Annotated in this window: 63 protein-coding genes (2 of these 63 running past the window's edge); 29 read left to right on the forward strand and 34 right to left on the reverse strand. The window is 68.2% G+C overall.

The window, feature by feature from the left end:
* The 3 genes from EV653_RS37655 to EV653_RS37665 form a co-directional block, all read right to left on the reverse strand.
* Positions 1–259: the start of a phosphotransferase family protein gene (locus EV653_RS37655; protein ID WP_134110787.1), read on the reverse strand. Its footprint begins 650 nt before the window's first position; only the first 259 of its 909 coding nucleotides appear in the window; the start codon lies at positions 257–259; its stop codon lies off the left edge, out of view.
* Positions 259–1098, reverse strand: coding sequence for an amidohydrolase family protein (locus EV653_RS37660; RefSeq protein ID WP_134110789.1), 840 nt, complete (start codon positions 1096–1098; stop codon positions 259–261). The genes EV653_RS37655 and EV653_RS37660 overlap by 1 nt, the downstream gene beginning before the upstream one ends.
* 100 nt (positions 1099–1198) lie before the next feature.
* On the reverse strand, positions 1199–2287 hold the full coding sequence (locus tag EV653_RS37665) for a mandelate racemase/muconate lactonizing enzyme family protein (protein WP_134110791.1): 1089 nt from the start codon (positions 2285–2287) through the stop codon (positions 1199–1201).
* 140 nt (positions 2288–2427) lie between these two features.
* On the opposite strand from EV653_RS37665, the gene EV653_RS37670 reads away from it, so the two are divergent.
* The 4 genes from EV653_RS37670 to EV653_RS37685 are packed head-to-tail and all read left to right on the forward strand — an operon-like array spanning position 2428 to position 5013.
* Entirely contained in the window at positions 2428–3123 is a 696-nt protein-coding gene (locus EV653_RS37670; RefSeq protein WP_134110793.1) for a GntR family transcriptional regulator, read from the forward strand.
* An 18-nt stretch (positions 3124–3141) separates the two neighbouring features.
* Complete coding sequence (locus EV653_RS37675) at positions 3142–3990, forward strand: fumarylacetoacetate hydrolase family protein (protein ID WP_134110795.1); 849 nt, start codon at positions 3142–3144, stop codon at positions 3988–3990.
* 33 nt (positions 3991–4023) lie between these two features.
* On the forward strand, positions 4024–4626 hold the full coding sequence (locus tag EV653_RS37680; RefSeq protein ID WP_134110797.1) for a class I SAM-dependent methyltransferase: 603 nt from the start codon (positions 4024–4026) through the stop codon (positions 4624–4626).
* A gap of 9 nt (positions 4627–4635) precedes the next feature.
* Positions 4636–5013 (forward strand): VOC family protein, encoded by a 378-nt coding sequence (locus tag EV653_RS37685; RefSeq protein ID WP_134110799.1) that lies wholly within the window; start codon positions 4636–4638, stop codon positions 5011–5013.
* A 64-nt stretch (positions 5014–5077) separates the two neighbouring features.
* Here EV653_RS37685 and EV653_RS37690 read toward each other — a convergent pair whose 3' ends face one another.
* The 5 genes from EV653_RS37690 to EV653_RS37710 all read right to left on the reverse strand — a co-directional run bounded on the left by EV653_RS37690 (position 5078) and on the right by EV653_RS37710 (position 10851).
* A complete protein-coding gene (locus tag EV653_RS37690; protein WP_238160710.1) occupies positions 5078–5461 on the reverse strand; it encodes a hypothetical protein in 384 nt (127 codons plus the stop codon).
* 56 nt (positions 5462–5517) lie between these two features.
* Positions 5518–5889, reverse strand: coding sequence for a hypothetical protein (locus tag EV653_RS37695; protein ID WP_134110801.1), 372 nt, complete (start codon positions 5887–5889; stop codon positions 5518–5520).
* A 166-nt stretch (positions 5890–6055) separates the two neighbouring features.
* Positions 6056–7351 (reverse strand): alpha/beta hydrolase, encoded by a 1296-nt coding sequence (locus EV653_RS37700; protein ID WP_202872006.1) that lies wholly within the window; start codon positions 7349–7351, stop codon positions 6056–6058.
* A gap of 147 nt (positions 7352–7498) precedes the next feature.
* Positions 7499–8050: a histidine phosphatase family protein gene (locus tag EV653_RS37705; RefSeq protein WP_134110803.1), complete on the reverse strand. Its 552-nt coding sequence runs from the start codon at positions 8048–8050 to the stop codon at positions 7499–7501.
* A gap of 83 nt (positions 8051–8133) precedes the next feature.
* Positions 8134–10851, reverse strand: coding sequence for a helix-turn-helix transcriptional regulator (locus EV653_RS37710; protein WP_134110805.1), 2718 nt, complete (start codon positions 10849–10851; stop codon positions 8134–8136).
* 159 nt (positions 10852–11010) lie between these two features.
* On the opposite strand from EV653_RS37710, the gene EV653_RS37715 reads away from it, so the two are divergent.
* From EV653_RS37715 to EV653_RS37735, 5 genes are read left to right on the forward strand one after another with little or no spacing between them, the layout of a single operon-like run.
* Entirely contained in the window at positions 11011–11868 is an 858-nt protein-coding gene (locus tag EV653_RS37715) for a DUF427 domain-containing protein (RefSeq protein ID WP_134110807.1), read from the forward strand.
* Positions 11865–13505: an MOSC and FAD-binding oxidoreductase domain-containing protein gene (locus tag EV653_RS37720; protein WP_134110809.1), complete on the forward strand. Its 1641-nt coding sequence runs from the start codon at positions 11865–11867 to the stop codon at positions 13503–13505. Before EV653_RS37715 ends, EV653_RS37720 begins: the two co-directional genes overlap by 4 nt.
* Positions 13505–13927 (forward strand): VOC family protein, encoded by a 423-nt coding sequence (locus EV653_RS37725; RefSeq protein WP_134110811.1) that lies wholly within the window; start codon positions 13505–13507, stop codon positions 13925–13927. Before EV653_RS37720 ends, EV653_RS37725 begins: the two co-directional genes overlap by 1 nt.
* Positions 13924–15774 (forward strand): Na+/H+ antiporter NhaA, encoded by a 1851-nt coding sequence (locus tag EV653_RS37730; protein ID WP_134110813.1) that lies wholly within the window; start codon positions 13924–13926, stop codon positions 15772–15774. Before EV653_RS37725 ends, EV653_RS37730 begins: the two co-directional genes overlap by 4 nt.
* A gap of 29 nt (positions 15775–15803) precedes the next feature.
* Positions 15804–16445 (forward strand): LysE family translocator, encoded by a 642-nt coding sequence (locus EV653_RS37735; RefSeq protein ID WP_134110815.1) that lies wholly within the window; start codon positions 15804–15806, stop codon positions 16443–16445.
* Here the strand turns inward: EV653_RS37735 and EV653_RS37740 are convergent.
* The 4 genes from EV653_RS37740 to EV653_RS42625 all read right to left on the reverse strand — a co-directional run bounded on the left by EV653_RS37740 (position 16435) and on the right by EV653_RS42625 (position 20882).
* Positions 16435–17799, reverse strand: coding sequence for an MFS transporter (locus EV653_RS37740; RefSeq protein ID WP_134110818.1), 1365 nt, complete (start codon positions 17797–17799; stop codon positions 16435–16437). The genes EV653_RS37735 and EV653_RS37740 overlap by 11 nt on opposite strands.
* 29 nt (positions 17800–17828) lie before the next feature.
* Positions 17829–18197 (reverse strand): DUF1304 domain-containing protein, encoded by a 369-nt coding sequence (locus tag EV653_RS37745; RefSeq protein ID WP_134110820.1) that lies wholly within the window; start codon positions 18195–18197, stop codon positions 17829–17831.
* A gap of 15 nt (positions 18198–18212) precedes the next feature.
* Complete coding sequence (locus EV653_RS37750; protein WP_134110822.1) at positions 18213–19121, reverse strand: phosphotriesterase family protein; 909 nt, start codon at positions 19119–19121, stop codon at positions 18213–18215.
* A 222-nt stretch (positions 19122–19343) separates the two neighbouring features.
* Entirely contained in the window at positions 19344–20882 is a 1539-nt protein-coding gene (locus tag EV653_RS42625; RefSeq protein ID WP_370359372.1) for a DEAD/DEAH box helicase, read from the reverse strand.
* Between the two features lie 404 nt (positions 20883–21286).
* Between EV653_RS42625 and EV653_RS37760 the strand changes: the two genes are divergently transcribed.
* Entirely contained in the window at positions 21287–21796 is a 510-nt protein-coding gene (locus tag EV653_RS37760; protein ID WP_134110824.1) for a DinB family protein, read from the forward strand.
* Between the two features lie 78 nt (positions 21797–21874).
* On the opposite strand, the gene EV653_RS37765 is transcribed toward EV653_RS37760, so the two are convergent.
* The 3 genes from EV653_RS37765 to EV653_RS37775 are packed head-to-tail and all read right to left on the reverse strand — an operon-like array spanning position 21875 to position 23394.
* On the reverse strand, positions 21875–22543 hold the full coding sequence (locus EV653_RS37765; RefSeq protein WP_134110826.1) for a TetR family transcriptional regulator: 669 nt from the start codon (positions 22541–22543) through the stop codon (positions 21875–21877).
* Positions 22515–22925 carry a thiol-disulfide oxidoreductase DCC family protein gene (locus EV653_RS37770; RefSeq protein ID WP_202872007.1) on the reverse strand — a complete coding sequence of 137 codons (411 nt, stop codon included), beginning with the start codon at positions 22923–22925 and terminating at the stop codon, positions 22515–22517. The genes EV653_RS37765 and EV653_RS37770 overlap by 29 nt, the downstream gene beginning before the upstream one ends.
* 13 nt (positions 22926–22938) lie before the next feature.
* A complete protein-coding gene (locus tag EV653_RS37775; RefSeq protein ID WP_238160711.1) occupies positions 22939–23394 on the reverse strand; it encodes a hypothetical protein in 456 nt (151 codons plus the stop codon).
* 99 nt (positions 23395–23493) lie between these two features.
* Here EV653_RS37775 and EV653_RS37780 point away from each other — a divergent pair, with 99 nt between their 5' ends.
* The 3 genes from EV653_RS37780 (at position 23494) to EV653_RS37790 (ending at position 26639) form a co-directional block, all read left to right on the forward strand.
* On the forward strand, positions 23494–24531 hold the full coding sequence (locus tag EV653_RS37780) for an amidohydrolase family protein (RefSeq protein WP_134110830.1): 1038 nt from the start codon (positions 23494–23496) through the stop codon (positions 24529–24531).
* A complete protein-coding gene (locus EV653_RS37785; RefSeq protein ID WP_134110832.1) occupies positions 24528–24887 on the forward strand; it encodes a YybH family protein in 360 nt (119 codons plus the stop codon). The genes EV653_RS37780 and EV653_RS37785 overlap by 4 nt, the downstream gene beginning before the upstream one ends.
* A 309-nt stretch (positions 24888–25196) precedes the next feature.
* Positions 25197–26639: an ankyrin repeat domain-containing protein gene (locus EV653_RS37790; protein ID WP_134110834.1), complete on the forward strand. Its 1443-nt coding sequence runs from the start codon at positions 25197–25199 to the stop codon at positions 26637–26639.
* Here the strand turns inward: EV653_RS37790 and EV653_RS37795 are convergent.
* On the reverse strand, positions 26605–27711 hold the full coding sequence (locus EV653_RS37795; protein WP_134110836.1) for a calcium:proton antiporter: 1107 nt from the start codon (positions 27709–27711) through the stop codon (positions 26605–26607). The genes EV653_RS37790 and EV653_RS37795 overlap by 35 nt on opposite strands.
* Before the next feature lie 64 nt (positions 27712–27775).
* On the opposite strand from EV653_RS37795, the gene EV653_RS37800 reads away from it, so the two are divergent.
* Both EV653_RS37800 and EV653_RS37805 read left to right on the forward strand, forming a co-directional pair.
* Positions 27776–28282: a GNAT family N-acetyltransferase gene (locus EV653_RS37800; RefSeq protein ID WP_134110838.1), complete on the forward strand. Its 507-nt coding sequence runs from the start codon at positions 27776–27778 to the stop codon at positions 28280–28282.
* 25 nt (positions 28283–28307) lie between these two features.
* Positions 28308–29177, forward strand: coding sequence for an SCO6745 family protein (locus tag EV653_RS37805; protein ID WP_134110840.1), 870 nt, complete (start codon positions 28308–28310; stop codon positions 29175–29177).
* Here EV653_RS37805 and EV653_RS37810 read toward each other — a convergent pair.
* A complete protein-coding gene (locus EV653_RS37810) occupies positions 29161–29769 on the reverse strand; it encodes a TetR/AcrR family transcriptional regulator (RefSeq protein WP_134110841.1) in 609 nt (202 codons plus the stop codon). The genes EV653_RS37805 and EV653_RS37810 overlap by 17 nt on opposite strands.
* A 95-nt stretch (positions 29770–29864) precedes the next feature.
* Between EV653_RS37810 and EV653_RS41855 the strand changes: the two genes are divergently transcribed.
* Positions 29865–30251: an FAD-dependent monooxygenase gene (locus EV653_RS41855; protein WP_202872008.1), complete on the forward strand. Its 387-nt coding sequence runs from the start codon at positions 29865–29867 to the stop codon at positions 30249–30251.
* Between the two features lie 28 nt (positions 30252–30279).
* Positions 30280–31071: an FAD-dependent monooxygenase gene (locus EV653_RS37815; RefSeq protein WP_202872009.1), complete on the forward strand. Its 792-nt coding sequence runs from the start codon at positions 30280–30282 to the stop codon at positions 31069–31071.
* On the opposite strand, the gene EV653_RS37820 is transcribed toward EV653_RS37815, so the two are convergent.
* A complete protein-coding gene (locus EV653_RS37820) occupies positions 31022–31909 on the reverse strand; it encodes a LysR family transcriptional regulator ArgP (RefSeq protein ID WP_134110843.1) in 888 nt (295 codons plus the stop codon). The genes EV653_RS37815 and EV653_RS37820 overlap by 50 nt on opposite strands.
* Before the next feature lie 73 nt (positions 31910–31982).
* Between EV653_RS37820 and EV653_RS37825 the strand changes: the two genes are divergently transcribed.
* The 3 genes from EV653_RS37825 (at position 31983) to EV653_RS37835 (ending at position 34446) form a co-directional block, all read left to right on the forward strand.
* A complete protein-coding gene (locus EV653_RS37825) occupies positions 31983–32579 on the forward strand; it encodes a LysE/ArgO family amino acid transporter (protein WP_134110845.1) in 597 nt (198 codons plus the stop codon).
* A gap of 119 nt (positions 32580–32698) precedes the next feature.
* Positions 32699–33655, forward strand: coding sequence for an Abi family protein (locus EV653_RS37830; RefSeq protein ID WP_134110847.1), 957 nt, complete (start codon positions 32699–32701; stop codon positions 33653–33655).
* A 149-nt stretch (positions 33656–33804) separates the two neighbouring features.
* Complete coding sequence (locus EV653_RS37835) at positions 33805–34446, forward strand: MBL fold metallo-hydrolase (protein WP_238160712.1); 642 nt, start codon at positions 33805–33807, stop codon at positions 34444–34446.
* On the opposite strand, the gene EV653_RS37840 is transcribed toward EV653_RS37835, so the two are convergent.
* Entirely contained in the window at positions 34443–35354 is a 912-nt protein-coding gene (locus tag EV653_RS37840; protein WP_134110849.1) for an SDR family oxidoreductase, read from the reverse strand. The genes EV653_RS37835 and EV653_RS37840 overlap by 4 nt on opposite strands.
* Positions 35355–35400: 46 nt before the next feature.
* Between EV653_RS37840 and EV653_RS37845 the strand changes: the two genes are divergently transcribed.
* A complete protein-coding gene (locus tag EV653_RS37845; RefSeq protein ID WP_134110851.1) occupies positions 35401–36093 on the forward strand; it encodes a TetR/AcrR family transcriptional regulator in 693 nt (230 codons plus the stop codon).
* On the opposite strand, the gene EV653_RS37850 is transcribed toward EV653_RS37845, so the two are convergent.
* Positions 36015–36944, reverse strand: coding sequence for a DMT family transporter (locus tag EV653_RS37850; RefSeq protein ID WP_134110853.1), 930 nt, complete (start codon positions 36942–36944; stop codon positions 36015–36017). The two genes, EV653_RS37845 and EV653_RS37850, sit on opposite strands and share 79 nt — an antisense overlap.
* 35 nt (positions 36945–36979) lie before the next feature.
* Positions 36980–38182, reverse strand: coding sequence for an MFS transporter (locus EV653_RS37855; RefSeq protein WP_134110855.1), 1203 nt, complete (start codon positions 38180–38182; stop codon positions 36980–36982).
* 102 nt (positions 38183–38284) lie between these two features.
* Between EV653_RS37855 and EV653_RS37860 the strand changes: the two genes are divergently transcribed.
* Positions 38285–39160 (forward strand): hypothetical protein, encoded by an 876-nt coding sequence (locus tag EV653_RS37860; protein ID WP_166679683.1) that lies wholly within the window; start codon positions 38285–38287, stop codon positions 39158–39160.
* Here the strand turns inward: EV653_RS37860 and EV653_RS37865 are convergent.
* The 4 genes from EV653_RS37865 to EV653_RS37880 all read right to left on the reverse strand — a co-directional run bounded on the left by EV653_RS37865 (position 39147) and on the right by EV653_RS37880 (position 42193).
* Entirely contained in the window at positions 39147–39539 is a 393-nt protein-coding gene (locus EV653_RS37865; RefSeq protein WP_134110857.1) for a GNAT family N-acetyltransferase, read from the reverse strand. The genes EV653_RS37860 and EV653_RS37865 overlap by 14 nt on opposite strands.
* Positions 39524–40516 (reverse strand): pyridoxal-phosphate dependent enzyme, encoded by a 993-nt coding sequence (locus EV653_RS37870; RefSeq protein WP_166679684.1) that lies wholly within the window; start codon positions 40514–40516, stop codon positions 39524–39526. Before EV653_RS37870 ends, EV653_RS37865 begins: the two co-directional genes overlap by 16 nt.
* A complete protein-coding gene (locus EV653_RS37875; RefSeq protein ID WP_134110859.1) occupies positions 40517–40873 on the reverse strand; it encodes a helix-turn-helix domain-containing protein in 357 nt (118 codons plus the stop codon).
* Between the two features lie 159 nt (positions 40874–41032).
* The gene (locus EV653_RS37880) at positions 41033–42193 is read right to left on the reverse strand and encodes a trans-sulfuration enzyme family protein (RefSeq protein WP_134110861.1); all 1161 of its coding nucleotides are present in this window, start codon (positions 42191–42193) and stop codon (positions 41033–41035) included.
* A gap of 122 nt (positions 42194–42315) precedes the next feature.
* Between EV653_RS37880 and EV653_RS37885 the strand changes: the two genes are divergently transcribed.
* Positions 42316–42822, forward strand: a complete 507-nt coding sequence (locus tag EV653_RS37885; RefSeq protein ID WP_134110863.1) for an Lrp/AsnC family transcriptional regulator — start codon at positions 42316–42318, stop codon at positions 42820–42822.
* Between the two features lie 99 nt (positions 42823–42921).
* On the opposite strand, the gene EV653_RS37890 is transcribed toward EV653_RS37885, so the two are convergent.
* Genes EV653_RS37890 through EV653_RS37900 form a run of 3 tightly spaced genes read right to left on the reverse strand, consistent with a single transcriptional unit; the run spans position 42922 to position 45641 of the window.
* Positions 42922–43941, reverse strand: coding sequence for an LLM class flavin-dependent oxidoreductase (locus EV653_RS37890; RefSeq protein WP_238160713.1), 1020 nt, complete (start codon positions 43939–43941; stop codon positions 42922–42924).
* Between the two features lie 30 nt (positions 43942–43971).
* Positions 43972–44499, reverse strand: a complete 528-nt coding sequence (locus EV653_RS37895) for an NADPH-dependent FMN reductase (protein WP_134110865.1) — start codon at positions 44497–44499, stop codon at positions 43972–43974.
* Positions 44500–44543: 44 nt separating this feature from the next.
* A complete protein-coding gene (locus tag EV653_RS37900; protein WP_134110867.1) occupies positions 44544–45641 on the reverse strand; it encodes a M4 family metallopeptidase in 1098 nt (365 codons plus the stop codon).
* A gap of 125 nt (positions 45642–45766) precedes the next feature.
* Between EV653_RS37900 and EV653_RS37905 the strand changes: the two genes are divergently transcribed.
* Positions 45767–48004, forward strand: a complete 2238-nt coding sequence (locus EV653_RS37905; protein WP_134110869.1) for a HelD family protein — start codon at positions 45767–45769, stop codon at positions 48002–48004.
* On the opposite strand, the gene EV653_RS37910 is transcribed toward EV653_RS37905, so the two are convergent.
* Entirely contained in the window at positions 48001–48573 is a 573-nt protein-coding gene (locus EV653_RS37910; RefSeq protein ID WP_134110871.1) for a hypothetical protein, read from the reverse strand. The two genes, EV653_RS37905 and EV653_RS37910, sit on opposite strands and share 4 nt — an antisense overlap.
* A gap of 11 nt (positions 48574–48584) precedes the next feature.
* Positions 48585–48914: a hypothetical protein gene (locus EV653_RS37915; RefSeq protein WP_238160714.1), complete on the reverse strand. Its 330-nt coding sequence runs from the start codon at positions 48912–48914 to the stop codon at positions 48585–48587.
* Between the two features lie 198 nt (positions 48915–49112).
* Between EV653_RS37915 and EV653_RS37920 the strand changes: the two genes are divergently transcribed.
* Entirely contained in the window at positions 49113–49778 is a 666-nt protein-coding gene (locus EV653_RS37920; RefSeq protein WP_134110873.1) for an excalibur calcium-binding domain-containing protein, read from the forward strand.
* 293 nt (positions 49779–50071) lie between these two features.
* Positions 50072–50578, forward strand: a complete 507-nt coding sequence (locus tag EV653_RS37925; protein ID WP_202872011.1) for a M23 family metallopeptidase — start codon at positions 50072–50074, stop codon at positions 50576–50578.
* 6 nt (positions 50579–50584) lie between these two features.
* Here EV653_RS37925 and EV653_RS37930 read toward each other — a convergent pair whose 3' ends face one another.
* A complete protein-coding gene (locus EV653_RS37930) occupies positions 50585–51034 on the reverse strand; it encodes a YdeI/OmpD-associated family protein (RefSeq protein WP_134110877.1) in 450 nt (149 codons plus the stop codon).
* A 92-nt stretch (positions 51035–51126) separates the two neighbouring features.
* Here EV653_RS37930 and EV653_RS37935 point away from each other — a divergent pair, with 92 nt between their 5' ends.
* Entirely contained in the window at positions 51127–51492 is a 366-nt protein-coding gene (locus EV653_RS37935; protein WP_134110879.1) for a VOC family protein, read from the forward strand.
* 266 nt (positions 51493–51758) lie between these two features.
* Here the strand turns inward: EV653_RS37935 and EV653_RS37940 are convergent, their stop codons facing one another.
* Both EV653_RS37940 and EV653_RS37945 read right to left on the reverse strand, forming a co-directional pair.
* Positions 51759–51989: a hypothetical protein gene (locus EV653_RS37940; protein WP_130443046.1), complete on the reverse strand. Its 231-nt coding sequence runs from the start codon at positions 51987–51989 to the stop codon at positions 51759–51761.
* 193 nt (positions 51990–52182) lie between these two features.
* Positions 52183–52947: an SDR family NAD(P)-dependent oxidoreductase gene (locus EV653_RS37945; protein ID WP_134110881.1), complete on the reverse strand. Its 765-nt coding sequence runs from the start codon at positions 52945–52947 to the stop codon at positions 52183–52185.
* 94 nt (positions 52948–53041) lie between these two features.
* Here EV653_RS37945 and EV653_RS37950 point away from each other — a divergent pair, with 94 nt between their 5' ends.
* Together EV653_RS37950 and EV653_RS37955 are read left to right on the forward strand one after the other, a co-directional pair.
* Complete coding sequence (locus tag EV653_RS37950) at positions 53042–53659, forward strand: MarR family transcriptional regulator (RefSeq protein WP_238160715.1); 618 nt, start codon at positions 53042–53044, stop codon at positions 53657–53659.
* A 229-nt stretch (positions 53660–53888) separates the two neighbouring features.
* The gene (locus EV653_RS37955) at positions 53889–54254 is read left to right on the forward strand and encodes a VOC family protein (protein ID WP_134110883.1); all 366 of its coding nucleotides are present in this window, start codon (positions 53889–53891) and stop codon (positions 54252–54254) included.
* On the opposite strand, the gene EV653_RS37960 is transcribed toward EV653_RS37955, so the two are convergent.
* On the reverse strand, positions 54245–54988 hold the 3' portion of the coding sequence (locus EV653_RS37960) for a DUF3152 domain-containing protein (protein ID WP_238160716.1). 75 nt of this gene lie beyond the right edge of the window; only the last 744 of its 819 coding nucleotides appear in the window; its start codon lies beyond the right edge, outside the window — the gene reads right to left on this strand; it ends in the stop codon at positions 54245–54247. The two genes, EV653_RS37955 and EV653_RS37960, sit on opposite strands and share 10 nt — an antisense overlap.

The raw sequence follows: 54988 nt of genomic DNA on the forward strand, positions 1-54988 counted from the left end.
GCGACCAGTCGACAGCCAGCACCCGTGGCATCAACGAGGCGATCACGCCCAGCCAAGGCACGGCGGCGTACTCGTTCCGCATCAGGTGTCGCTCGGATCCGAACTGCTGATCCTCTCCGGGCGCCACCCGGAGTATCACTGGCTCGTCCCACCCGGCCAGCTCGACCCTGTAGACGCTGTTGTACGACCCGTACCCGAGCTCGACGGCTTCCGTCAGCTCCGCGCCGAGCGTACGCCGACAGATCGCCAGGAGATCCATTACAGCTTGTAGGTGCGGGTGGCTGTTGTCGTGAAGATTGCGTCGAGCTCGGTGGGGGTGAGGTTGGAGGTGAGGGTTTCGGCGGTTTCTACGACCTGGTCGTAGGTGGCGGCCAGGAGGCAGACGGGCCAGTCGGAGCCGAACATCACTCGGTCGGGGCCGAAGGCGTCCAGTACGACGTCGGCGTACGGCTGGAGGTCCGCGGGCTTCCAGGTGGTCCACGGGGCTTCGGTGACCATGCCGGAGAGTTTGCAGGTGACGTTGGGGAGGGCCGCGAGCTCGCGGAGCTGCCCTGCCCAGGGCTCGAGCGGTTCGCCGATGACGGGTTTGGAGATGTGGTCGACGACGAAGGTGAGTTGGGGCAGGTTGCGGGCGGTTTGGATCGCGGCGGGCAGATGCGGGGTCTTCGTCAGGAGGTCGTACGCGAGACCGGCGTCGGCGACCGCGGTCAGGCCGCGTTGTACGTCGGCGCGCAGGAGCCAGTTGTCGTCCGGCTCGTCGTGGACCTGGTGACGGATCGACTTCAGGTAGGAGCCGTCGGGACGGGACAGCAGACCGTCGAGCACGTCGGCGATATCGTCGGCCGTCAGGTCGACCCAACCGACGACACCGGCCACGAGATCGTTGCCAGCGGCAATTTCCAGGAACTCGACGGTCTCTTCGACCACACCGACCGTCTGCACCAGCACGGTCGACGTGATGTCGGCCGCCGCGGCCAGCGGCGCGAGGTCCTCGATCGAGAAGTTTCGCCGGATCGGGTCCAGCTCCGGGCCCACCATCCACGTCTGCTCACGAACACTCAGATCCCACACGTGGTGATGCGCGTCGACTCGGCTCATGCTGCGATTGTCCCCTCGGCGTCGATGAGGCGGATGGCTTGTCGACTCATCTTGTCGCACTCGTGGTCGTTCGGCAGTTCACCGGTGGTAGATGAGACGCTCATCCGACCCGCCGGTCGTCAACCGCGTCCTGGTCCCAGTCGATGCCCAGACCAGGTACGTCGGGCGCTACCGCATGCCCGTCGACCACAGCCATCTCTGATTGCGTGATCGCCCGCAGCTGCGGGATGTGCTCGACGTACCGTCCGTTCGGCACCGCAGCGGTCAGGCTGACGTGCAGCTCCATCAGGAAGTGCGGACAGACCTCGAGGTTGAACGCCTCGGCCAGATGCGCGACCTTCAGCCACGGCGTGATCCCACCGATCCGTGCCACGTCCACCTGCACGATCCCGGCACCACCGGCAGCGACGTACTCCCGGAACTGCGAGACGGAGTACAAGGACTCCCCCACCGCGATCGGGATCGACGTCGACTCGGCCAGCCGCACATGTCCGGTCACGTCGTCCGCCGGCAGCGGTTCCTCGAACCAGGACAGGTCTACCGCCTCGAACGCGGCGGCCCGGCGCTTCGCCTCGGCGTACGTCATGGACTGGTTCGCATCGACCATGATGTCCATCGACGGCCCCACGGCATCCCGTACTGCGCGCAGCCGCTCCACGTCCTCATGTACCCGCGGTTTGCCAACCTTGAGCTTCACACCGGGCCACCCGGCCTTCTGCGACGCCAGTGCGCCCGCGACCAGCTCATCGGTTGTCAGGTGCAACCAACCGCCCTCGGTGTCGTAGAGCGGCACCTGCTGCCGATAGCCACCAGCCAGCCGCCACAGCGGCTCACCGGCCCGCAGACACCGCAGATCCCACAGTGCGGTGTCTACGGCCGCCAGCGCGAGTGACGTGATCGCACCGACCGTCGTGGCGTGGGTGGACCAGAACAGGTCCGACCAGAGCTCTTCGACGTTCCGCGCGTCCTTGCCGACCAATCTGGGCAGCAGGTGGTCCCGCAACAACGCAAGCACGGCTGTGCCGCCGGTGCCGATCGTGTACGAGTACCCGAGTCCGGTCAGCCCGTCGGTGGTCGACAGGGAGACGAAGATCGTCTCCTGCTTCAGAAACGACTGTACGGCGTCGGTGCGTACCGTCTCGACCTCGAGATCGACCAGGTAGGCCGTAGCCTCGGTGATCGTGCTCACCGGCAGCTCACGGCGGTTCGACGACAGCTGATGATCATCGGGCGGCTCCAGATCCTATAGGATATTGCGTACCTGATGCTCCCGCTTCACACTGGAGCCGTCAAGTGTGGGGCAGAATGAGCGTTCCGGGAGGAGTGACAGTGACGGATGCGCATGTTGGGCTCGCAGGGCAGCTCGCCCGCCTGCCCCAGCGACAGGTGCTGAGCGACGACGTCTACGAGACGGTCAAGGGCCTGATCATGGACAGCGTGGTGGAGCCGGGCACCCGGCTGAACATCGACGCGCTGACCCGCGAGCTGGGCATCTCCCAGACCCCGATCCGGGAGTCACTGGCCCGGCTGGAGTCCGACGGCCTGGTGATCAAGGAGCCGCTGCGCGGGTACCGCGTGTCCTCGCGGCTGACCCGCGAGGAGTTCGAGGACCTGTTCGAGTACCGCCTGCACATCGAGCCCTGGGCGGCCGCGCGGGCTGCCGAGCGGTCCGGATCCGAGGACCTGGCCCGGTTGAAGGCGGAGATGCTCAGCTACACCGACGTACCCGACCGTCCGTCGTACGAGAGCTATCGCGCGATGGCGGCGCACGACCAGCGGTTCCACGACCTCGTCCTGGAGCTGGCCGGCAACGAGACGGCCCGCCTGTCCTTCCAGCGGACACACTGCCACCTGCATCTGTTCCGGCTGTACTACGGTGGCGGCATCGCGACGAAGGCGTTGCGAGAGCACAAGGTAGTGGTGACCGCTGTCCGCAAGGGCAACCCGGAGGAGGCGGCCGCGGCGATGCGGTCGCATATCGAAGCCTCGCGCGCCCGGCTGCGTCCCATCTTCGACCAGGACTGACTGAACCAGGGAGACTCTGTGGAACTGCTCCGCCTCGGTCCGATCGGCGAGGAGCGCCCGTACGTGCGCGCCGCCGACGGCACCGTCCACGACCTGACCCCGATCACCGCCGATATCGACGCCGCGTTCCTCGGCTCCGACGGGATCGCGCGGACCCGCGCCGCCCTGGACGCCGGGGAGCTGCCGGTCGCCTCCGTCGACGGTCTCCGGATCGGCGCGCCGGTCGCCCGCCCGGGCGCGGTGGTCTGTATCGGTATGAACTACGCGGCGCACGCGGCCGAGGGCGGCGCCGAACCGCCGAAGCAGCCGATCGTCTTCTTCAAGCACCCGAACACTGTCGTCGGCCCGAACGACGACGTACTCGTGCCGCGCGGCTCGACCAAGACCGACTGGGAGGTCGAGCTCGCCGTCGTCATCGGCAAGCAGGCGCGGTACGTCGAATCCGACGAAGAGGCGCTCGCCTGCATCGCGGGGTACACCGTGTCGAACGACGTGTCGGAGCGGACCTTCCAGATCGAGGTCTCCGGCGGACAGTGGTCGAAGGGGAAGTGCTGCGAGACGTTCAACCCGCTCGGGCCCTCGCTGGTGCCGGCGTCCGAGGTGGATCCGACGAACCTCGCGCTGAAGTCGTGGGTGAACGGCGAGCCGCGGCAGGACTCGAACACGCGCGACATGATCTTCTCGGTCGCGGCGCTGATCCGGGACCTCTCGCAGTACATGGTGCTCAGCCCGGGCGACATCCTGAACACCGGTACGCCGGAGGGCGTGGCGCTGTCGGGCCGGTTCCCGTACCTGTCTCCGGGCGACACGATGGAGATGGAGATCGAGGGCCTGGGTCGCCAGAAGCAGTCCCTCGGCAAGGCCTGAAAACTGTCCCCGGCCGGCTCTAGGGTCGGCCGGGTGACTGACTTCCTGGACAACATCCGCACCTCGTACGACACCGTCGCCGTCTCGTACGCCGAGCTCGTGGTCGACGGCGCCGACTGGGAGAACGAAGCCTTCGACCTGCTCGCGAAGCTCGTCGCCGGTAGCGGACGGACAGTCCTCGATGTCGGCTGCGGGCCGGGGCGGACGACCGGCCTGCTCGCTGAGCGCGGTCTACGCGTGACCGGCATAGACCTGTCGCCCGGGATGATCGAGGTCGCCCGGCGCGACCATCCGGATCTCAACTTTCGTGTCGGGTCGATGACCGCGCTGGACGTCGCCGACGGCTCGGCCTCGGGCGTCGTGTCCTGGTGGTCGATCATTCACCTGCCGCGCGACGTCGTACCCCAGGCCTTCGCCGAGTTCTACCGCGTGCTCGCTCCCGGCGGTGTCCTGCTGCTGGGTTTCCATGTCGGTTCGGAGTCGAGCCATAAGACGTCCGGGTACGGCGGCCACCCGATGAACATCCACGTCCACCGGTGGACCGCGCCCGCGCTCACCGAACTCGCGGTCGCGGCGGGCTTCGCGCCGTACGTGGCGACCGAAATTCCCCACGACCGTCTGCTCTTCCAGAAGTAGCCTCTGCGCATGACATCTCGAGTGCGATCGGTGACGTTCGATACCCACAACCCGTACGAACTGGCCGGCTTCTGGCTGCAGGTGCTGAACGCCCCACGCCCCGACGACGATCACCCCGGCGACCCGTACGCGGCCGTGGTGACCGATTCCGTGACGCTCCTGTTCGAACAGAACAACGACGAGAAGGCTGCCAAGAACCGCGTCCACCTGGACCTCGAACCCGACATCCCCCGCGACGAAGAGGTCGAACGCCTCATCGCCCTCGGCGCCACCATCGCCACCGACCACCGCAACCCCGACGGCACCGGGTGGGTAGTAATGCACGACCCCGAAGCCAACGAATTCTGCGTACTCCGAAGCGCCGCCGAACGAGCTGCAACCAGCTAAGAGACCCCCCCGCGTGCAGACAAGCACCCCGCGTGCTCCGCGCGGGGCGGCTTGGCCGGATGGTCTACAGGTCGTCGACGTAGGGGGTTTGGCCGGTGAAGGTTAGCCGCCAGTCGGTGGTGTGGGCGTCGACGGTCAGGTCGTAGCCCTGGCGTCGGGCCGTCAGTTGGTGGTGGTCGTCGGTTGCGTCGGAGACCGTTACCTTCCAGCCGCGGGCTTCGAGGGTTTCGGCGGTGAAGCCGATTTGTGCGATCGGGTCGGGGGTTGTCGGATCGCCGGTTTCGACGGTGATCGTGCAGACGGACTCGGGGCCGCGGTCGTCGGAGAGGGCGCCTTGGTCGGCGGGGCCGACGTCCTGGGTGACCCTCGGTGTCTGGTCCGGTACGACGATCGCCGCCACCGCCATGAGCTCCGAGCGGAGGTAGTTTCGCGCTTCGGTCAACGTCACGGTATCCGTGATACACCGTGCGGCCGAGCCACGCGACACCAGGCCGCGTTTCGATATCAGGAAACCAGCGGCGTCTCCCCGGTGAAGGTGATCCTCCAGTCCGACGCCCAAGCGTGTACGGCGACTTCGAACCCATCACGCGATGCGGCAACCCGGTAATGCCCGTTCTCCGGCTCGGCAACCTCGGCGTTCCATCCTCGAGCGCGCAAAACGTCCGCCGCAGCCGCGACCACAGCTGCCGGGTCCGGGTCCTTCCCGTTGCCCGTCTCAACCGACACCCGGCAGACGGTCGCGGGACCGCGCCCGTCGAACAACACACCCGGGTTCACCGGCCCAGGATCATGCGTCACCACAGGCTGCTGATCCGGTACGACGGCCGCCGCGACCGCCACCAACTCGCTCCGCAAGAACTCCCGACCGTCCGTCATCCCCGCCCCCCTCCCGCCTGCCAACCCCGCACAACCCCAGCCGCCCAAGCAGCCCCCGGGGCAGCACTCCGTCCAGCAGAGCCAGTCTGCTCGCGAGCATCCAACTCGCCGCGTCCCGGTACGACGGTTGCCGCCACCACCTGACTCCGCATCAACTCACGCCCCGTCATCGCCTCGGCCCTTCCGCTCGCCGACCGCGCGTCACCCCGGTCGCCCGAGCAGCACGAGCCCGCCCGCCAGTACCCGTCCGCTCACCGGCGCCGAGCTGGCCGGCCCCGGGACCAACCCCACCGGACCCGGCAGAGCCCGACCCGACAGCGCCCCGACCAGCAGCCCCTGCCCGCTCACCGGCACCCAACTCGCCGGCGCCCTGCCCGCTGCCACCCTGCCCACCGCCGCCCGGTCCACCGGCGTCGATGTCTGAGGCAGCGGCTCGGGCGGAGGCCCTCGACGGTTTGGTCAGTGACACAACACCGTCGTACACCTTCGAGGCTGCGCCGGCGACTGCGTTCAGCGGACCGCCCCACGAAGTCCCAAGCACCAACTTGGTCTCCGCGGACCGGCTGGTGTCCGTCGTCGTGATCGAAGCCAAATCGCCGCGCACCACCCGTCCGATGTTGCGGAGTGCCTCGCTGTTGGGGCGGTAATACTCGTTGTGCCAGTGCACCGACACCGCCTCGTCGTTGGCGATCGGATCGTTCGTCGCCATCCGGATCGCGTCTGGGAAGGTCGCCGGATCAGGCCCGTGCCATTCGGAGTACGCGACGTAGTCCCCCGGCGCGCGTTCGACGTACAGCCGGGTCGGCGGTGGCACGAAGTCCGAGGCTTCGTCGACGTACTTCGTGATGCCCGGCGATCCGGTCATCACCACGCGCTTGGCCCGTCCGCCGTCCAGCAGCGCCTGCCCGAGCACGTCGGTGCCGTACGAGTGCGCGACCGCCGTCACCTCGGCGCCGTCAGCCTTCAACCCGTCGAGCTCGTTCAGGAACTCCGCCAGCCGCGGCCCACCCTCAAGCGCCGCATCCTTGCTCGCGGCCTGCACCAAACCCTGAGGCGAGTCGTAATCGAGCCACACCACGACAGCGGTCTCCGACGGACGGGCCTCCTGCCGGATCAGGTCGCCGCGGTCCGACTGTCCACGGAAGGTGTCCAGGCTGTTCCCCATCCCGGGCACCAGGACCGCGACGTTCTTCGCGTGCCGAAGATCGCCGAGTACTTCGACAGCGCGCCCCTGTCCATCCACATCGACCTTGAGGAACTGCCGCGGCCGTTGAACGGCGACAACGTTGCCCTCGGCATCCAACGCCGATTCCGTGACCGGCGTCAGCAATTCCTTGACGGTGGCCAGCCGTCGCCGCTCGGCGTCGCTCGCGGAACCCGAGTCGACTGCTGACTGCAGGCGGACGCGGGCAGCTTCCAGCAACTCGAGATTCGCGCGATACCGCTCAGCCAGCTCGTCCATGGCATGACTCCCCGTGACAGCCGGTCACCTGGGCGTGAGACCGGACTGACCGCAGTCTGCCAGGCGACGAGGTCCGCCGCATCCCGTCAACCGACGACCTGTGGACATCCTGGTGACGATCGCGAGCCTGCCGGTCAGGTCGGAGGTTCAGCGCAGGGCGAGTGACCAGGAGCCGACGTTCAGGGACAGGTTGACGCTCGCCAGCGGCTGTACGTCGACATGCCGGAGCGACTCGGCGGGCGCGTCGACGACGTACAGCACGATCGCCCGGACCACCGCCGGATGCACGACCGCGAGCACCGAGCTGTCGTCTTTGTGGCGCTCGGCAACATCGCCCAGCCAATCAGCGACCCGCGCGATCAGGTCGTTCTCCGTCTCGCCGCCGGGCGTCGCGGTGTGCGGTCGCTCAAGCCATGCCGCCACCTGCGTCGGCTCCGCGGCGAGCAACTCCTCCAGCTCGCGCCCGGCCCATTCGCCGTACTCACGGTCCCGCAGGGCCGGCTCGACCACGGCGTCGAATCCCAGCGCGGAGGCGGTCCGTACGGCGGCCCGCTCGGGCCCGGCGTACACCACCTCGGCCGAAAGCTTCAGCTCTCGCGCCGCCTCGAGACCCGATGGGTCCGGATCCACGTCCCCGCCGAGCACAAGCGCCTGCAACGCAGGCGTGAGGGCATGCGCGACCACAGCCAAACCCGTCAACCTGCAGCCACCTTCGCTCAAGCCCCACACCGAAACCGTCCCAGCAGCGTAGCGGCACAGGCCCCCGGAACTGCGCAGCGTGACTAGCGTGGCAAGACCTGGTCCAGTTGGCTGCGGCTGGCGATCTCCAGCTTCGAGAAGACCTTGCGGAGGTGGTACTGGACAGTGCGGGCGCTGATGAACAGGCGCGTGGCGATTTCCGGATTGGACAACCCGTCCCGGGCCATTCGGGCTATCTGGGCCTCTTGGGCGGTCAGCTCGGTGCGTGTCGGCACGGCTCTCTTGCGAGCGGTGCCGCCGGCTGCCTGGAGCTCACGGCGGGCACGGTCGGCGAATCCGGCCAGGCCCATCGTCTCGAAGCTGGAGTGTGCCGTGCGGAGGTACTCGCGGGCATCCGTACGCCGCCGTTCCCGCCGCAACCACTCGCCGTACAGCAGTTGCGCACGGGCGAGCTCGACCTTCAATGCGGTCTTCTCCAGGTGGGCGATCGCCTCGCGGTACAGCCCCTCAGCCGTCTCGCCGGCCGTGACCAGCGCGCGGCATCGCGCGGACACTCCGAGCGCCCAGTCCGTCCCGGTCGCGTTGGCCATCTCCTCGACCGTCTGCGCGGCCCGGTGCGCAGTGTCGATCGCGCCGGTACGGACCGCCGCCTCCACCAACTCACTGGGCGAAAGCATCATCGAGCGGTCCTGACCTGCACGATGAGCCGCATCAAACGCGTCCTGGTACCGCCCCAGCCCGTTGGCGAGCACCGCGGCCGCCCAGTCCGCGAACGCGACCCCGATGCCTTCGCCACGTCGCCTTCCGTCCCGCTGCGTCGCCTCGACCAGCGCCAGCGTCTCGGACCGATCCCCACGGAAGGCGGCCAGCGCGAGCCGACCGTACGGCGCGAGCTTGCCACCGGTCACCTCGTTCGCCGCCTCCACCTCGTCAGTCAGAGTGGCGGCCGTCTGCAGGTCGCCGGCGAACACCGACACATAGGCCAGCGACGTAAGAGCCAACGCGACATCACTGAGTACTCCGGTCTGCCGCACGAGCTCCACGTGCCGCTGGGACAACTGCGCCCACCGCTCTGCGTCCCACAATCGCAGCGCCGTCGTGGTGGCCATCCACAGCAGCTGCAGCTCCTCCTCGACAGACAGACCAGGGCCGAAGCCGGCCAGCGCCTTATGCAATGTCGGAGCACCCGACGCGTACCCGTCCCGGTAATAGAGCGCAGAACCCTCCAGCAGCAGGTCCACAGAGCGCGCGACGTCGGGCTGGGGAGCAGCGACGGCCAGCTGCGCGACAGCGAGCACATCGCCGTCCGGTGTGGCCAGGTGCCCGGCAAAGATCGCCGCCGACAACGCATCCAGGTACGTCGTACGTGCCAGCAGCACATCGACCTTTTCGAGCCGCCTGGCAGCCTTCAGCATCAGCTGCGGCGCGTCGTTCCCTCTGTTGGTCAGGAACGCGAGCCGTGCGTGTACGAGGTCCGCCCGGGCCCGCTGGAGCTCGCTGAGCTGCTCCCCCTCGGCCATGGCAAGCAGCTCGGCCGCCGAGTCGAACGCGCCGGTCTGCAGCTCGGCCTGTGCGGCTGCCAGTGCCCGCGCGGCTCGCTTGACCGGGTCGATCGTCAGCGCGGCGGACCGCTGCAGGAACGCAGCTGTTGCCGCAAACCCGCTCCGGGCCTGTGCCCGCCCGGCCGACCGCTCCAGCTCCTCCGCAATCTCCTCGTCCGGCCCGGCCGCGCCCTGCGCCCGGTGCCACGCGCGCCGATCCGGGTCGGACGCGGCGTCGGTCTCAGCGGCCAGCGCCTGATGGACCTCGCGCTGCTCGGCTGCCGACGCGGAGCAGTACGCCGCGGATCGCACCAGCGGGTGCCGGAACCGGATCCGGTTCGCGAACTCCGCCAGCCCCGCATCGGCCGCCGGAGTGGCAGCCTGCGGATCGATCCCGAGCCGTACGGCGGCCCGTCGTACCAAAGCGTCGTCGCCGGAGGGCTCAGCCGCCGCAAGCAGGAGCAGGCGCCGGGTCTCGGGCGGCATCGCGGTCACTCGCTGGATGAAGCTTTCCTCGATACCGGTCACGCTGGGCAGCCCGAAGCCGCCGGCCAACTGCGCCGGGGTCAACCCACGCGGCAATTCGAGCAACGCCAGCGGGTTTCCGTGCGCCTCAGCGACCAGTTGGTCGCGGACCTGCGCATCGATCGGCGCGGTCAGTACGGCGTCCAGCAGCGAACGCGCGTCGGCATCACGCAGGCCACCGATCTGGTACTCCGGCAATCCGGTGAGAATCTGTCCGACCTCACGGGTGGCGAAGACGAGGCCAAGGGACTCAGCGCCCAGCCGACGAGCCACGAACGACAGGATCTGCGCAGAACACCGGTCCAGCCACTGCTGATCGTCGACGAGGCACAGCAGCGGCTGGTCGACCGCAGCCTCCGCCAGCAGGCTCAGAACGCCCAGACCGATCAGGAACATGTCCGGGGGCGGCCCGGCACTGATACCGAACACAGTCCGCAACGCCTCGGCTTGCGGCGTGGGCAACCGGTCGAGCAGGTCGAACGCAGGCGCACACACCTGGTGGAGTGCGGCGAAAGCCAACTCCATCTCCGACTGCACACCAGACACCCGTACTACCTGCCCGCGGTGCGCCCGAGCCGCCAGGTAGTCCATCAGTGCCGACTTGCCGACCCCAGCTTCGCCGGACAGCACCAGCGCCCGGCTCTGCCCCGAGCACACCGCACTGATGAGCTGATCGAGCGCATCGCATTCCGTGTCGCGCCCAGTCAGCTCAGCAGAGCGATGGAGAGGAAGCACAGCCTCAAGGTATCCCGCGCTTGCCGGCGTCGCCGAGTGGCTAGCCAGTGGCGGATGCGAACCGATTCATGCCTGTCGCACCCTCTATCGGTGCGACGAGCAGCCCTCAGAGCCGTTCGTGTTCCGTAAGCGTTCTGGTGATCTGAACGGAGATGCGTGATGGGACTGGCTTGGCAACAAGGTCCATTGGGGACCGGAGCGATCGGACGGTTCTTGGTACCGGTCGAGCTGCCGGAGCGGATGCTGTACGCCGAGCCGGCGCGGCGGCGGATGCGTGTCCGTTTCGGCGACAACTGGATCGCCGACAGCGAGGACGTCGTACTGCTGCACGAGCCGGCGCGGTACCCGGTGGCGTATTTCCCGGTCGAGGATGTGGTGGCCGACGTACTCAAGTCGGAGGACCGGACCACGCAGCACAAGGACCTCGGTGCGACCGCTTGGTACACGGTGACTGCCGGTGACACGAGCAGGCCGCGTTCGGCCTGGCAGCACGTGGAGCTGCCGGACTACGCAAGCGAACTGAACGGACGGGTCGCCTTCGCGTGGCGGGCGATGGACGCCTTCTACGAGGAGGACGAGCGGATCGTCGGCCACGCGGCCGACGCGTACCACCGGATCGACATCCGCCAGACCAGCCGGCACCTGATCGTCCGCGACGGCGACAAGCTCATCGCCGACTCGTCGCGTCCGCTGGTGCTCTTCGAGTCGGGCTTCGCACCGCGCTGGTACGTGCCGCGGGAAGACGTCACCGACGGTGCCCTCACACCGGTCGAAGGCCAGACCTTCTGTCCCTACAAGGGCCTGTGCAGCTACTACGACATCGGTACGGCGGCACGCGCCGCGTGGTCGTACGAGGACGCGTGGACCGAAGTGCGCCGGATCTCAGGGTTCGTGTCGTTCGAACCGGACAAGGTCGAGGTGGAGCTGGACGGGAAGCGGATGCGGCAGGAGCCTGGTCAGGGTGTGGTCTCGCATGGTGTCGATCGCGACCTGACCGTGGAGGAACTGTCCGGATGAGCGCAGCCAATGTTTTGTCGGTCAACGTCGGAATGCCGAAGAACGTCGAATGGAACGGCAAGACCGTCTTCACCGGAGTCTGGAAGCAGTCGGTCGACGGGCCGGTGATGGTCCGGCGGCTGAACCTGGACGGCGACGGGCAGGGCGACAAGGCCGGCCACGGCGGCGAGCAGCGGGCCGTGATGGTCTACCAGATCGATTCGTACCGTCACTGGGAGAAGCATTTCGGGCGGGACGACTTCGTGTACGGGCAATTCGGCGAGAACCTGACCATCGACGGGCTGCCTGACGACGAGGTGTGCATCGGCGACCGGTACCGGATCGGCGGCGCCGAACTGGAGGTCACGCAACCGCGGGTGACGTGCTACCGGGTCGGACTGCGGATGGGCGAACCCGAGCTGCCCGCGCTGCTCGTCAGCCATCACCGGCCAGGGTTTTACTGCCGCGTGATCACCGAAGGACCGGTGCAGGCCGGCGACCCGATCGTCAAGGTCTCTACCGGTCCCGGTGCGCTGAGCGTGGCTGACACGGACGCACTGCTCTATCTGCCGCACCGGGATCGGGCCAAGCTGCAGGTCGCCGTACAGATCCCTGCGTTGAGTCCTGGGTGGCTGGGGTCCTTCCAGGACCTGCTGGCCGCGGACGACAAGCCGAAGCCGGCGTGGGACGGCTTTCGCAAGCTACGGGTGACGGAAGTGGTTCCGGAGAGCACCAACGTGTACTCCGTGCGCCTCGCCACCATCGACGGCAGCGACCTACCTCCTGCTCGCCCCGGCCAGTACCTGACCTTCCGCCTGCCGGACGCCGTGCGCAGCTACTCGCTGTCCTCAACGACCGACTACCGCGTCAGCATCAAGCGGGAGCCGCACGGGGTTGGCAGCGGCTACATGACCCGGCTGGCTGCTGGAGCGGTCCTCGACGTCGCCGCACCTCGTGGTGACTTCCTCCTGCAGGACGGCACTACGCCGGTCGTGCTGCTCTCGGCCGGTATCGGGCTGACTCCCGTTCTGGCGATGCTGCACGCGCTGGCCGGTAGCTCTCGCGAGGTGTGGTGGATCCACACCGCCCGTGGACCCTCCGAGCACCCGCTCGCCTCCGAGGCGCACGAACTGCTCGCCCAGATGCCCAATGGCCACGAGCGCATCTACTACAGCTCGGTCGACGGTCGGCTCACCGAAGCGAAGCTGGCCGAGCTGGCGCTACCGTCCGACGCAACGGCGTACATCTGCGGACCTGCGGCCTTCATGACCGACATGCAGGCCGCACTGGCCGCAATCGGGGTCACTCAGGTCCACACCGAGCTGTTCGGTGCGCTGGCTGCGATCAACCCCGGCCTGGTCGACCAGACCGCCCGCACGCCGCATCAGCCGGACGGACCGCCCGGAAACGGACCGCAAGTGACTTTCTCCCGCAGTGGCATCTCTACAGCGATGCGGGAAGGCAGTCTGCTCGAGCTGGCGGAGGCATGCGATGTTCCGACCCGCTGGAGCTGCCGGACCGGGGTGTGTCAGACCTGTGTCACTCCACTGCTCTCAGGAGAGGTCACCTACTCTCCGACTCCACTCGAACCCCCGCCGGACGGTCAGACGCTGCTTTGCTGCACCCGCCCGACGACCGATCTCGTTCTGGACATGTGATGGATTACCGAATCGAAGTTGTCACTCTGCCGGTCAGCGACGTCGACGCGTCGCTCGCCTTCTACCGATCGCTCGGCTTCAGCGTCGACGTCGACTATCACCCGCGCGACGGCTTCCGCGTCGTCCAGGTGACCCCACCCGGCTCGGCCTGCTCGATCCAGTTCGGCGAAGGGCTGACCGACGCGGCGCCGGGCTCCGCGCGGACCAACTATCTCGTCGTCGACGACCTCGAGGCTGCCCATCGGGAACTGGTTGCCAACGGCATCAAGGTCGGCGACGTCCAGCACAAGGAGCCGATCGACACCTGGGCGGGCGAACTCGCTCCCGGCCTGGACCCGGAGCGCCGGCCGTACGCGAGCATGGCCGAGCTCAGCGACCCGGACGGCAACACCTGGACGCTGCAGGAGATCAGCAACAGATGACCGAGCTCGACCCCAGCGGGATGTCGCGGACGAGTGCCGCGACCAGTCCGCTGCGCGCATTCCTGCGCACCGAAGCGGCCAGTGCGGCCGTTCTGGTCGCCGCGATCGTGATCGCACTCATCTGGGCCAACCTCAGCGGCACCGGGTACGAGAGCTTCTGGACGACCGAGCTGCCGATCCGGATCGGACCGTTGTCCGCGAACCTCGACCTCCGGACCTGGGTGAACAGCGGCCTGATGACGCTGTTCTTCCTGGTCGTCGGACTCGAGGCACGCCGCGAGTTCGACCTCGGTGAGCTACGTGAACGCCGCCGCCTGGTCCTCCCACTCGCTGCCGGTCTGGCAGGGATGGTCGTACCGGTGCTGATCTACCTGGCGTTCAACCACTCCGGTGACGGGCTGCACGGCTGGGGCGCTGCGATGTCGACCGACACCGCACTGGCCCTCGGTGTGCTCGCGGTGGCCGGCAAGCAGGTACCGGACCGGATCAGAACCTTCCTGCTGACCGTGTTCGTCGTCGACGACGTGGTGTCGCTCGTGGTGATCGCCGTCGCGTACACGAGCGAGGTGCATGTCGTCGGCTTGCTGGTCGCGATCGCGGCGTACGGCGGACTGCTGGCGACCAGGCGGGTGCCGTACCGGCAGCGGCGGGTCCTCTTTGCCGCACTCGCCGTCGTGCTGTGGTGCGCGCTGCTGGCCAGTGGGATCGACCCAGTGGTCACAGGTCTGGCGGTCGGGCTGGCCACCTCGGCGTACCTGCCACGGCGGGATGCACTTGAGCAGGCGACCACCCTGGTCCGGCTGTTCCGCGAGCAGCCGACGCCGGAGCTGGTACGCGAGGCGACCACCGGGCTGACCGCGACGTTGTCGGCCAACGCTCGGTTGCAGCACACCTACCACAGCGCGACCAGCTATGTCATCGTGCCGCTGTTCGCGCTGGCGAACGCGGGCATTTCACTCCGGCCGAGTCTGCTGTCGGACGCGCTGACGGCACCTGTGGCTGTCGGTCTGTTCGTTGCGTTCGTGGTGGGCAAGCCGGTTGCTGTCGCCGGTACGTCGTGGGCACTCATGAAGACCACGCACGGCTCGGTGCGGCCGTCCGTCGGCTGGGCGGGCGTTGTCGGGAGTGGACTGATCGCCGGAGTGCCGTTCACGGTGTCACTGCTGATCGCCGACCTTGCTTTCACTGGTACGGCGCTGCAGGAAGCGAAGATCGGCGTACTCGCGGGCGCTGTCGCCGCTTCTGTCATCACGCTGGGCTTCTACCGCCTGATGGCCGGCCACACGCGGGCGTTGCTGGGCACCGGTCGCCAGTTGGTCGACCTGGCGACTCCGGTGGACCCTAGCCGCGACCATCTGCGCGGTCCGGCGGATGCGGTCGTCACAGTGGTCGAGTACGGCGACTTCGAGTGCCCGTGGACCCAGATGGCCGCGCCCACGGCCCGCGAACTGCTCGCGAGGAACAGCGACATCCGCTACGTCTGGCGCCACCTGCCGCTGCATGACGTGCACCCGCATGCTCAATTGGCCGCGGAGGCAGCCGAGTCCGCTGGGCGGCAGGGCAAGTTCTGGCCCATGCACGACCTGCTCCTGGCCAATCAGGAGAACCTCGAGCTGGAACACATCCTGAAGTACGCGGCGGAACTTCAGCTCGACCTGAAGCGCTTCCGCACCGACCTGACCTCCCACGACTTCGCCACCCGAATTGCCCAAGACATCGACTCGGCCGACCGCAGCGGCGTAGCCGGCACCCCCACGTTCTTCATCAACAACCACCGCCACGACGGCCCTCAAGACCTTGGCTCGCTTACGGAGGCCATTCGCCAGTCCGTGGCCACCGCCAGCTGAGCGGCACTCGTCTCACCTATTCTGGGTGGATGCCGTCCGCTCATCATCTGCTTGCGTTTGCGATCACTGCGTTCATCATCATCGTGGTTCCGGGGCCGAGCGTGTTGTTCATCGTGGGCCGTGCGCTCGCGGTCGGGCGGCGCGAAGCGGTCTTGACGATGGTGGGGAACACGCTCGGCGCTGCCGTCATGCTGGTCCTGATCGCGCTCGGTCTGGGTACGTTGATCGCGGCCAGTGCGATCGCGTTGACCGTGGTCAAGCTCGGCGGAGCGGCGTACCTGATCTATCTGGGCGTACAGGCCTTCCGATCGCGGAAGTCGCTGGCGGAGGCGCTTGCCAGCGGGGTGAAGCCGGGCAGCAGCCGCAAGACCGTTCGCCAAGGCTTCCTCGTCGGCGTGACCAACGCCAAGACCGCGGTGTTCTTCGCGGCCGTCCTCCCGCAGTTCGTGGACAAGGGTGCGAGCAGCCCGGCCTGGGGACAGATCCTCGTCCTCGGGCTGATCTTCATCCTGATCGCGCTCTGCTCGGACAGTGTCTGGGCAGTCGTGGCCGGTACGGCGCGCGAGTGGTTCGCCCGCTCACCGCGCCGGCTCGAGCTGGTCGGCGGCACCGGCGGCCTGATGATCATCGGCCTCGGCGCCAGCATCGCAGTGACCGGTTCTAAGGAGTAGTACGCCGACCCGCCTGTACGCCGAGCAACGCGAGCAGTGCCGGGAACCCGAACGCCACGACGTACGCGGTGATGTCGGAATGCGGTTCGATTGCCGCGAACAACGACCCGCCGATCGCCAGTACAGTTGCCGTTGACAACGAGTCGCTCAGCTGCGCCGCGGAACTGTTCGCGCCCTGCTCGTCCCGCTCCGAGTACTCCAGGGTCAGCACCGACAGCGTCGGGAACACCGTCCCCATCCCGAGTCCGGTCAGACTCCAACCGAGAATCCCGACGAGCACCGGGACCTGCGGGTTGAGCGTCAACGTCGCGGTCACGATCCCCAGCACGATCAGCACCATGCCGCCCTGCAGGAAGACCGAGTGCGAGAACGGCTGATTCGGCCGCCCGCGGTACCAGGACGCCGCCGACCAACTCAGCGCGCTCACCGTCAGCACCAGCCCCGCCAGCGCCGGCGACAACCCGCGCTCCCGGGTGAGCATGAGCGGCAGGAAGACCTCCGCACCGAACCCGGATGCCGCGACCAGCCCACGCAACGCGACCACCGACGGCAGTCCACGCCCGAACGCGAACGTCCCGGACGGCAACAACCGCGGCCCGAACGCGATCACGCCGCCCAGCCCGACCACCAGCAGAACCACCTGCAGTACGCCGCGCTGCTGCCCGCCGTAGTGCAGCAGCCCGACCCCAACCGCTGCCGCGATCGCCCACATCGCCCGCTTGTCCCACAGCTTTCCCGGACGTACTTCGTGCTCGCCCGCCCGCGCCAGTCCGGGCCGCATCACCAGAGCAGCCGGCACCGCAAGCGCCGGTACGGCGAGGAACACGAACCGCCAACTGGTGTGTTCGACGATCACTCCCGCGATCGCTGGACCGACCAACGACGGGACGACCCAAGCGGTCGCGAACGCGGCGAAGATCTTCGGGCGCAGCCGGGCCGGATACAGCTGCCCGACGACGACATACAGCGCGACCGTGAGCAGACCCGAGCCGTACCCCTGGATGATCCGGCCGACGACCAGGACCTCCATCGTCGGCGCGAACCCGGCGATCAGCAGCCCGCCCAGGAACCACGCCGTACCGTGCCAGAGCGGGCGAGCCGGGCCCTTCAGGTCACTCCAGGTGCCGGAGACAACCATCGCGACCACACCCGACGCGAGCGGTCCGCCGAACGCAAGCGCGTACAGACGAAGACCGTCGAGCGCCTGCGCGACCGTCGGCATCGCCGTCGCGACGGCCAGTGACTCGAACGCGACCAGGGTGATCAGGGCAACCATCCCGATCGTCAGTGCGCGGTACTGCGGGGAGAGGACGCCGCCGGTGTCGGTGCTGGTCGGCTCGGCAAGGGTGGTCATGCCGAGAAGATTCGGTCCTCAAGTGCACTTTAAGTCAAGGCTGCGAGCACCAACGCGAGGATCGGCGGCACAGCCTGCGTGGCCGCGGCGCGAACCATCCGGCGATCGGAGGCGACCAGTACGACGCCCGCACCGGCCATGCACGCACACGCGAACAGCGCGATGGCATGCCCCTTGTCGCCACCCCAGATCAGCCCGCCAAGCGCGCCGATCGCCAGGAACAGGTTGTAGAAGCCCTGGTTGAACGCCCACGGCCGCGCGGCCGCCATCTCGGTGTCGTCCTTGACCAGGAACCGCCGATAGGTGCTCGGCTTGCGGAACAGCAGGCTCTCCAGCGCAAACACGACGACATGGAACACGCCGGCAATCACCACGAAGACCTGCGCGATCAAACTCATGCCCGGAAGGTACCCCTACGCCCGCCAGTCCGTCGTGAAGGCACGCGCTGGGTTGGTCCGGAACACGGCGTCCGCGACGTCGGCACCGAAGTACCGCGTGATCCGCGGCCGCAGGTGCGTCAGCAGGTACGGCATGCCAGGGCCCTCGCCGGTGGAGGCCCGTGCGCGAGCGGTCGTCGTGTCGCCGCCGAGCAGCAGGCGGTCGGCGTACCCGGCGTCGATCAGCGCGGCCAGGCAATCCATCAGCCGCGGATCGGTGGCGTTGTTGGCCCGCGACGGCCCGTCGAACGCCAGCCACGCGCCCCGCCGCGCCAACTCGACGTGCACGCGATGATCCGGAAAGCGGTTGAGGTGCCCGAGGATGACCGCGCCCGGATGCACGTCGAGCTCGTCGACCAGCAGATCGAGTACTGCGTCCGCCGCGGAGCCCAGCTCGTGATGGATGGCGATCGGCGCGTTCGTCGCGTGATGCGCCTCCGCCGCCGCCCGCATCACCAGCTCGGCGTGGGCGTCGAGGACGTGGAAACCGCCGGCCACCTTGATGAGACCGGCCCGCACCTGAGTATCGCCGATGCCCGCGGTCAGCTCGCGGACGAAGATCTCGGCCAGCTGGTCCTGCACCTTGTCGACGAATCCGTCGAGGTAGTGCTCGCGCCGATGCAGACCAGTCGCCGTGACGATCGAAACCCCTGTGCTGGTTGAGATCCCAGCCAGCAACTCGGCGCGCCGATTCAACCCGTACGGCGTCCATTGCACGATCGACTGACCACCTGCATCCGCGAACGCGCGTACCTCAGCCACCGCGGCCGCCTCGTCGTCCAGCTCCTGACCGGGCAAGGCCGCCGAGCGGAAGAACAGATGGTCGTGCGAGTCGGTGATGCCGAGCGCGTCGGGCCGCAGGTCCCCCAGAACAGTACGAATCACACCACCAACGTAGCGTTCCGAACGCGCCGAGACCCCGCCGGCCCGACGGGGTCTCAACGACTGATCAGCGCTCGGCTCAGGCGGCTCGACTGCCTGAGCCTCGGCCAGTCAGCGGGTGAGCGGGAAGCGGCTCAGGCGGCTCGCTTGCCGGAGCCTGGCTCAGGCGTGGGCCGCCTGAGCCTCGCCAGGTGAGCGGGAGGCGGCTTGCTGCCGGAGCCTGGCTCAGGCGGCTTGCTTGCCTGGGCCGCGGCGGCGTCGGCCGCGGCCGGTCGAGCGGCGGTCGGAACCAGTCGAACCCGGCGCCGAGCCGGCCGAGCGACCCGCGGAACCGGCCGCGCCGCGCGCCGAACCACCAGCGCCGCCCGTCCGACCCACAGATCCGCCTGAACTCGCCCCTCGGCCGACCGAGCTGGCCGTGCGTCCGGCTGAGCTGGCCGTGCGGCCCGAGCCGGCGGTGCGGTTTGTCGATCCGGCGGTGCGGTTTGTCGATCCGGCGGAACGTCGGCGCGAGCCCGATCGGCCGCCTCCGCCGCGTGGCGCGGAGGTCTCGACGGCCGGCCTCGCCGGCGGCTCGACGTACGTGCGCTCGCCGGGGGCCAGCTCCGACAGCAGCGGGTCGCCGGTCGTGAGCTTGGTGACCGTCGCGGCGATGCCGGCCTTGCGGGTCAGATCGCGCACGTCGCGGACCTGCTCGTCGGTCATCAGCGTGACCACGGTGCCCTCGGCGCCGGCGCGCGCCGTACGGCCGGAGCGGTGCAGGTACGCCTTGTGCTCGATCGGCGGGTCGGCGTGGATCACCAGCGTCACCCCGTCGACATGGATGCCGCGGGCCGCGATGTCGGTGGCGACGAGCGTCTTCGCAGTACCGTCCGAGAAGGCCTCGAGGTTGCGGGTCCGGGCGCCCTGGGACAGGTTCCCGTGCAGCTCGACGGCCGGGACGCCCTGGGCGATCAGCTTCTTGGTCAGTGACTTGGCGCCGTACTTCGTCCGCGTGAACACCAGCGAACGCCCCGGCGCAGCCGTCAGGTCGACCAGCACCGGGAGCCGGGTGTCGGGCTGGACGTGCAGCACGTGGTGGGTCATCTTGGCGACCGGCGAGCGCGCCGAGTCGACGCTGTGCGTGACCGGGTTGCTCATGAAGCGTCGGACGAGAACGTCGACGCCGGCGTCCAGCGTCGCCGAGAACAGCAGCCGCTGAGCCGTGGCCGGTGTGGCCTCGAGAATCCGGCGTACGGCGGGAAGGAAGCCGAGGTCAGCCATGTGGTCGGCCTCGTCGAGCACGGTGATCTCCACCGCGCCGAGCTTCGCGTGACCAGCCTGGATGTGGTCCTCGAGCCGGCCCGGGCAGGCGACGACGATGTCGGCGCCCTTGCGCAGGCCGTTGATCTGCGGGCCGTGTCCGACACCGCCGAAGATCGTCATCGACCGCAGGCCGAGCGTGTCCGCGAGCGGCGTGATCGACGCCTGGATCTGCGTGGCGAGCTCGCGGGTCGGCGCGAGGATCAGAGCGCGCGGCTGGTTGGGCCGGCGCTTCGTCCCGCTCGCGGCGAGACGTGCGAGGACCGGCAGTACGAACGCGTAGGTCTTGCCGGACCCGGTCCGGCCGCGACCGAGAACGTCCTTGCCGGCCAGCGAATCCGGCAACGTCGCCGCCTGGATCGGGAACGGCTTGGTGACACCGGACGCGTCCAGCGCGGCCACGAGCGGAGCCGGCACGCCGAGCTCTGCGAACGTGCGGTTGTCGGGGGCAATCTCCGGCACACGGTTGTCAGGAGCAACAGTCTCGTTGTCTTCAGCAACTACAGGCTGTGCGGCCGGCTGGTTGCTGCGCGCGGCATCCGAACGGCGCCGGCGCCGCGGTCGCGTGGACGCGGCAGGGCCTTGCGGGGTTGCGCTCGCGGTGCGGCGCGGGGAGGTGGATTGCGTGGACGTGGTTGTAGACGTGGGGCGGCGGGCCGCCATAGAAGTACTCCAAAAGTCGGGGGTCGTCCTGCCCGGCGCGGCCTGGTGGGCCGCGGCGCGTGGTGGTCGACTGCTGGCGCACAGTAGTTGCGCTCACCGGCCCGAGGCAGAACTGGGCGGGCCGTCGTTACTAGTCTACGGCATCGATGGCCGACACCCGGCGGATATTCACAGGACCCTCGTCACACGGTTAGGTTCTGCACGTGACGACTGAGTTCCGGGTGGACCCACCCACGGCCGCCGACGAGCGCACACTCCTGCAGGGATTCCTCGACTTCCACCGCGGCACTCTGCTGTGGAAAGTGTCCGGGCTGACCGGTGAGCAGCTGGTCCAGCGCACCGTCGATCCGTCCAGCATGTCGCTGATCGGGCTGGTCAGACACCTGAGCGAGGTCGAGAAGTACTGGTTCCACCGGGCGCTCGCCGGCCACGACTCACCCCCGAAGTACTGGACCGCCGAACACCCCGACGGCGACTTCGACCTGGTCGACCCCGCACAGGCCGAGCAGGACGTCGAGGACTTCCGCGAAATCGTGAGGACCTCGGACTCGCTGGCCGCGGGTTACTCGCTCGACGACACCTTCACCCGCCCGAGGTACGACGAGCCGTACTCCGTCCGCTACCTCTACATCCACATGATCGAGGAATACTCCCGCCACAACGGCCACGCCGACCTCCTCCGCGAACGCCTCGACGGAACCACCGGCGAGTAACGGGAGTTTGCCTGCGCGAAGTGGGTGCGCTGAGGAGCGCAGCGACGAGAGGCGGGCGGGAGCACGCGGGGGATTCTTCTACGGCTTGATTGAGTGGATGAGGCCCAGGAGGTCGGTTACTACGCCGCGGACGCCTGGGATGCGTGTTAGGCGGAGGAGGCGGTCGACCAGGGGAACGGCTCGGTCGATCAGGGCGCGGGTGCGGCGGACGTCGTCGCTGGAGTCGTGGACCCAGAACAGGACGACGCCCATCTGCAGCAGCCACAGCAACTCCGGCAGTTCGGCTCGCAGGTCCGCCGGCACCTTCAGGTCCGAGCCCTCCACCACCTGGCGGAAGATGTCCACAGCCGCATCGCGCGCCGGCCGCGACTCCTCGCTGAACGGAGACAGCGGGCTCTTGGGATCCGCCGCCGTCTTGAAGAACGTGCCTGCGAACTCGTGGTACGGCGCCGCCACCTCCAGCCACGTCCGCAGTACACCGGTCATCCGCGGCACGAACGCCTTCTCAGCGGCGAGAAGCTCCTCGACAGCTGCGCGGTGCTGGTCCTGGAGCAGGTCGTAGTACGCCTGCATCAGGTGGTCCTTGGAGCCGTAGTAGTAGTACGCATTGCCCACCGAGACCCCGGCCTCGGCGGCGATCGCACGCATCGTGGTCTTCCCGTACCCCTGCTCCCGGAACAGCCGTAGCGCGGTCGACAGGATCAGCTCGCGCGTCTGCTCACCCTTCGCGGTCGCACCGTCCGTCACATCCGTCAGCGTAGTCACCTCCGCTCAACCGCCGCAGTCCTGCGGCTGCTTGCACCATCGCCCGCGCCACCGGTCGCATCGCCGGGCTCGCCAGTCGTACGGCGGTGTGCCTGTGCTCCCCCGTTGCCCACAGGCACACGATCCAGGCGCGATCGCCGACGTACACGGACCCGTCGTCGGCGATCACCGTCACCTCGCGCAACGTCGCTTCGTGATCCAGCGTCGGGTACTGCGCCCGCGCATCCGCCGACCCCGCCGCGACGAACCGCAGGCGCACCACGCCGCCCTCTCCGTTCGACGCCGGCCGCTGGGCCGCCAGCCAGTCCTTGAACCGGCGGCACAGTCCGCAGTGGGCGTCGTACAGCACCGTCAACTCACGCACGATTCGGCGGTCTTCAATACCCGTACCGCGCGGCTTGCTCGGTCATGGTCAGCGGCTGGACCGTGTCGTTGGGCGGCACCGGCGGGGTCGTCTGCAGCTCGAGGCGGCTGCGGGTGCGGATCTTGTTGAAGATCCAGACGTTGGTCAGATGCACCACCCCGAGCACCAGCATCACGATCCCGAGCTTCACGCTCAGCTGCTCGAACACCCCGCGGGCGTCGTCGACCGCGCTCCCGCCCCGCAGGAACAGCGTCACGAACCCGAGGTTGACCAGGTAGAACCCGACCACGAGCAGCCGGTTCACCGCGTCGGCGAAGTCCTCGTTGCCGTGGAACACGTCGACCAGGAAGATCCGCCCGTTCCGGCTCAGCGTCCGCGCCACCCAGACCGTCAGCGGCACCGCAATGGCCAGGTAGACCAGGTATGTCGTCACCGTCATGTCCATCTCGTCCCCACTCTTCTTGAACACGTTCAGATCTCTGACTGCTCCGACCGTACGCCGACTTTTTGAACATGTTCAAGTCGCAGATCACGTGACGTGGATCTCGGCTGGGGCAGGATGGGAACCATGGCGACCTGGGTCTTCGAAGGAACCGTGCTCCCGTCCGGCGACGCCGCGCGCGTCGTGTTCGGCCCGGGCGAGATCGGCGAGGTGCTGCCCGGGCGGTACGGCGTACCGGGTCTGGTCGACTCGCACTGTCACCTGACCATGGCCGCCGGTCCGAACGGACCCGTGCTGCGCGACGCGGACTTCGCGGCCGAGCGGCTCGGTGAGCTGGCCGGCGCCGGCGTGAGCGTTGTCCGGGATGTCGGCGGCAACCGCGAGGTCACGCTCGAGCTGGCGCGTACGCCCGATGACAGCCGCCCGCTCGTCCTCGCGGCCGGCCGGTTCCTCGCGCCGGAGGGCTGCTACTTCCCGCAGGCGTACGAGCCGGTCGCTCCCGAGGATCTGCTCGCCGCGGTCGAGGCCGAGATCGCCGACGGCGCCACCTGGCTGAAGCTGGTCGGTGACTTCCCCGAGGTGGGTCCGGACGGCCCGATCCGCGGCAGCAAGGTCAGCCCGACGTACGGTCTGGATGTGGTTGGGGCCGTGGTCGACCTGGCCCACTCCCGCGACGCCCGGGTCGCGGCACACGTCAACACCGACCACGTCAGCGACCTGATCCGGGTCGGAATCGACTCGGTCGAACACGGTACGGCGCTCACCGAGCGGGATCTGGAAACCCTCGGCGCCCGCGGCGGCGCGTGGACCCCGACACTGTGCGCCTCGGTCAGCCCGAGCCCGAACGAGACCCCCGAGCAGACGGCTCGTCGCAAAGGCCGCTCCGAGTACCTGGCATCGATCCTGCCGCTCGCCGAGCAGTATGGCGTCCGCGTGCTGACCGGGTCCGACGTCGTCGGCACGGTCGCCCGCGAAATCGACATGCTGGTCCAGCACGGGCTGTCCGTCGAACAGGCCCTCACCGCAGCCTCCACTGGCGCACAGGACTTCCTCGGTCTCACCGGCGTAGGCAACCTCGTCACGTACGACGCCGACCCGCGTGAGCATCCCGAAGTACTGGCGACGCCGGCTGCCGTCGTGCTGAACAACCGCCGGATCTCATGAAGGAGAAGGACCTCGACCGCTGGGTCGACCGGTACCGGAAGGCGTGGGAGAGCAACGATCCCGCGCATATCGCCGCGCTCTGGACCGAGGACGCCGCCTGGTACCGGCGTCCGGACGAGGCGCCGGTGCTCGGGCGGGACGCGATCGTGGCGGCCTGGCTCGACGTCGCGGACGGCCCGGGCGAGACGGACTTCGAGTACCAGGTGCTCGGGTTCGGTGACGGGGTCGGCTTCGTGCGCGGCTGGACGACGTACCTGACCAATCCACCGGCCGAGTTCAGCAACCTCTGGGTGATCCGGCTGGACCGCGACCGGGCACACGAGTTCACCGAATGGTGGATGGAAAAGCCGCTGTGAGCCAGGGCATGTCTCCCGATCCCGCGCCGTAGCGAGCAGGTGCTCGGTGCGGTGCCTCGGCGTGCTGGAGGGGAGGCCTCGATGTGGTTCATCGTGGCCTTTCCTCCAGTGCGGCGAGGTGCCGTGCCGAGTGCCGCGCAGTAGGTGCGGGATCGGGAGACATGCCCTATGCTCGCGGATAGGCGCTCAGGGTGCCACCGGTCCGCGGGAAGGGCTCAGCCCACCTGAAATGAGCACGGTTGTGGCAGTTGTTCACCTCCTTTCTCGCCTGACGACGCGGACAGCAGGCTCGTAGAGAGGAGGTCGGTGATGCCGACCCGAAATCTTCCGGACGACCCACACCTCGAACACCTTCGCAAGCAGGCGAAAGCGCTGCTCAAGGGCGTCCGCGCCGGCGACCGCGACGCGATCGCACTCGCGGACGAGTTCCACCCTGTGCACACGCTGGCGGACGCGCAACTGGTCGTTGCCCGCAGCTACGGATTCCCCAGCTGGCCGAGGATCGTGCGGCACCTGGAGTTGGTGAGCAGGTACAGCCGGTCACCGCATCGGCAGACCGTCGGCGGCCCGCTCGATACTCCGGAGCAACGAGCCGACGAGTTCCTCCGCCTGGCGACCTTGCACTACGGGCAGGACGATCCGGCGCGCCAACGATCCGCACGTGATCTCCTGGACCAGTTCCCAGAGATTGCCCAGAGCAACATCTATACGAAGGTCGTTGCCGGGGACATCGACGGCGTACGCGCGGACCTGTCGAATGCAGCGAAAGAAGGGGGACCGTACCGCTGGGAGCCGTTGCTCTACCTCACGTACAGCCGCCTCGACGCGCCCAACCAGGTCGAGATCGCCCGTCTCCTCCTCGAGAACGGTGCCGATCCGAACGCCGGATACCTCTGGCAGGGACTGCCGTCGCCGTTCACCGCGATCACGGGCGTCTTCGGTCGCGGTGAGGGCGACCAACCACCGCATCCCAACCGGGTCGAACTCGCTCGCGTACTGCTCGATGCGGGCGCGGACCCGAACGACAGCCAGACCATGTACAACTGCGGTCCCGGTTGTCCCCCGCCGTACGACGATGTGCATCTGGAGCTGCTGATCGAGTACGGGCTGGGCCGCGGCGACGGCGGTCCGTGGCACGAACGGATGACGACCGCGCACCCGACTCCGCAGCAACTACTGGAAGACGAGCTGGTGTTCGCGTCCTGGGCGGGCCTGCTGCACCGGGCCGAACTGGTGCTTGCCCAGGGCACCGATCCTGAGGGCACCGGCACCAGGCATCCGGTGTTCGGCGGCAATCGACCGTACGAACTGGCCGCGATCCAAGGGCATACGGAGATCGCGGAGCTGCTGCGCGCCCGAGGAGCGGCACCGCTGGACGAGATCGACGACGTGTACGCCGCGGCGATGCGCGGTGAAACGCCGGACATCGACGCCGGGCTCGCCGCGCGGGCGGTGGCTCGCCAACGTCATCTGCCCGTTCGAGCCGCCGAGATCGGCCGCACCGAGGCGATGGAACCGCTGCAGCGGCTCGGGTTCGATCTGAGTGCGATCTCCGGCGGTGCGGCGCCGATCCACCGCGCGGCGCTCAACGGTCACCTGGAGACGGTCAAGAAGCTCATCGAACTGGGCGCCGACCCGGAGCTGCGCGATCCCAACTACAACGGGAACGCGCTCGGCTGGGCGGAGCACAACCACCAGCAGGCGGTGGCCGACTACCTCAGGGGCTTACCGCAAGGAACAGGAACGCGCTGAACACCGCGAGGTGAACGGCTCCCTGGAGCAACGTGGCGCGCCCGGTCGCGAGCGTCAGCATCGCGGTGACAACCGTCAGCGCGAACAGCACCATCTCCTTGCCGTCGAGTCCGAGGACGAGCGGTCCGCTCAGCCAGATGGACGCGAGCGCGATCGCGGGGATGGTCAGTCCGATGCTGGCGAGTGCTGAGCCGAGCGCCAGGTTGACGCTGGTCTGGAGGCGGTTCCGCAGTGCCGCGCGCACTGCGGCAACCGTCTCCGGAAGCAGCACCAGCAGCGCGATCACGACACCGACCACGGACAGCGGCGCGCCGGCCGACTCCACCGCGGACTCGAGCCTCGGCGAAACAGTCTTGGCCAGACCAACGACCGCGACCAGACAGACGAACAGCAGCCCGAGGCTGAGCAGCGCGGTCTTGCCGCTCGGCGCCGCCGCGTGCTGATCCTCGTCGTCGACGTCACTGTCACCGTCGGCACGCACGGGGAGGAAGTAGTCGCGGTGCCGGATCGTCTGGATGAACACGAAGACGCCGTACAGCACCAACGACGTCACGCCGGCGAACGCGAGCTGCGCCGAGCTGAACCGCGGCCCCGGCGCGCTCGTCGTGAACGTCGGCAGCACCAAACTCAAGGTGACCAGGGCAGTCATCACGGTCAGCGCGGAGTACGACGCCTGCACACGGAACTCCTGCACGCGATGCCGCAGCGAGCCGACGACGAGAGCCAACCCGAGGATCCCGTTGCAGGTGATCATCACCGCGGCGAAGACGGTGTCGCGGGCCAGCGAGGCGGTCTTCTCCCCACCCGGCGCCATCAGCGTGACGATCAGCGCGACCTCGATGATCGTCACGGCAAGCGCGAGAATCAGCGTGCCGAACGGTTCACCGACGCGGTGTGCGACAACCTCGGCGTGATGAACGGCCGCGATCACCGCGGCGCCGAGACCGAGGCACACGAAGATCAGCAGAACCGCGCCCAGGTGGCGATGCCAGGTCAGCAGGAGGTCAACGAAAACGAGTGGCGGCACGACCAACGTCCAGCGCGGCAGCCCTTGGATCACGGAGATTCTCATCCTCAGACAGTCTATCGGGAATCCCCTTGGCATCCGGGGGACATCGGGTGATGCTTCTCCCACCATGACTGTGCAGATCAGGAACGCGACCGATGCCGATTGGCCGGCCATCTGGCCGTTCTTCCATCAGATCGTGACCGCGCGGGAGACGTACACTTACGACCCGGCGATCACCGAGGAAGACGCCCGGGCGATGTGGATGGCGCCGATGAACTTCCCGCTCGGCCGGACCACGGTTGCGGTCGATGCCGACGGCACCGTTCTCGGCAGCGCGAACATGTACCCGAACCGGCCCGGTCCCGGCGCGCACGTCGCCAGCGCGAGCTTCATGGTCGACAGCAAGGCTCGCGGACGAGGCGTCGGGCGGCTGCTCTGCGAGGACATGATCGAGTGGGCCGGACGCTCCGGATTCCGCTTGATCCAGTTCAACGCGGTCGTGGAGACGAACGAACCCGCCGTACACCTCTGGCAGTCCCTCGGCTTCCGCATCGCGGGCACCGTCCCGGAGGCCTTCGACCACCCCAGACTCGGGTACGTCGGACTACACGTCATGTACCGTCCCTTGCCATGACGGTGCTGATGCCGCGACTCGTCCCATGACCAGGGCGCGCCGGATGTGGAAGGCGCTCGAGCCGTTTCACGCGATCACGTACTTCTCGCCGGAGACGCGGCAGGCGACCGATGCGCTCGGGCTGAAGGGCGGCTGGATGAGCTACTTCGGCTGCCGGGCGGCTCCCCTCGGCGCGGTCGGGCCGGAGCTCGTCGCCGCGATGTTCTACAACTTCCACCCGGCGATGGTCGCCCGCTCCCTGCCGGACGCGTGGACCTACGCGACCCCGGAACAACTGCTCGACGCGCGCCTGACGGCCGTGGACAACGCCGTACGCCGGTTGTTCCCCGACGAGCCGCCATACCAAACCGTATGGTCTGGTGACGCCGTCAAGCGAGCAGCCGAGCTGGCTAGGCAGGCAGCCGAACTCGCGCCGGTTGCCGGGCGGCCGATCGCGGCGGCCAACGCTGCGCTGGAGTGGCCGGACGAGCCGCATCTCGTGCTGTGGCACGCGACCACGATCCTGCGGGAGTCGCGCGGTGACGGACATGTCGCGGCGCTGGTCGCGGCCGAACTCAGTCCGTGTCAGGCGTTGGTGACAATCTCCGCTGCCGGCGGGCCGTCCAAAGAGGTCTTCCAGCTCAACCGCCGCTGGAGCGACGAGGAGTGGGCCACCGCCTCCGACGACCTGCGAAGCCGCGGATTGCTCGACGCCGACGGCGCGCTCACCGACTCCGGGCGGGCGTTGCGGCAGCAGGTGGAAGATACGACGGATGCGCTGGCCGACCAGGGTTGGCGCGCACTGGGCGACGAGCGAGCCGGCGAGTTGCACGACGTCGTACGGCCGATGAGCGCGGTACTGATGTCGGCCGGGCTGATCCCGGCAGACAACCCGATGGCTATGCGCTGGGACTGATCCGGTCGGCCAGCGCACGGAGCGACTGAGCGAGCTGCTCACCGGTCGGCGCGCTGTCCGGATCGAACATGCCCTGCGCGACCACGCCGAGCAGCAGCGCCTGCAGGAGTGAGCCGATCGCTTGGACCTCCTCGGGGTCGGCATCCGGATCGACGCCGCCGAACAGGTGCGCCAGACCGTCGCGCGCCTCGCCCTGCATCTTCGTCAACTCCGCGACCAGCTCGGGCATGCTCGCGCCCAGGCTGAGGACCTCGAACTGGGTCGCCCACAACGCCTTCAAGCGCGGGTTGGACAGGCTGTCGATGATCTGACGCCAGGTCGCGACGAACTGCTCGTGCGGTCCACCCACAACCGCCGCACGGTCATCACCGCCGCCTGTGCCCGCCGCGCCGGCCACTTCGGTCGCCCACTCGTCGGTGAGCAGCGCTCGCAGCGCCTCGTTGAGCAGCGTCTCCTTGGAACCGAAGTGGTAACCGATCGCGGCCAGACTCACCCCCGCCCCGGTCGCGATGTCGCGCGCCGTCGTCCGGCTGTAGCCCTTCTCCAGCAGACACGCCTTCGCGCTCTCGACCAGCGCCTCGCGGTTACCCATGCCGGAACTCTAACACGACCGTCTCACACAATCGTCTTGCACACTCGTCTAAGACCATCGTACAGTCGTGGCACACCACTTCTGGAGGGGTTCCGATGACGACAGTTCTGATTTCCGGCGCGAGCGTGGCGGGTCCGGCCCTGGCGTACTGGCTGCAGCGGTACGGCTTCACCACCACCGTGGTCGAGCGCGCTCCGGCGCCACGGCCCGGCGGTTATGCGGTCGACTTCCGCGGCGCGTCGATGAAGGTGCTCGAGCGGATGGGCATCCTGTCCGAGGTCGAGGAAAAGGCGACCCGGATGGGCGCGATGTCGTACGTGACGGAATCCGGGAAGGTGGCCGCGACCACCTCGTCCGAGGCGTTCAGCGGCGAGCTCGAGATCCTCCGGGGCGACCTGGTCGACATCCTTTACAACCTGACGAAGAGCAGCACGGAGCACCTCTTCGACGACTCGATCGTGTCGCTCGGGTCAGGACGCTGACGGTGTCGACGTAGTGTTCGAGAGCGGCATGCGGGGGCGCTTCGACCTCGTGATCGGCGCCGACGGACTGCACTCGAACGTACGGCGGTTGGCGTTCGGCGCGGAGTCGTCGTACATCCACCACCTTGGGTACTACGCCTCGGTCTGCACCGTCGAGAACCACCTCGACCTCGACCACACCGGCCAGATCTTCAACGTGCCCGGCAAAACCGTCGGCACCTACAGCGCCCGCGACAACACTGAGGCGAAGGCGCTGTTCTACTTCACCTCGTCGGACTTGAAGTACGACCGGCGGAACCTGCCGGCGCAGAAGGCGATCGTCGAGGAGCAGTTCAAGGACCTCGGCTGGGAGGTGCCGACCCTGCTCGAGGGGATGCGGACCGCGCCGGACTTCTACTTCGACTCGATCAGCCAGATCAAGCTGGACAGCTACTCGCGCGGCCGGATCGCACTGGTCGGCGATGCCGGGTACTGCGCTTCGCCGCTGTCCGGAATGGGCACGAGCCTCGCCGTCGTCGGCGCCTACGTACTCGCCGGAGAGTTGCACGCGGCCGGCGGGAACCACGAGCGGGCGTTCGCCGCGTACGACGTACGGATGAAGGACTTCGTGGCGGCCTGTCAGAAGCAGGCGGTCGACGGCGCGATGTGGTTCATCCCGGCCGGCAAGTGGTTCATGAAGCTGCGCAACCTGACCTTCCGGATGATGCCGTACCTGCCGTGGCGGAACCTGATCCGGGACATGTCGCTGAAGGTCGGGAACGCGATCGAGCTCACGACGTACGAAGACCTTCCTGTGCGGCCCGCAGCACCGCGTCCGTGAGCGCGTCCAGGATGCCGGACTCGAGCTTCCAGTGCTGCCAGTACAACGGCACGTCTATGTATTTGCCTGGAGCAACTTCTACCAGGCGGCCGGCGGCGAGCTCGGATCCGGAGAGCTGGTCCTCGATCATCCCCCAGCCGAGCCCGATCCGGACCGCCTCGTGGAACGGCGCGGACGCCGGGATCGCGTGCGACGGCGGATCCAGCTTCCGCCGGGTCACCTTGCGCAGCAGCCGGTGCTGCAGCACGTCCTTCTCGTTGAACACCACCATCGGCGCCTCGGCAAGTGCCTCCGGCAACGGTTTCCCGGTCAGCCAGCGCTCGGCGTACTCCGGGGTGGCGAGCGGGAGGTACCGCATCTTGCCGAGCGGTACGACGCGACAGCCCTGCACCGGCCGGGGATCTGCGGTGACCGCAGCCAGGACCGTGCCGTTGCGCAGGTACTCCGCGGAGTGCTCCTCGTCCTCCTGGTGCACCAGGAACCGGGCGTTGTGCGTACGGGACAGGTCGAGCATCGCGGGCAGGAACCAGTTGTTGAGCGAGTCCGCGTTCACCGCGAGCGGGATGCGCTGCGCGTCGACCGTACCGCGGACGGCGGCGATCGCCTCGAGCTCGAGCAGGGAGACCTGGCGGGCCAGCCGGAGCAGCGCCTCGCCCGCCGCGGTCGCCCGGGCCGGCTTGCCGCGCATCACCACGACCTGACCGAGGCGGCTCTCCAAGGCCTTGATCCGCTGGCTGATCGCGGACGGCGTGACACGCAAACGCCGGGCCGCCGCGTCGAAGCTGCCCTCGTCGACGACGGCCACGAACGTCTCGAGTTGCACGGAGTCGAACTGCATGATGAAGCAATCCTAATGCTACTTCAGAATCTTTAGCTGGTTTGAAGCCGCACAACTGCCTACCGTCGAAGCCATGCCCCTCTTCGCCGGATTCGCCACGTCGATCTCCCTGATCGTCGCGATCGGCGCCCAGAACGCTTTCGTACTCCGCCAGGGCCTGCGCCGCGAGCACGTCCTCCCGGTGGTGCTGACCTGCGCACTCTCCGACGCACTCCTGATCTCCAGCGGCATCCTCGGCCTGGGCGCTCTCCTCACCCGCAGCCAACTCGCGCTCGACATCGCCAAGTTCGGCGGCGCCGCCTTCCTCTACACGTACGCCGCCCTGGCCGCCAGGCGAGCCTTCAACCCCGGCGCGATCACCCCCGCCGACCACGCCCCCGCCGCCCTCCGCAGCGTCGTACTCACCTGCCTGGGCTTCACGTACCTCAACCCGCACGTCTACCTGGACACCGTCGTACTTCTAGGCTCCCTGGCCAACCAGCGAGGCACCGACGGCCGCTGGCTCTACGGCCTAGGCGCAGTAGCCGCCAGCTTCACCTGGTTCTTCGCCCTAGGCTTCTTCTCCACCAAACTAACCAACCTCTTCGCCCGCCCCCGAGCCTGGCAATTCCTCGACTCCGCCATAGCCCTGATCATGACCACCCTGGCAACCTGGATGCTCCTCACCTGATATCCACAGGCATCAATCACAGTTGGTCGCGAACTGCACTACCGGATAAACTGTGAGTAGCAAGACCAGCCCCTCTGCCCACTCGGGCACGGGCTGGTCGTCTTTTCCGGGGGATTCACGTGACTTCCTACTCCAAGCCACACCTGTCCTTCGATGCCCAAGTCCAACTGCTTCAGCGCCGGGGCATGGTCATCGACGATCCTGCTGCCGCCGCGCGACTGTTGAGCGTGATCGGCTACTACCGGCTGAGCGGCTACTGGTATCCGTACCGTCGCCAACTCGGTCCAACGCAACGCGACGATCAGTTCGTCGCGGGCACGAACTTCACGACGGTCGTCCGGCTGTACGACGCCGACCGCCGTCTCAAACTCCATGTTCTTGATGCGATCGAGCGAGTTGAGATCGCGCTTCGAGTAATGATCGGCTTCACCCTCGGCAAGCGCGGTGCCTACGCACACCTCGATCGGGCCAACCTCGACGGCCAGTTCACGCGGTCCGCAGACGGACGTCCGAGCAAGTACGACGCCTGGATCGCCAAGGTGCTGGATGCGCACGGCCGATCGTCTGAGGACTTCGTCGTGCACTTCCAGCAGAAGTATGACGGCCGCCTGCCGGTATGGGTCGTCACCGAGATCCTCGACTTCGGCTCCACAGCGCATCTGTATCGCGGCCTGAAAGCCGCTGACCGCAACTCGATTGCCCGCGAGCTCGACATCGTCGACCAGGTCGGGCAGGGCAACGGCCACACCCTGGGCAACTGGCTCCGCGTGCTGAACTATGTCCGCAACATCTGCGCACACCACTCCCGCCTCTGGAACCGGCACATGGTCAACAAGATCGGCGCACGGCAACTCGCGAGCATCTCCGACCTGCGGCACCTCAGCCGGCCGGAGGTCTCCCACCACCGCATCTACTCCACACTCTGTGTGCTCGCATTTCTGTTGGAGCGGGTTGGGCGTGGGGACTGGGTTGCGGGGCTTCGGGAGTTGGTGGGGGTCGAGGTGCCCGGGTGCGGACGGAGCTTGTCGGAGATGGGGTTTCCGGCGGGGTGGGATGGGCGGTGGCCATGGATGTGACGGTGTTGTGTGATGCGGTGGCGGTGTTTCCTGAGGGGGTTGGGGAGGCGTTGCCTGGGTGGGGGTTGGGGGAGGCGGAGTGGACGGGGCGGGTGGTGCCGGGGAACGTTCGGGCGGGTGGGTGGTTGTTGCATTTTCATAGTTACTTGGTGAGTTCGGGTGACGGGCTGGTGTTGGTGGACGCGGGGGTGGGGCCGGCCGGTGGGGAGGCGGCTGAGTGGTTGGGGGTGGCTGGACGGCTGCCTGGGTTGTTGGGGAAGGTGGGGGTGGAGGTCGCGGATGTGGATGCGGTGGTGCTGACACATGTGCATCTGGATCACGTCGGATGGGCTTCGGATGGGGTGCGGGCGTTGTTTCCGCGGGCGGAGTACGTCGTGCAGCGGGACGAGCTTGAGCATGTACGCGGCGGGTCGACGTACCTGAGCAGGATCCGGCCGATTGAGGAGGCCGGACAGTTGCGGGTGGTGGACGGGGAGACCGCGCTACGGGGGATGCGGCTGGTGCCTACGCCGGGGCATACGCCTGGGCATCAGTCGGTGGTGACGGACCGGGCCGTGCTGGGTGGTGACGTGCTGGTGCATCCGGCGCAGGCCCGGTGGCCGGAGCTCACCTATGTGTACGAGCGGGATCCCGCGCAAGCCGTGACCTCGCGGCGTGAAGTGTTGGAGCTGGCGGCCGCAATGGGTGTGCCGATCGCGGCCGCGCATCCGCATGCGGCGTTGTCGGCCGACGCGATCCCAGTTGCCTCCAACGGCAACGGCGACGAGGTGTGCCCGCCGTACAAGCTTTAGCGGTAGCCCGTGGTGCCAGCGGGTTTGCCGGCGCCTTGCACCTCGACGATGTAGCGCCAGGCGTCGGGACGACTGCCATCCAGGTCGGTGAACCCATAGAGCTGGGCGAGTTCCCCGCTCGACGTCGACTTGCCGTTCCACCGCCGTACGTCGGGGTCCGCCGCCAGCGCCGCCACCGCGCGGCCGACGTACGACGGGCTCTCAGAGATCGCGAAATGCGGGACCTTCGACGTCGCGTCCCGCCAGTTCTCCTCGCGTACGCCGAACCCGTCGAGCATCGCCTCCGACCGCAGCCATCCCGGCGTGAGCAGTACGGCGGCCGCGTCGTACTGCTTCAACTCGTGGGCCAGCGCGAACGCCATCCGGCTGACGGCGCCCTTCGCGACGTCGTAGAAGAACGAGACACGATAGTTCGACGCGTTGTACTCGTTGGTGCCGTCCGTCATCTCGACGACCAGCCCGCCCGGCGTCTTGATCAGCAACGGCAGCGCGAAATGACTGGTGATCGCGTGCGTGTTCACCCCCAGCTCGAGCAACCGCAGACCGTTGTCCAGCGAGCTCTCCCACACGGTCTTGTCCCACTCCGGCTCGCCGAACTGCCCCCAGATGTCGTTCACCAGGATGTGCAGCGCGCCCTGCTCGGTCTCGATCCGCGCCACCAGCTCACGCACCTGCGACGGATCGAGATGATCCACCGGTACGGCGATGCCGCGCCCGCCGGCCTTGTCGACGAGCTCGGCCGTCTCCTCGATCGTCTCCGGCCGGTTCATCTCCGACGGCCGGCACCGGGTGGTCCGGCCGGTCACGTACACGGTCGCGCCGGCCGCGCCGAGCTCGACCGCGATCCCCCGTCCGGCCGCCCGGGTCGCCCCGGCGACCAACGCCACCTTCCCCGCCAACGGCTTCATCGCTCCTCCTAATCCATACGTTGTACGATTATGTACCATACGACGTATGGTTAATGTCGGCAAGCGCTCCGGGCGGCCCCGCGCCGGGGAGGAGCGGCTGAGCCGGGAGGCGATCCTGACCGCGGCGCTACGGATCGTCGACGACGAGGGCATCGACGCGCTGACGATGCGGCGACTCGCGGCGACGCTGCAGGTCAACCCGATGTCGCTGTACCACCACCTGCCGAACAAAGCCGCCGTGCTGGCCGGCCTCGCGGAGCTCGTGTTCGCGGGGCTGGAGCTGCCCGACCCCGGCGACGCCGTACCGTGGGACGAGCAGCTCAAGGAGGCGGCGCGCGCCTATCGCAACGGCCTTCGGCAACATCCCAACCTGGCCCTGCAGGTGCTGTCGGACACGTCCGCGGTCTCGGACGTCGTCGTGGTCACGATGGAGCCGTTCTACCTCGCACTCGACCGGGCAGGTTTGTCACCGCGTCAGATTTTCGAGGCGGCCAACACACTGATCGACTTCATCCACGGGTTCAGCCTCGGCGAGGCGTCCGTCCGGGCCCAGACGTTCGAACTGGCGCCCGACCTGCTCACCCGCGTACGCGCCCTCCCGGCGGACAAGGCACCGACGCTGACAAGAATCGTCGACGGACTCGGCGTCGAGGGTCTCGCCTATGACTTCGACGACGGGTTCGAGTCCGGGCTCTCGACGCTGACCGCGGGCATCGCGGCAACCGCACGCCGCCGGTAGCGCGAGATCGCGACCCCGACCAGACACAGCGCGCCACCGCCGTACGCGAGCGGCGCCGGGCTCTCGCCGAGCAGCAGCCAGCCGAGGAAGATCGTGATCGGCGGGACCAGGTACGTCGTGGCGCCCATCCGGCCGGCCGTCGTCCGGGCCAACGCGTAGGCCCAGGTCGTGAAGGCGATCGCCGTCGGGAAGGCGCCGAGGAACACGACCCACCAGATCGTCGACGGTCGTGCATCAGCCGCCTCACGAACCAGCGTCGGCGCGAACGGCAGACACGCGATCGCCCCGATCACGCACGACAGCCAGGTCACCTCCAGCGCGGGCAGTCGCGCGAGCAGCGGCTTCTGCGAAACGACACCGATCGCGTACGCCGCCGCGGCGACGAGGCACAGCACGACTCCCCACGTCTCGGCGCTGCCGTTGGACGACGAGAGCCCGATCAGAACCACCCCGCCGAACGCGACGATGCTCCCCATCACCAGCTGACGCGGGAATCCCTCGTGGAGAAGGACACCGGCGAGCAAGGCGATCAGCAGCGGTCCGATGTTGACGAGCATGGCCGTCGTACCGGCGTCGAGGTGCCGCTCGGCCTCGTTCAGGGCGAGGTTGTAGACGCCGAACCAGAGCAGGCCACAGGCCAGCAGGAATTTCCAGTCACCGCGAGCCGGCCAGCGTCGCGGCCGCGCGAACACGAAGATCCCGAGCAGCACACTCCCGACGAGCAACCTCCCGAGCGAGAGCGCACCGGCCGAGATCTCCTGACCGACGTGGCGGATCGCCACGAACGCCGACGCCCACAGCACCACCGTGACCGCGGCCGCACCGGCGGCCAGCACACCCTGCTTCTTCATGCTGATACAACGTCATCCAGGGTCATGGTGTGAGGCTAGGCGTCGGACGCTTCGGCGGCGACCGAACTCCGGGGCTCCGGCAGCGCGAACGGTACGACGAACGCCGTGAGCAGGACCGGGATCGTCAGACCTGCGACCAGCACCGACATCGTGAACCACAGCGATCCCAGCGCGAACCCGCCGTACACCGCAATCGCGAAGACCTCGGCGAAGAAGCCCGACACCGAGGTCACGGTCGCCCGCGCCGGCCCGGTGATCGCGTCCTGCAATCGCGACTCCGACACCACGATGACGAGCTGCATGAGCCCGTAGCCCAGTGCGATCGGCAGGAACCCCCACACCGACCCGCTCAGCGCCCCACCAGCTATCAGCACCGCCGTTGCCCCGAGTGCCACTGCGAAAGTTGCTGCGGGCAACTTGTACGCCGGTCCCGCGAGCGCGCTGCCGATCGCCTGCGCGGCAACGGTTCCCGCGATCAGCAGCGGGATAGCGCCGGTCGTCGCGCCCGCCTCCCGGCCGAGCAGCGGGAAGTACTCGTCGAAGGCCAGGAACCCGCCCAACAACGCCACCAGCGCTACCGCCCGGCGTACCGACCGGCTGAGCAGCACCTCCGTCACACCTGTCCGGAGGACGCGGAGGTAAACCGCGAAGGCGGCTCGAGTACCCGGTTCGTCCGCCTCGCCGGCGGTCTCGACGACTCGCGCTTCAGGCAGCGTCCACGCAACGACCGCCTGCAGCAGGCCGCTGAGCACGCTGACGATTCCGGCGAGCGTGTAGCCACCGAGCGCGAACAGTGGTGTCGCGAGAGCGGTCGCGGCGAGGTTCATGATGAACGAGGCCGAGCGTGCCCGGCCGAGCACGGTCGCATACTGCTCGGTGCGGTCCCGCGCGGCGAGTTCGTCGTACACGAAGGCTTCGTACGTACCGGAGATCAGCGCGGACGACGTACCCCAGAGGACGAAGCCCAGCGCGAAGCCGGTGAAGGACGGGAGCGTGATCCACGCGGCGTACCCGAGTGAGCTGATCAGGGCGCCGAGAACCAGCAGCTTGCGCCGTGAATAGGTATCCGCCCAGGCGCCGGACGGCACCTCGAGGACGAACGCGGTCGCAGACCAGATGACGAACAGCGTCGAGATCTGGGCAGCCGACAGTCCGTGATCGGCGAACAGCAGCTGGTACAGCGGGTAGAGCGGGATGAAGTCGTGGAACGCCTCGAAGGCAACAACCCGGGCGACCAGACCTCTGTCAGAACGTCAAAGATGCAGGCTCGGCAGTCTCATGCATCGAAGATACGCGAAAATGACGCGCGAAGCCGCTGGAATATCGGTCAGAGTAGAGCGATGGGACAGGTCAGCGAACGGTTCTGGGCGAAGCTGCCGGAAGGCAGCCGTGATGCCCTCGTCGACGGATTGAGTCAGTCCGAGCTGCAGTCGGTGCTGCTCGACGTGACCCGTGAGCGAGCCGCCAAGGTGACGCCGGCGCGGCTGTTGCAGCGCTGGCAGCAGGACCGGTTCGTGCGGCCGTCGACCATCGATCCGCGCGAGCTGGTGAAGACCCAGCAGCGGCTGTGGGCGGCGCTGCCGGAGAAGTTCGACGGCGTCCAGCTGTCCCCGGTGGCGCCGCTGGGCACGTGCTCGGCGATCGCGACGATCAACCAGCATCAGGTGCTCAGCACGATCCGCGGGACGGAGGTCGCCGGCGACCCCACCAACGAGCTGGCGATCGAGGCCGCCGTACGCCGTCGTGCCGGCCAGGACCGCGTGCATCTGGCGGCCTGTCAGCGGGTGGTACGGGCGCAGCCGTTCGACGGGCCGGGCATGTCCGCGCACTTCGAGCTGTTCGTGCTGGTGTCGAGCGCGCGTGACACCGGCTCGTGCCGGACGGAGGCCGAGCTGTTGATCGACCACCTGAGCTTCTGGCACGACGTACTCGGCGAGAAGGCAGAGCTCACGTTCACCGCGTTCGAGGAGTCGGCGTTGCGGGAACGGATCGAGGACACGGTCCGGCCGGCGCTCGGGGTCGCGTTCACGGAGGACACCGGGCGGACCAAGAGCGCGGGTTACTACGCCGGCACCGCACTCGGCATCGATCGCGGCGGCGAAGGACTCGGCGACGGCGGGTTCACGACCTGGACCGCGGACCTGCTCGGCGACGCGAAGGAACGCTGCCTGACGTCGTGCATCTCCACCGAACGGCTGACCGTCATCGGAGCTTGAGCAGCCCCGCGTCCGTCGGCCGGAACCCGCACGCGTCGAGGTAGAACGCGCTCAGATGCGGCTCGAAGTCGACATGCAGCCATTCGCACCCTGCCTTGCGCGCCTCCTCGGCCGCGGTCAGCACCAACTGCTTGCCGATACCGCGCCGGCCGTGATCCGGATGTACGGCGGTATCCAGCACGAACGCATGCGCGCCGCCGTCCCAGCACACCTGCACGAAGCCGACCAGCTGCTCGTTGCTAAAGGCACCGACCCACGTCAAGGCCCACCGCTCCAACCGCTCGCCCCACGCGGTGACCTCGGGCTCGCTCTCGAACGCCGCCGCATGCAGCTCGGACAACTCCCGATCATCGACCGGAAACTTCACCTGGATACGCACGCCTCAGTGCTTATCAGGACAACAGTGCTGTCCTCCATCAGATTTAGCCGGTCCCGGGCCGCGCGGAGCCCAGCGAGAGTCGCCGCACCGCTCGGTCCGGACGAGATCCCCGCTGCCCCGAGGTCGTCCACGGCCTGCAGGGCCGGGTCGTCCTCGACCGTCACCGAGTAGTCGAGGCCGGAGCGCAGTACGGGCCACGCCAGCGACGACGGCGTACCGCAGTTGAGGCCGGCCATCACGGTCTTGCCGGTCGGGATCGTCAGTAACTCCCCTGCGACGAGGCTCGTGGTGACGCAGGACGCGCTGGCGGGCTCGACGCCGAGGAGGGCCGGGGCCACTTCACCGCTCCGGTAATGCGTCACAGCCGCCTGCGCCGCCGAGCCCACACCCATCGGAACGACGACCAGGTCAGGCTGTACGTCGATCTCGCGGAACAGCGTCGAATACCCGTCCACGATGTACTGCGGGATCACCTCGTACCCCGGCCACGCGGAGTCCTGGATCAACAGCCGATCATCCCCCGCGTACGCCGCAGCCTCGGCCACCGCGGCGTCGTACGAATCCGGTACGACGGTCACCACCGCGCCCTCCGAGCGGATCGCATCCACGGCGACATCACTCACCACGTCCGGGACGAAGACGTGCGCTGCCAGCCCGAGCATCGCCGCCCGCCGAGCGACAGCCCGACCGTGGTTGCCGTCGGTCGCGGTCACCAGCTCGGACGCGCCGGGCTGCTCCTGCACCGCACGGTGAATCGCCCACCATGCACCGAGCGCCTTGAACGCGGGCAGCCCGAGCCGCTGCGACTCGTCCTTCACGAGCACTCGGCCGACTCCTAGCTCGGCAGCCAGTGCAGGGACAGGAGTCAGCGGAGTCGGACGGTACGACGGGAGGCTCTGGTGGAACGCGAGCACCTCGGCCGGAGCAGGCGACGTACGCCAGGACCTCGCGGCCGGGTTCTCGTACCAGTCGACCAACTAAGCGACCAGTGCGAACGCCTGCGCCGTCGCGGAGTACGCACGGGGGCCGGACGGGATCCGGTGCGCGGTGCGGTCCTCGACCCGGATCGCGGCGGTCTGCAGCCGGACCGGCAGCGTGGAGCGTACGGCGGTCGCGAGGTCGAACTGCACCTCGGACAGCAGATCCGTCAGCTCGAGCTCGAGCGCCCGGCAGATCGCGGCGAGGATCTCCGAGGACGGCTCCTTGCGCCCACGCTCGATCTCGGACAGGTACGGCACCGACACCTGGGCCAGCTCAGCGAGCTCGCGCAGGGTGATCCCCCGCTCGCGCCGCAAGCGGCGGAAGACGTTCCCGATCACCTGGCGTAGCAACACGTCTGGCCCTCCTCGCCTCCGGATGTCCTGTACCGAGTGTGCCACTCCCACCAGGTCCCCCGCGCAAAGATCTGCCCTGAGCAGATTCCCGAACCGCACTTTGTGCACCCACCAACCGTTCCGGCGGCCCCGAAATGGTTGGTGGGTGCCCAAAGAGCGTCAGGCGAGGGCGTTGGCGAGGGCGTTGGCGAGGTCGGCGGTGAGGTCCTCGGGGTCTTCGAGGCCGAGGCTGAGGCGGAGCAGCCCGTCGGACGGCTTGGCCTCGGCGGGCACCAGGCGGTGAGTCAGCGCGGCGGGGTGCTGGATGAGCGTGTCCACGCCGCCCAGAGAGACCGCGTGGGTGATGAGCTTCAGGGCGCCGGCGACCCTCGAGGCAGCCTCGAATCCTCCGGAGATGGTGAAGGCGAGCACGGCCCCTGGACCTGATTGCTGACGTCCGATGAGGTGCTGGGAGTCCGTGAGGCCCGGGTAGTACACCTCGCCCACGGACGGTTGCGCGGACAACCAGTCGGCGACCTTGATTGCGGTTGCCTGCTGCGCCCGTACCCGAACCGGCAGCGTCTGCAGTCCCCTGTGCAGTTCGTACGCCGCCAACGGATGCAGCAGGCCCCCTGTTACTGCGCGGATCTGCCGGAGCCGGCCGACCCACTCCACGCCGGCCGCGACGACGCCACCCATAACGTCACCATGACCGCCGAGGTACTTGGTTGCCGAGTGCAACACCAGGCTCGCCCCGTGCCGAGCCGGCTGCTGCAGCACCGGCGTCGCGAACGTGTTGTCCACCAGCACGGGTACGTCGCCGGCCGCGGAGGCGACCGCCGCGATATCGACGAGGGCCACCGTCGGGTTGGCCGGGGTCTCGACGATCACCACACCGGTGTCCGGGCGGATCGCTCCGGCGACTTCGCTCGGCTGTGTGTAAGTCACGGTTGTCCCCAGGAGGCCTGTGGATAACAGATGGTCGCTGCCGCCGTACAGAGGTCGCACGGCGACCACATGCGGACGACCGGCGGCGACGCCGGCGAGCAGGCAGGCGGTGAGCGCGGCCATGCCCGAACCGAACGCGACCGCCCCGTCGGTGTGCTCGAGCTCGGCAAGCGCGTCCTCGAAACGGGCGACGGTCGGGTTCCACAGACGCTGGTAGACGAGGCTGCCGCCGTCCGGCCCGCGCCCCTGCGCGAGCGAGTCGTACGACGCTCCGCCCGTATTCACGTCGGGGAGCGGATACGTGGTGGACAGGTCGATCGGTGGAACGTGGACGCCGAGAGCGGCCAGGTCGTCGCGACCGGCGTGGACCGAACGGGTGTCGAGCTGGGTCATGGCTGCCTCCTCGCGGAGAGGATGGAATCTTCTGCGGGATTGGCACAATAGTTCCGAAGAAAATTCGTCCACAGTGTCGTCCACAGGCTGTGGATTCTGTGGACGGGCCCTAGAGTGAGGGCATGCCGAAGGATCGTCGGAGCCCGGGACCGGCTCCGCGGCCGGCCCCCGGCGGCCTCGACGAGGTCGATCGGAAGCTGGTGCAACTGCTGACCGCCGACGGGCGGATGGCGAACAATGCGCTCGCTGAGGCGACCGGGATCGCGCCGTCGACGTGTCTCACCCGGGTGCGGTCACTGCGTGAGCGTGGGGTGATCCGCGGCTTCCATGCCGACGTGGATCTGGGCGCGCTGGGTCAGCCGCTGCAGGCGCTGATCGCGATCCGCATCGGCGCGCACTCGCGCGACGAGATCGACCGTTTCCGCGCCAAGGTCCCGGCGTTGCCGGGCGTGCTCTCGCTGTTCCATGTCAGCGGAGCCAACGACTATCTTCTGCACGTCAGCGCAGCCACCCCGGATGCGCTCCGGGAGTTCGTCCTCGATCACCTGACGGCCGATCCGGCCGTCAGCCACGCGGAAACCAGCCTGATCTTCGAGCACATCCGCGCGATGCCGGACGCACACCACTGACCAACTCGGCCCACACCGGCCGGCTGCGGCTCAGGCAGGCGGGCGGCAGGCGGGCGGCAGACGTTGGCCCACGGGTTGGTCAGTGCGGGAGGTCCGCAATCAGCGAGGCTTCAGGCCCCAAGCGACGGCCAGCAGCTCGAAGGAGCGGCGTCGTTCGGCAGGGTCGTGGATGTTTGTGGTGATGATGAGCTCGTCGGCGCCGGCCTTGTTGGCGCGGCGGAGCAGGTCGGCGGCCACCTGGTCGGGCGTGCCGACGGACACCAGTCCGGCCCACTCCTCGACGGCGGCCTCTTCCGCCTCTGACCACGGGTAGTCCGCGGCTTCCTCGGGGGACGGCAGCGGTCCCGGACGGCCGGAGCGGAGCCGGAGCATGGAGAGGGCATTCGCACGGGCCAGGGCCTGGGCGCGTTCCTCGGTCTCGGCGACGATCGCGGCGAGCGCCAGCATCGCCCGCGGCTCACCGTCGTTCTCGAAGCGCTGGAAGTTCTCCTTGTACGTCGAGATGACGCCGGCCGGATCAAGCGTGCCGAAATGCCCGGCGTACGCGAACCCGGTTCCGAGGGCGGCCGCCGCCTGACCGCCGTACGTGCTGGATCCGAGGATCCAGACCGGCGGCAGCGGTACGTCGTCAGGTTGTGCGCTGATCGGCTCGAACGGGTGACCGGCCGGGAAGCCCTCGACGTACGCGCGGAGTTCGGCGTACTGCTCGGTGAAGTCGTCCGCGCCGAGCGCCTCGCGGCTGCGGCGCAGGGCGAGCGCGGTGCGCTGGTCGGTGCCGGGCGCCCGGCCGATGCCGAGGTCGATGCGGTCCGGGTACAGCCCGCCAAGCACGCGGAACGTCTCCGCGACCTTCAACGGCGAGTGGTTCGGCAGCATGATCCCGCCCGACCCGACGCGGATGCTCGAGGTGGCAGCAGCAACCGCAGCGATCATCACCTCGGGGCTCGTGCTCACCACGCTGCGGATGTTGTGATGCTCCGCGAGCCAGTAACGGTAGTACCCGGCCGCTTCCGCGGTGCGGGCCAGTTCGAGCGTCTCGTGCAGCGCCTCCGACGGCCGCGTGCCTGACGGCACCGGCGAGAGGTCGAGCACGGACAGGGGCATCGGTTCGGCGCTCACTTAGAACACCCAACCGCCGCCCACGGCGACCTATTCCGGGTACGGCGTGTTTGCCCGGGCGTCGCGAAGTGATCGAGCCCACCACGCGAGCTGGCGGAGCATCGCCGCAGCGGCCGCGGAGGTGCTGGGGTCGGTCGGCTCGCCTTCGGCGGTGAAGTCCTCCTCGCGGAAGCCCAGGCTGTCGCGGATCGTCACCGCATGCAGCTCACCGAAGACCAGCCTCAGTTGCTCCGCGGCCCGCAGTCCGCCCGACCTTCCGCCGTACACGACGAACCCGACCGGCTTCGCGTACCAAGGCCGCCGTACCGCGTCGATCGCCGTCTTCACGTCGCCCGGGTACGCATGGTTGTACTCAGCCGTGACGATCATGACCGCGTCCGCGTCCCCGATCCGCCCGGGCAACTCCGCCAGCGGCACCACGCTCAGATCGATGAGGTCGAGCTTGAACTCGTCCGCCCGCTCTACCTCCCGTGCGAACCACCGCGTGACCGCAGTACCGAACCGTCCGCTGTCGAGATTGCGCGTCAGCACGACGAGCCGCAGCGGATGAACAGTCACACCGACGACGCTAATACCTCAACAAGACTCGAGGTCAAACCATCTCATCCGTCTGGTGGCAGTGAGGGTGGCGTGGAGGGCTCCAGAGAAGACTTCGCAGCCTCCATCAGCGAGCTTTGGTCATCCAGGACGCCGACGGTTTGCCAGGACTTCGTGACGGCGGCCAGCTGGGTGGAGTCGTCGCCGAAGAGGCTCCGCGCGGTGGCTTGGGTGGCCTCGGCGAAGTCCTTGAAAGTGGCGGACTCGCTGAGATTGCCCGACGTCAGCGTCTCGTACCAGATCTTGCCGGCGTCGTCGTACGCGTTGCCGCCGAGCTCAGCCGCGACCAGGTAGAACGCGCGGTTCGGGATGCCCGAGTTGATGTGTACGCCGCCGTTGTCGTCCTGGGTGTCGACGTACCCGGACATGTCGGCCGGCTGCGGATCCTTCCCGAGCCGCGGGTCGTCGTACGCCGTGCCGGGCGCTTTCATCGACCGCAGCGCCACCCCCTGGACCCCCGGCAGCAGCAGCCCCGCGCCGATCAGCCAGTCGGCCTCCGCCGCGCTCTGCCCCAGCGCGTACTGCTTGGCGAGCGACCCGAACACGTCCGAGATGCTCTCGTTCAGCGCGCCCGACTGACCGTCGTAGGCGAGGTTCGCCGTGTACTGCGTGACGCCGTGGGTCAGCTCGTGCCCGGTCACGTCGATCGACGCCGTGAAGTTGCCGAACACTTCGCCGTCACCGTCGCCGAACACCATCTGCGCGCCGTCCCAGAAGGCGTTCGCGTACCCGCGGTCATAGTGCACCGTCGAGGTCAACACCAGGCCGGCGCCGTCGATCGAGTCCCGCCCGAAGCGCTCCTTGTACAGCGTCCAGGTCGCACCGGTGCCGTCGTACGCCTCGTTCACCGTCTGGTCCTCGACGGGATCGTCACCCTCGGCGCGGACCAACGTGCCCGGCAGATCGGTGCCGTTCTCGGCGTCGTAGACCTTGCGCTGCCGGCCACCCGGGGCTGCGGCCTCCGTCTCACGACCGGCGGCTGGGCGCGACCGCAGTACGGCGTCATGCTGCAGCGACTGCCGGTACCGGGCGCGGAGGCTGGGATCGCTCGCGGACCGCTCGAGCTGCTCGAGCAGGTACGGCGGGATGATCGAGTGGAACACCACTACAGGAAAACCCCGGAAAGGGATAAACTCAAGGATTTGTGGCTGCCGCGCGCGCCATTTCCTGAACGACTGAAATGCGGCCTTGGAACCAACGGGACGTATTTTAACACAAGGGGTTTGAATTGCCGAATCCGGTCGATGCCGAACAGGCTCACCTGACCACGTTCTACACCGCGCTCGACAACGAGCGCGAGCGTACGGACGCCCGGACCGACGACGAGCAACTGGTCCATACCCGCAACGCGCAGGCCCTGCACCAGCGCGACGGCCGGATCCGCGACCTCAAGCTCCGGCAGGCCCGGCTGAACGCCGCCGAGGAAGGCCTGTACTTCGGCCGCCTCGACACCGCCGACGGGGAGGTGCTGCACATCGGCCGGATCGGCCTGCACGACGCGGACTACGAGCCTTTGCTGGTCGACTGGCGCGCCCCCGCGGCGCGGCCGTTCTACATCGCGACCGCGGTGGCGAATCACGACGTCGTACGCCGACGGCACGTCCAGACCCGGTTGCGCCGGGTGATCGACGTACAGGACGAGCAGCTCGACCTCGGTCGTGAGGCAGCCGACCCGTCCAAGCCCGGCACCGGCGTGATCGGCGAGGCCGTGCTGATGAAGGCGCTCGAGGCGCGACGGACCGGCCGGATGGAGTCGATCGTCCAGACTATCCAGGCCGACCAGGACCGGATCATCCGTTCCGAACTGCCCGGAATCCTGGTCGTTCAAGGCGGTCCCGGCACCGGAAAGACCGCGATCGCGCTGCACCGGGCGGCATTTCTTCTGTATACGCATCGCGAGCAGCTGGAAAAGCGCGGAATTCTCGTCGTCGGGCCGAATGCGGCGTTCCTGCGGTTCATCGGTCAGGTGCTGCCGTCGCTCGGTGAGGACGGCGTCCGGCTGGTCACGATCGCCGAGCTGTTCCCGGGGCTGAACGCGACCCGGCCGGAGCCGCCGGAGAGCGCCGAGGTGAAGGGGCGGACGGTGATGGCCGAGGTGATCGCGAAGGCGGTCGCCGATCGGCAGTGGATCCCGGAGGAGCCGGTTCGGGTGACGGTCGAGCGGACCGAGCTCACGCTCGACCCGACGGTGTGCGAGCAGACGCATGCGCGGGTGCGCAACCGCGGTCTGACCCACAACCAGGCGCGGCCGTTCATCCTCAACGAGTTCACCGATTACCTCACGAACCAGTACGCCGAGCTGATCGGCACCGATCCGCTCGACGGCGAGCAGTTGCTCGACGAGTACGACCTGGCCGAGTTGCGCAAGGAGGTGCTTGCCGAGCCCGCCGTACAGGCTCTGTTGGAGCAGCTGTGGCCGTTGCTCAGTCCGCAGAAACTGCTCGAGGAGCTGTACGGCGACGAGGCCCGGCTGGCGTCGGCGGCGCCGCAGCTGTCGGAGCTGGATCGCGAACATCTGTTGAGGTACGGCGACGACTGGTCGCCGGCCGACGTACCGCTGCTCGACGAGGCGGCCGAGTTGCTTGGCGACGACGGGACCGAAGCGGCACGGGAGCGGGCCGCTCGGGCGCGCGCAATCGCTTATGCACAAGGGGCTTTGGACGTGCTGAGCGGTTCCGGGTCGACTGACTGGGACGAGGACGACGAGGCGGAGATCCTTACTGCGAAGGACCTGCTGGACGCGGAGGCGTTGGCCGAGCGGTACGAGGCGGACGACGACCGGACGCTGGCTGACCGAGCCGCTGCGGACCGGCGATGGACGTACGGTCACGTGATCGTCGACGAGGCGCAGGAGATGTCGCCGATGGCGTGGCGGGCGATCGCGCGGCGGTGCCCGCTGCGGTCGATGACCATTGTCGGTGATGTTGCGCAGACGAGTTCGATCGGCGGCGGGACTTCCTGGGCGAGCGCGCTCGGCGAGACATTCGGCGATCGCTGGCGGTTGGCCGAGCTGACGCTGAACTACCGCACGCCCGCCGAGGTGATGGAGCTGGCCAACGACGTACTGCGGGAGGTCGACCCGTCGGCGCGGGCGCCGCAATCGGTCCGCTCGACCGGGGTGAAGCCGTGGCACGCGGACGTTCCCGCCGCCGAGCAGGCTTTGTACGTGTACAAGATGGCGGCCGAGGAGACGGCGTACGGCGAGGTCGGCGTCATCACCTCGCGCAACCGGCTCGAACTCATCCAGGAGGCAGTCGACGGCCTGGCCGGCGTCACAGTCCTCACCGCCCGCGAAGCCAAGGGCCTCGAGTTCGACTCGGTCCTCGTGGTGGACCCCGACGGCATAGTCGTCGAGTCCCCCCGCGGCCTCCGAGACCTCTACGTCGCCCTGACCCGCTGCACCCAACGCCTGGGCGTGATCGGCCGGCTTCCCGAGGTGCTGGAGGATTCAGCTGCTTGGGCCTAGTGGTCGGTGCAGCAGTTTTGTTGGTGTTGGAGTTCGAAGGGGATGAGGAAGTTGTCGGCGGCGGGCTGGACCTGGAGGACCAGGCGGCCGTCGCGGCGTACCGGGCGGAGGAAGTCGAGGGTGTCGACCAAGGTGTCGTCCTCGACGGGTACGCCGCCGATGCCTTCTAGTTGATCGATACCGCAGCGGGCGCGGAGTTCGGCCGCGGGCAGTACGCCGTGTGCCTGCTCGTGACCGGGCCAGCGGACCACCCGGCCCGTCGTGCCGAGAGCCGCTTCGACCGCGGCGACATACGCACCGCGGACCAACCGGCTCGGACCCGCGAGCTCCGGCTCCGAGGCACCGGCTCTCGTGACGGCCAGGCCAACGTTGCGGTCGGCAACTACCGCGCGGATCGGGTCCGCGAGATCGGCCGCGCTGGTCAGCGACACCGCGACGTGCGGACGGTCGTCGCCCGACACCATGTGGGTGAGGGCGACGACCGGTTGGTCCACGGCGTCGATCAGCTCGTACAGCAGGTGGTCGGCAGCGGCCGTGTCCAAGCTGTCGGCATCGATCGCGATGATCACAACTGAGTTCCTTACTTGGGCAGCACCCAAAGGGGGTTGGTGTAGAACCACAGATCCACCCACGGGTCCGCGTCGCCGACCACATCGAGCTTCGGCCCGGCGGGATCCACGGTCGCGCCCAGGTATCCGGGCTGGCAACGGTTCCCGTCGGTGCCGCGAACGCGGACGTACTGCGCCTCGTCGGCGCGACCCAGCGGGTAGACAAGCTCGAACGTACCGCGTTTGCCGGACGTGTCCCATTGCTTGACGACCTTGGTGTTCGGCGCGGTGATCGTGTCCTTGTCACCGACCGGCCCGGTCACCGCGCCCTGGATGACGTCGACGCGGTTCAGCGCGGGCACGAAATTCGCCCAGTTCGGCAGCGTCTGGGCGGTGATCCGTGCGAATGCGAGTGCGCCATCACAGTCCTCTCCCCGGTGGATTCCGCGCGATCATCACCCGTCCGCATGACCACCAGATGTTCGCCCGATGAACACCATTCCGGCCCGAGCTGTGGACAACACAGAGTGACGAGGCTTCAATGGCCTGCGGGGGGAATCATGAATGGAGAGCCGTATACGCACACGCATTGTCACCGGCGGAACGAGCGCGGTAACGCGACGCTGGCAGCCCTGGGAGGGGTGGCGGTCGGCGTCATCCTGGTGCTGCTGGCCTGGCTCGTGGTGCTGATGACGAAGGATGATCCGGCACCGCGAGCGGCGGACACCGCGCCGTCGACAGCGGCCTCGGCGCCGGTCGCGTCGGCGCCGGCGCCGGTGATCACGAAGACCGTCGTACCGAAGCCGACCGTGAAGGGCCGGTCGAACTCGGCACCGGCGGCCGGCGATGTCCGGTCGTTGCCGGCCGGGTTGTTCTGCCGCGACCTGAACGCCAAGGGATACAGCTATGTCGCGGCGATCGATTACTGGCGATTGCACGGGCAGCCGAACCAGATGGATGCCGACCGCAACGGAATTCCGTGCGAGACCGTGTATCCGCGCAGCGATGTCGCCGCGTACTGGAACAGGCGCGAGATCAGCGGCGTGGTGTTCTGGTCGGCCGGCTTGTACTGCCGGGACCTGGCCGCGCGAGGGGCTTCGTACGCGGAGGCCGTCAGATACTGGTGGTACTACGGCATGCCGGATCGCATGGACGCGGACAAGAACGGGATACCGTGTGAAACCGTGTACTCGTCTGCAGCCGTCAACGCGTTCTGGTATCCGTGACGCGGCGCCTCTGGGCTTTCTTTGTCGCAGCGCTGGTGGTTGTCGCCGGCGGTGGGTTGTTCGCGCTGTCCGCAGCCGGCGTCTTCGACCGCACCCGACCGACCGCCGTCACACCCCAACCGACCGCCGTCACACCGCAGCCGACGAGACCACAGCAGCCGGAAAGCACAACGACACAACCGCCCACTCCAGGGCGCCCGACGTCTCCGTCGCACGCAACGTCTCCGACGCGCCCAACCACTCCGCCGCGCCCGAGCAACCTCGCACAGCCGACTCGGCGGTACGTGTTTCCTGTGGGTGGTTGCCGGGCGGACGCCTCACAGAGCCACCACGACTACCCCGCCTCGGACATCTTCGCGAACGTAGGCTGCCTGTTCGTCGCGCCCATCGACGGCCGCGTCGACGAAGTGACGCGCGTCGACAACTGGGACCCGAAGACCAACCGGGGACCCGACCGCGGCGGCCTTTCGGTCTCGATCGTGGGGGTCGACGGAGTCAGGTACTACGGCTCACACCTGTCGGCGATCGGACCAGGAGTCCGCCCCGGCGTCAGCGTCCACGCCGGACAAACGCTAGGCCGTACCGGTAAGACAGGCAGCGCGCGCGTCACCCCGCCGCACCTGCACTTCGGTATCAGTTGGCCGACGAAACCGAACACGTGGTGGATCCGCCGCGGCGCGGTCGCCCCGCAGCAGTTCCTCAACAGCTGGCACCACGGCGGCCAACTCTCACCGGTCAGCACAGTCGCCAAGACACACCGCGCGTACGGCGCGGACAACGGCTGCCGCGAGTACTGCTAGTACCAGTCAGCGAGCCCGGCCTTCGCGAAGCATTCCGATCGACTTCTCGATCCGTCGCTCGCGGGTGGCGTCCGTCTTCGCCGACGTCACCTGCAAGACGTGCCACTGCCGGTTGCTGTAACTCAACGTCTCCCAGAACGCCTGGGCCTCTCGATCCGCGGCCAGCGCAGCGGCCAAAGGCTCCGGCACCTCGAGCTCTCGCGGAGCCGTGTCGAGCTCGACGTCGACTTCGAGGACCTCGCCGGCCGCGACGCCCGCTTCGGTACGCCGCTCCGCGCTGAACCCGAGCAGGTACCGCCCGCCCATCCGCGCGATCGAAGTCCGGAACGTGAACCCGTTGACGGTGACGCTGACCTTGGGCCGGCCGCCACCGCCGAGCGACTCGACGACGCTTTCGGGCACCTCGAAGCCGGCCGTGTTCTTCCCGGTGGAGAGCAGTTCGGCGGTGAACTTCATCTGATCATCATCGGAGTCGACCAGGTCATGTCGAGAGCGGCGCGCTGGTTCCGACGTACCGGACGACAGAGGTCCGTGGAAAGGGAGAGATCGTGGCGAAGCCTGTTCTGAACAGCATGTTGATCGGCAGTACCGACGCCGAGCGGTTGAAGGCGTGGTACCGCGACGGGTTCCAGGCGGAGGTCGACGGCTACGGGAACCTGAACCTCGGCGGGTTCGGGCTGGTGATCGAGCAGCGCGACGACGTCGCCGCGAAGACCGCCGAGCCGGGGCGGCACATCGTGAACTTCGAGGTCGAGGACATCGAGGCGGCGGCCGCGCACCTGCGCACGCTCGACGTCGACTGGCTGGTGCACCCCGAGGATCGCGGCGTCGGGTGGTTCGCGACGCTGATCGACCCGGACGGCAATTACGTCCAGCTCATCCAGATGAAACCGGAGTACTACGCAAACCTCTGAGACAAACAAGTTCGCACCGGACCTGGGGGATCCGGTGCGAACGATGAGGTTTATTCAGTTGTCTCAGGCGCAGTGTGCAGAGTGCTCATCGAGAGAAATGGCGGCAAGCGAGGGGCAGAACGCCCACGCTCGCTTGCCGCCCAATCACCGGTGCCTTTGTGTGATCGAGGTGAGGTTCTCGACCTGGGCCACGTTCCGGGTGGGTTGTCTGGTGAGATACGGAACGCGAAAGGCGCCGGATGCCCTTCTCCAGATGCACAGCTTTCTCAGCGGGGTGCTACATCCCACATACGCTCGCCGGGCAGGGGGTCGGGGAGCTTGTCGACGGCCGGCATCGGGTCGTTGGTGACCCGGAGTCCGGCGAACCGACGGCTCATGGCGTCTGCGTACCGCTCGGCCAACGCCGGCTCGGCGTTGTAGTCGGCGATGACGTGCTCACCGAACCAGACACGGACGCGTCGGCGCTCAATCGTCTGGATGGCGGTGGCGGTTGTCACTGGTCCTCCTGGCTGTTACTTCGGGGGTGGTACGGCCTGGAAAACGCGGGCGAGCGCGGTGCCGGTGCGCCGTGTTGTGTTCACCGTCACGTCAGATCCAACGGAGTACGGCGAGCCGAGGTCACGCCCGAATTCAGAAATTCCCAGCTTTTTCGGAACCGGCCGGAACCCAATTCTTCGCCGGTATGTTCGATTACCCGAACGGACCCCGTACGGAGACGCCGCCGTCCAGCACAATCTGCTGTCCGGTGATGTACGACGCCGCGTCCGACGCCAGGTAGACCACGGCCTGAGCCACCTCCTCGGAGCGACCGAACCGACCGACGGGGATCTCCTCGACAACCTCGGCGTCGACGTTCGCATTGGCCACCGCGGTGGCGATCGCGCCGGCCGCGGCAACGTTCATCCGGATGCCGTCGCGGGCGTACTCCGCGGCGACCGTCCGGGCCAGGCTCAGGATGCCCGCCTTCATCACGCCGTACGCCGCCTGCTCGGGGGCTGCCATGAAACCGGTGACCGAGCCGACGCTGACAATCGTCCCGCCGTTGCCCTGGTCCAGGAAGACGCGGAGCGCCGCCCGGACCGCGCGGGCGACGTACCGGAGGTTGACCTCGTAGATCGTGTCCCAGTCCTGGTCGGCCATCTCGTGCAGCTTCACCGCGGGCACGAACGCGACCTGCCCGCCGACGACGGTGACGAGTACGTCGAGCCCGCCGAGCTTCTCGGCCGCGGTCGAGATCATCGCCTCGATGTCGCTCGCCGAACGGACGTCACCGGACACCGGGTACGCCGTACCGCCGCCTGCCCGCACCGCGGCAGCGGCCTCCTCGGCGCGTGCAAGCTCGAGGTCCGCGACCACGACCGCCGCACCTTCGTTGCCGAAGGCCTCCGTCGTCGCGCGACCGATCCCGCCGCCACCGCCACCGATCACCAGAGCTCGTTTCCCGTTCAGTTGCATGGGCGGAGCGTAGGCCAGGAATGGCCTGAGATTCATAGGGTTTCCTCAGGAAAGACACGCCGAAGCTGTCGGAACGGCTCCGTAGGCTGGAGGCGTGACCATCGAAGACGCTGGAATCAGGCCACAAGGATCCGCCGACGAGCGGGTCGTGGCAAACGCCCTTGTGGTGCCGGAGCGGGTCATCGGCGGCGTGGTGCCGTCGCCCGTCCGCACGGGGCCAACGGGGATCGCGGCTGTCCAGACAGAGCACCTGATCGGTGACATCGGCGACGCTCTCCGGCTGCTCGACGCGGTGGAGCGCGTCCGCGGCCACGCCCACCCGCTCATCCTCGGCCTGCAGCAAGCGGTCGGGATGACCATGCCGGCCGCCCTCGTGCTGAATGCGGTCGCCAACGGCCGCACGACTCCGGACGAGGTCTCGCAGCAGGTCGGCATCACGCCCGGCGAGGCAGAGCTGGCGATCGCCGACCTCGAGACGCTCGGCATGGTCCGGACCACGCCGGCACTGGCCGTCACGTCGATGGGTCAGGCCCGGCTCTCGCAGCTCGACGCTCTCACCGTCCGCGTCCTCGACGTCATCACCGGCATCCTCGGCCCGACCGACGCCGCCCACCTGGTCCGCCTCCTCCACACGGTCGCCGACGGCCTCGAGTCAGCCTCGGTCGCAGCCGCCGTCAACGACGCCCTCCCGCAGGTCGTCTCGCACAACTAGGGTGTGTCTCGCGATCCCACGCCGTAGCGAGCAGGTGCTCGGCGGAGTGCCTCGGCGTGCTGGAGCGGAGGGGGCGATGCGGTGTTCATCGTTCCCTTCGCTCCAGCACGGCGAGGTGCCCGCCGAGTGCCGCGCAGTAGGCGTGGGGTCGGGAGACACACCCTCGGTGTCGAAATCGCAGGTTGGGTCTCGACGTAGCTGATGTCAGGCGATCAAGGGAGGACATCAGATGTTGCACGACAGCAAGGCGTTCAGTGGGTTCTCGGTGGACGACATCGAGAAGGCGAAGGCGTTCTACGCCGACACGCTCGGGATCGATGTCGGCGAGGAGAACGGGATGTTGCGCCTCAAGATCGCGGGTGGCACCCCGATCCTGGTGTATCCGAAATCGAACCACGTGCCGGCGGAGTACACCGTGCTCAACTTCCCGGTCACCGATATCGAGGCGACCGCACGTGAGCTGGCCGGCCGCGGCGTCACGTTCGAGCACTACAACAACGAGCAGGACGAGGCCGGGATCTACCGCGGCCAAGGCCCGTTGATTGCCTGGTTCAAGGACCCGGCGGGCAACGTCTTGTCGATCATTCAGGAGTGAGGCACCGGATCGTTGTACTGACCTAGCCTGCCGGAGTAGCGGGCTCCGTTCAGGTACGGCCAGGCGTAGGCCGTACATCCGTGCAGGCCGAGGGTCTGCTGCTGCATGACCGGGGCCGGCCGGCCCGGCCCCGGGCACAGCTCGTGGCCGTTGCCGAGCCGGTGACCGGTCTCGTGGTTGACCATGTACTGCCGGTACGTCGTCAGCGACGCACCGAAGTTCGGCACGCCGTGCGCCCAGCGCGCGACGTTGAGCACGACCGAGTCCCCGATCCGGCAGCTCGTGTACCGGTCCGGTCCGCCGCCGCAGATCAGGTCCCGCGTCCGCGGCGTCACCAGCATCAACCTGAAGTCGGGCGTCGCCCCCGGCCCGACCTGCTGGAACCGCCACTTCCCCTGCGACGCCCACCCCTGCGGCGCGCCGTACGTCGTCCGCACGAACTGGGCGAACGCAGTCTTGTCGATCCCGGTGATCCCGCCCTCGATCGCGATCTGGAACGTCATCAGCCTGCCGCCCCGCCCGATCACCGCCGGATCCGCGGGCAGTACGGCGTACGACTGCGACCCCGCGCTCGGGTAGGAGATCACCTCGGCCGGCTTGACCGGCACGACCGGATCCGTCGTACGGCGTGACGCGACGGCCGGCGAGTCCAACGACGGCGCGGTCGTCCGGACCGACGCGGGTACGACCTGCCGCTCGAGGGCGCCGTGGCGCGACAACGGGCTGGCGGGCAA

Source organism: Kribbella pratensis (assembly GCF_004365355.1).
In the GTDB taxonomy this organism is placed as follows: Bacteria; Actinomycetota; Actinomycetes; order Propionibacteriales; family Kribbellaceae; genus Kribbella.

Bases quoted from the DNA above. Each gene is read 5' to 3' on its own strand.
- EV653_RS37660 (WP_134110789.1), bottom strand. From the start codon at position 1,098: ATGAGCCGAGTCGACGCGCATCACCACGTGTGGGATCTGAGTGTTCGT.
- EV653_RS37685 (WP_134110799.1), top strand. From the start codon at position 4,636: ATGACATCTCGAGTGCGATCGGTGACGTTCGATACCCACAACCCGTAC.
- EV653_RS37695 (WP_134110801.1), bottom strand. From the start codon at position 5,889: ATGACGGACGGTCGGGAGTTCTTGCGGAGCGAGTTGGTGGCGGTCGCG.
- EV653_RS37700 (WP_202872006.1), bottom strand. From the start codon at position 7,351: ATGGACGAGCTGGCTGAGCGGTATCGCGCGAATCTCGAGTTGCTGGAA.
- EV653_RS37715 (WP_134110807.1), top strand. From the start codon at position 11,011: ATGGGACTGGCTTGGCAACAAGGTCCATTGGGGACCGGAGCGATCGGA.
- EV653_RS37720 (WP_134110809.1), top strand. From the start codon at position 11,865: ATGAGCGCAGCCAATGTTTTGTCGGTCAACGTCGGAATGCCGAAGAAC.
- EV653_RS37725 (WP_134110811.1), top strand. From the start codon at position 13,505: ATGGATTACCGAATCGAAGTTGTCACTCTGCCGGTCAGCGACGTCGAC.
- EV653_RS37730 (WP_134110813.1), top strand. From the start codon at position 13,924: ATGACCGAGCTCGACCCCAGCGGGATGTCGCGGACGAGTGCCGCGACC.
- EV653_RS37735 (WP_134110815.1), top strand. From the start codon at position 15,804: ATGCCGTCCGCTCATCATCTGCTTGCGTTTGCGATCACTGCGTTCATC.
- EV653_RS37740 (WP_134110818.1), bottom strand. From the start codon at position 17,799: ATGACCACCCTTGCCGAGCCGACCAGCACCGACACCGGCGGCGTCCTC.
- EV653_RS37745 (WP_134110820.1), bottom strand. From the start codon at position 18,197: ATGAGTTTGATCGCGCAGGTCTTCGTGGTGATTGCCGGCGTGTTCCAT.
- EV653_RS37780 (WP_134110830.1), top strand. From the start codon at position 23,494: ATGGCGACCTGGGTCTTCGAAGGAACCGTGCTCCCGTCCGGCGACGCC.
- EV653_RS37785 (WP_134110832.1), top strand. From the start codon at position 24,528: ATGAAGGAGAAGGACCTCGACCGCTGGGTCGACCGGTACCGGAAGGCG.
- EV653_RS37790 (WP_134110834.1), top strand. From the start codon at position 25,197: ATGCCGACCCGAAATCTTCCGGACGACCCACACCTCGAACACCTTCGC.
- EV653_RS37795 (WP_134110836.1), bottom strand. From the start codon at position 27,711: ATGAGAATCTCCGTGATCCAAGGGCTGCCGCGCTGGACGTTGGTCGTG.
- EV653_RS37800 (WP_134110838.1), top strand. From the start codon at position 27,776: ATGACTGTGCAGATCAGGAACGCGACCGATGCCGATTGGCCGGCCATC.
- EV653_RS37805 (WP_134110840.1), top strand. From the start codon at position 28,308: ATGACCAGGGCGCGCCGGATGTGGAAGGCGCTCGAGCCGTTTCACGCG.
- EV653_RS37810 (WP_134110841.1), bottom strand. From the start codon at position 29,769: ATGGGTAACCGCGAGGCGCTGGTCGAGAGCGCGAAGGCGTGTCTGCTG.
- EV653_RS41855 (WP_202872008.1), top strand. From the start codon at position 29,865: ATGACGACAGTTCTGATTTCCGGCGCGAGCGTGGCGGGTCCGGCCCTG.
- EV653_RS37815 (WP_202872009.1), top strand. From the start codon at position 30,280: ATGCGGGGGCGCTTCGACCTCGTGATCGGCGCCGACGGACTGCACTCG.
- EV653_RS37820 (WP_134110843.1), bottom strand. From the start codon at position 31,909: ATGCAGTTCGACTCCGTGCAACTCGAGACGTTCGTGGCCGTCGTCGAC.
- EV653_RS37825 (WP_134110845.1), top strand. From the start codon at position 31,983: ATGCCCCTCTTCGCCGGATTCGCCACGTCGATCTCCCTGATCGTCGCG.
- EV653_RS37840 (WP_134110849.1), bottom strand. From the start codon at position 35,354: ATGAAGCCGTTGGCGGGGAAGGTGGCGTTGGTCGCCGGGGCGACCCGG.
- EV653_RS37845 (WP_134110851.1), top strand. From the start codon at position 35,401: ATGGTTAATGTCGGCAAGCGCTCCGGGCGGCCCCGCGCCGGGGAGGAG.
- EV653_RS37850 (WP_134110853.1), bottom strand. From the start codon at position 36,944: ATGAAGAAGCAGGGTGTGCTGGCCGCCGGTGCGGCCGCGGTCACGGTG.
- EV653_RS37860 (WP_166679683.1), top strand. From the start codon at position 38,285: ATGGGACAGGTCAGCGAACGGTTCTGGGCGAAGCTGCCGGAAGGCAGC.
- EV653_RS37880 (WP_134110861.1), bottom strand. From the start codon at position 42,193: ATGACCCAGCTCGACACCCGTTCGGTCCACGCCGGTCGCGACGACCTG.
- EV653_RS37885 (WP_134110863.1), top strand. From the start codon at position 42,316: ATGCCGAAGGATCGTCGGAGCCCGGGACCGGCTCCGCGGCCGGCCCCC.
- EV653_RS37920 (WP_134110873.1), top strand. From the start codon at position 49,113: ATGAATGGAGAGCCGTATACGCACACGCATTGTCACCGGCGGAACGAG.
- EV653_RS37930 (WP_134110877.1), bottom strand. From the start codon at position 51,034: ATGAAGTTCACCGCCGAACTGCTCTCCACCGGGAAGAACACGGCCGGC.
- EV653_RS37945 (WP_134110881.1), bottom strand. From the start codon at position 52,947: ATGCAACTGAACGGGAAACGAGCTCTGGTGATCGGTGGCGGTGGCGGC.
- EV653_RS37955 (WP_134110883.1), top strand. From the start codon at position 53,889: ATGTTGCACGACAGCAAGGCGTTCAGTGGGTTCTCGGTGGACGACATC.